The 51,242-nt window shown below is 34.9% G+C and carries 58 protein-coding genes and 1 tRNA gene (1 of these 59 cut by a window edge); 23 read left to right on the top strand and 36 right to left on the bottom strand.

All coding sequences use genetic code 11. The features are described 5' to 3' along the window. Positions 1–111: 111 nt before the first annotated feature. The 3 genes from LS70_RS04650 to LS70_RS04640 are packed head-to-tail and all read right to left on the bottom strand — an operon-like array spanning position 112 to position 1,407. Positions 112–591 (bottom strand): tRNA (cytidine(34)-2'-O)-methyltransferase, encoded by a 480-nt coding sequence (locus LS70_RS04650; protein ID WP_034288064.1) that lies wholly within the window; start codon positions 589–591, stop codon positions 112–114. 2 nt (positions 592–593) lie between these two features. After that, the gene (locus tag LS70_RS04645) at positions 594–884 is read right to left on the bottom strand and encodes a hypothetical protein (RefSeq protein WP_034288067.1); all 291 of its coding nucleotides are present in this window, start codon (positions 882–884) and stop codon (positions 594–596) included. Between the two features lie 43 nt (positions 885–927). Next, entirely contained in the window at positions 928–1,407 is a 480-nt protein-coding gene (locus tag LS70_RS04640; RefSeq protein WP_034288070.1) for an acyl-CoA thioesterase, read from the bottom strand. A 169-nt stretch (positions 1,408–1,576) separates the two neighbouring features. On the opposite strand from LS70_RS04640, the gene LS70_RS04635 reads away from it, so the two are divergent. Then, positions 1,577–2,713, top strand: coding sequence for a UDP-N-acetylglucosamine--N-acetylmuramyl-(pentapeptide) pyrophosphoryl-undecaprenol N-acetylglucosamine transferase (locus LS70_RS04635; RefSeq protein ID WP_034288073.1), 1,137 nt, complete (start codon positions 1,577–1,579; stop codon positions 2,711–2,713). Here the strand turns inward: LS70_RS04635 and LS70_RS04630 are convergent. Together LS70_RS04630 and LS70_RS04625 are read right to left on the bottom strand one after the other, a co-directional pair. Further along, positions 2,708–3,256: an adenine phosphoribosyltransferase gene (locus LS70_RS04630; protein WP_034288076.1), complete on the bottom strand. Its 549-nt coding sequence runs from the start codon at positions 3,254–3,256 to the stop codon at positions 2,708–2,710. The genes LS70_RS04635 and LS70_RS04630 overlap by 6 nt on opposite strands. 28 nt (positions 3,257–3,284) lie before the next feature. Beyond that, a complete protein-coding gene (locus LS70_RS04625) occupies positions 3,285–4,019 on the bottom strand; it encodes a prepilin peptidase (RefSeq protein ID WP_034288081.1) in 735 nt (244 codons plus the stop codon). A 43-nt stretch (positions 4,020–4,062) separates the two neighbouring features. Here LS70_RS04625 and nadD point away from each other — a divergent pair, with 43 nt between their 5' ends. The 4 genes from nadD (at position 4,063) to LS70_RS04605 (ending at position 7,164) form a co-directional block, all read left to right on the top strand. Continuing rightward, positions 4,063–4,689 (top strand): nicotinate (nicotinamide) nucleotide adenylyltransferase, encoded by a 627-nt coding sequence (nadD, locus tag LS70_RS04620; RefSeq protein ID WP_034288085.1) that lies wholly within the window; start codon positions 4,063–4,065, stop codon positions 4,687–4,689. Beyond that, the gene (gene rsfS, locus LS70_RS04615; RefSeq protein WP_034288088.1) at positions 4,641–4,994 is read left to right on the top strand and encodes a ribosome silencing factor; all 354 of its coding nucleotides are present in this window, start codon (positions 4,641–4,643) and stop codon (positions 4,992–4,994) included. The genes nadD and rsfS overlap by 49 nt, the downstream gene beginning before the upstream one ends. Then, positions 4,987–5,352, top strand: a complete 366-nt coding sequence (locus LS70_RS04610; protein WP_034288090.1) for a methionine-R-sulfoxide reductase — start codon at positions 4,987–4,989, stop codon at positions 5,350–5,352. The genes rsfS and LS70_RS04610 overlap by 8 nt, the downstream gene beginning before the upstream one ends. A gap of 108 nt (positions 5,353–5,460) precedes the next feature. Beyond that, positions 5,461–7,164 carry a cation:proton antiporter domain-containing protein gene (locus LS70_RS04605; RefSeq protein WP_138109353.1) on the top strand — a complete coding sequence of 568 codons (1,704 nt, stop codon included), beginning with the start codon at positions 5,461–5,463 and terminating at the stop codon, positions 7,162–7,164. 6 nt (positions 7,165–7,170) lie between these two features. Here the strand turns inward: LS70_RS04605 and LS70_RS04600 are convergent, their stop codons facing one another. Beyond that, a complete protein-coding gene (locus LS70_RS04600; RefSeq protein ID WP_034288093.1) occupies positions 7,171–7,944 on the bottom strand; it encodes a sulfite exporter TauE/SafE family protein in 774 nt (257 codons plus the stop codon). Positions 7,945–8,134: 190 nt separating this feature from the next. On the opposite strand from LS70_RS04600, the gene selD reads away from it, so the two are divergent. The 4 genes from selD to LS70_RS04580 all read left to right on the top strand — a co-directional run bounded on the left by selD (position 8,135) and on the right by LS70_RS04580 (position 10,589). Further along, on the top strand, positions 8,135–9,130 hold the full coding sequence (gene selD, locus LS70_RS04595) for a selenide, water dikinase SelD (protein ID WP_052083329.1): 996 nt from the start codon (positions 8,135–8,137) through the stop codon (positions 9,128–9,130). A gap of 78 nt (positions 9,131–9,208) precedes the next feature. Continuing rightward, positions 9,209–9,589 carry a YbgC/FadM family acyl-CoA thioesterase gene (locus tag LS70_RS04590; RefSeq protein ID WP_034288099.1) on the top strand — a complete coding sequence of 127 codons (381 nt, stop codon included), beginning with the start codon at positions 9,209–9,211 and terminating at the stop codon, positions 9,587–9,589. A 9-nt stretch (positions 9,590–9,598) separates the two neighbouring features. Then, on the top strand, positions 9,599–9,856 hold the full coding sequence (locus tag LS70_RS04585) for an HP0495 family protein (protein WP_034288102.1): 258 nt from the start codon (positions 9,599–9,601) through the stop codon (positions 9,854–9,856). Continuing rightward, entirely contained in the window at positions 9,846–10,589 is a 744-nt protein-coding gene (locus tag LS70_RS04580; protein ID WP_138109352.1) for a M15 family metallopeptidase, read from the top strand. Before LS70_RS04585 ends, LS70_RS04580 begins: the two co-directional genes overlap by 11 nt. On the opposite strand, the gene LS70_RS04575 is transcribed toward LS70_RS04580, so the two are convergent. Continuing rightward, complete coding sequence (locus LS70_RS04575) at positions 10,578–11,276, bottom strand: uroporphyrinogen-III synthase (RefSeq protein WP_034288105.1); 699 nt, start codon at positions 11,274–11,276, stop codon at positions 10,578–10,580. The two genes, LS70_RS04580 and LS70_RS04575, sit on opposite strands and share 12 nt — an antisense overlap. A 38-nt stretch (positions 11,277–11,314) precedes the next feature. On the opposite strand from LS70_RS04575, the gene LS70_RS04570 reads away from it, so the two are divergent. From LS70_RS04570 to ychF, 4 genes are read left to right on the top strand one after another with little or no spacing between them, the layout of a single operon-like run. Next, on the top strand, positions 11,315–11,653 hold the full coding sequence (locus tag LS70_RS04570; protein WP_034288108.1) for a rhodanese-like domain-containing protein: 339 nt from the start codon (positions 11,315–11,317) through the stop codon (positions 11,651–11,653). A 54-nt stretch (positions 11,654–11,707) separates the two neighbouring features. After that, positions 11,708–12,292: a DedA family protein gene (locus tag LS70_RS04565; protein ID WP_034288112.1), complete on the top strand. Its 585-nt coding sequence runs from the start codon at positions 11,708–11,710 to the stop codon at positions 12,290–12,292. 1 nt (position 12,293) lies between these two features. Next, positions 12,294–13,712 carry a leucyl aminopeptidase gene (locus tag LS70_RS04560; protein WP_034288115.1) on the top strand — a complete coding sequence of 473 codons (1,419 nt, stop codon included), beginning with the start codon at positions 12,294–12,296 and terminating at the stop codon, positions 13,710–13,712. Positions 13,713–13,721: 9 nt separating this feature from the next. Continuing rightward, the gene (ychF, locus tag LS70_RS04555; RefSeq protein ID WP_034288118.1) at positions 13,722–14,828 is read left to right on the top strand and encodes a redox-regulated ATPase YchF; all 1,107 of its coding nucleotides are present in this window, start codon (positions 13,722–13,724) and stop codon (positions 14,826–14,828) included. 9 nt (positions 14,829–14,837) lie between these two features. Here the strand turns inward: ychF and LS70_RS04550 are convergent, their stop codons facing one another. Further along, the gene (locus LS70_RS04550) at positions 14,838–16,043 is read right to left on the bottom strand and encodes a 2,3,4,5-tetrahydropyridine-2,6-carboxylate N-succinyltransferase (protein WP_034288121.1); all 1,206 of its coding nucleotides are present in this window, start codon (positions 16,041–16,043) and stop codon (positions 14,838–14,840) included. A 148-nt stretch (positions 16,044–16,191) separates the two neighbouring features. On the opposite strand from LS70_RS04550, the gene LS70_RS04545 reads away from it, so the two are divergent. Both LS70_RS04545 and LS70_RS04540 read left to right on the top strand, forming a co-directional pair. Beyond that, positions 16,192–17,217 (top strand): isoaspartyl peptidase/L-asparaginase family protein, encoded by a 1,026-nt coding sequence (locus LS70_RS04545; protein WP_034288124.1) that lies wholly within the window; start codon positions 16,192–16,194, stop codon positions 17,215–17,217. Between the two features lie 115 nt (positions 17,218–17,332). Beyond that, on the top strand, positions 17,333–17,722 hold the full coding sequence (locus LS70_RS04540; RefSeq protein ID WP_034288128.1) for a hypothetical protein: 390 nt from the start codon (positions 17,333–17,335) through the stop codon (positions 17,720–17,722). Here LS70_RS04540 and nspC read toward each other — a convergent pair. The 4 genes from nspC to LS70_RS04520 form a co-directional block, all read right to left on the bottom strand. After that, positions 17,719–19,008: a carboxynorspermidine decarboxylase gene (nspC, locus tag LS70_RS04535; protein ID WP_081949704.1), complete on the bottom strand. Its 1,290-nt coding sequence runs from the start codon at positions 19,006–19,008 to the stop codon at positions 17,719–17,721. The two genes, LS70_RS04540 and nspC, sit on opposite strands and share 4 nt — an antisense overlap. Further along, a complete protein-coding gene (locus LS70_RS04530) occupies positions 18,950–19,768 on the bottom strand; it encodes a 3'-5' exonuclease (RefSeq protein ID WP_034288130.1) in 819 nt (272 codons plus the stop codon). The genes nspC and LS70_RS04530 overlap by 59 nt, the downstream gene beginning before the upstream one ends. A 79-nt stretch (positions 19,769–19,847) precedes the next feature. Continuing rightward, a complete protein-coding gene (kcuS, locus tag LS70_RS04525) occupies positions 19,848–20,048 on the bottom strand; it encodes a KCU-star family selenoprotein (RefSeq protein ID WP_034288133.1) in 201 nt (66 codons plus the stop codon). A gap of 126 nt (positions 20,049–20,174) precedes the next feature. After that, complete coding sequence (locus tag LS70_RS04520; protein WP_138109351.1) at positions 20,175–20,417, bottom strand: hypothetical protein; 243 nt, start codon at positions 20,415–20,417, stop codon at positions 20,175–20,177. A 90-nt stretch (positions 20,418–20,507) separates the two neighbouring features. Between LS70_RS04520 and LS70_RS04515 the strand changes: the two genes are divergently transcribed. Next, positions 20,508–20,765: a helix-turn-helix transcriptional regulator gene (locus LS70_RS04515; RefSeq protein ID WP_034288136.1), complete on the top strand. Its 258-nt coding sequence runs from the start codon at positions 20,508–20,510 to the stop codon at positions 20,763–20,765. A 37-nt stretch (positions 20,766–20,802) separates the two neighbouring features. On the opposite strand, the gene LS70_RS04510 is transcribed toward LS70_RS04515, so the two are convergent. The 5 genes from LS70_RS04510 to LS70_RS04490 all read right to left on the bottom strand — a co-directional run bounded on the left by LS70_RS04510 (position 20,803) and on the right by LS70_RS04490 (position 25,863). Next, positions 20,803–22,917 (bottom strand): carbon starvation CstA family protein, encoded by a 2,115-nt coding sequence (locus LS70_RS04510; protein WP_138109350.1) that lies wholly within the window; start codon positions 22,915–22,917, stop codon positions 20,803–20,805. A 178-nt stretch (positions 22,918–23,095) separates the two neighbouring features. Next, positions 23,096–23,650, bottom strand: a complete 555-nt coding sequence (locus LS70_RS04505) for a YqiA/YcfP family alpha/beta fold hydrolase (protein WP_201273962.1) — start codon at positions 23,648–23,650, stop codon at positions 23,096–23,098. Next, positions 23,650–24,144 (bottom strand): thiol peroxidase, encoded by a 495-nt coding sequence (gene tpx / locus LS70_RS04500; RefSeq protein ID WP_034288328.1) that lies wholly within the window; start codon positions 24,142–24,144, stop codon positions 23,650–23,652. Before tpx ends, LS70_RS04505 begins: the two co-directional genes overlap by 1 nt. Before the next feature lie 63 nt (positions 24,145–24,207). Next, entirely contained in the window at positions 24,208–25,227 is a 1,020-nt protein-coding gene (tsaD, locus tag LS70_RS04495; RefSeq protein ID WP_034288325.1) for a tRNA (adenosine(37)-N6)-threonylcarbamoyltransferase complex transferase subunit TsaD, read from the bottom strand. A 9-nt stretch (positions 25,228–25,236) separates the two neighbouring features. Beyond that, a complete protein-coding gene (locus tag LS70_RS04490; protein ID WP_034288322.1) occupies positions 25,237–25,863 on the bottom strand; it encodes a hypothetical protein in 627 nt (208 codons plus the stop codon). Positions 25,864–25,928: 65 nt separating this feature from the next. Here LS70_RS04490 and LS70_RS04485 point away from each other — a divergent pair, with 65 nt between their 5' ends. Both LS70_RS04485 and LS70_RS04480 read left to right on the top strand, forming a co-directional pair. Beyond that, a complete protein-coding gene (locus LS70_RS04485; protein WP_034288320.1) occupies positions 25,929–27,014 on the top strand; it encodes an agmatine deiminase family protein in 1,086 nt (361 codons plus the stop codon). A gap of 59 nt (positions 27,015–27,073) precedes the next feature. Beyond that, positions 27,074–27,158 (top strand) — tRNA-Leu (locus LS70_RS04480). Positions 27,159–27,387: 229 nt separating this feature from the next. Here LS70_RS04480 and LS70_RS04475 read toward each other — a convergent pair. The 4 genes from LS70_RS04475 to LS70_RS04460 all read right to left on the bottom strand — a co-directional run bounded on the left by LS70_RS04475 (position 27,388) and on the right by LS70_RS04460 (position 31,852). Continuing rightward, on the bottom strand, positions 27,388–28,506 hold the full coding sequence (locus LS70_RS04475; RefSeq protein ID WP_236096438.1) for a TRAP transporter substrate-binding protein: 1,119 nt from the start codon (positions 28,504–28,506) through the stop codon (positions 27,388–27,390). 14 nt (positions 28,507–28,520) lie between these two features. After that, positions 28,521–29,849 carry a TRAP transporter large permease gene (locus LS70_RS04470; protein WP_034288317.1) on the bottom strand — a complete coding sequence of 443 codons (1,329 nt, stop codon included), beginning with the start codon at positions 29,847–29,849 and terminating at the stop codon, positions 28,521–28,523. A gap of 10 nt (positions 29,850–29,859) precedes the next feature. Beyond that, complete coding sequence (locus LS70_RS04465) at positions 29,860–30,432, bottom strand: TRAP transporter small permease subunit (protein ID WP_034288314.1); 573 nt, start codon at positions 30,430–30,432, stop codon at positions 29,860–29,862. 100 nt (positions 30,433–30,532) lie between these two features. Beyond that, positions 30,533–31,852 carry a sodium-dependent transporter gene (locus LS70_RS04460; RefSeq protein WP_034288311.1) on the bottom strand — a complete coding sequence of 440 codons (1,320 nt, stop codon included), beginning with the start codon at positions 31,850–31,852 and terminating at the stop codon, positions 30,533–30,535. A 148-nt stretch (positions 31,853–32,000) separates the two neighbouring features. Between LS70_RS04460 and LS70_RS04455 the strand changes: the two genes are divergently transcribed. Genes LS70_RS04455 through polA form a run of 3 tightly spaced genes read left to right on the top strand, consistent with a single transcriptional unit; the run spans position 32,001 to position 35,626 of the window. Beyond that, a complete protein-coding gene (locus LS70_RS04455) occupies positions 32,001–32,744 on the top strand; it encodes a TerC family protein (protein ID WP_034288308.1) in 744 nt (247 codons plus the stop codon). 2 nt (positions 32,745–32,746) lie between these two features. Further along, on the top strand, positions 32,747–32,953 hold the full coding sequence (locus tag LS70_RS04450) for a 2-hydroxymuconate tautomerase family protein (RefSeq protein ID WP_034288305.1): 207 nt from the start codon (positions 32,747–32,749) through the stop codon (positions 32,951–32,953). A 12-nt stretch (positions 32,954–32,965) separates the two neighbouring features. Continuing rightward, entirely contained in the window at positions 32,966–35,626 is a 2,661-nt protein-coding gene (gene polA, locus LS70_RS04445) for a DNA polymerase I (RefSeq protein ID WP_034288302.1), read from the top strand. Here polA and truA read toward each other — a convergent pair whose 3' ends face one another. The 13 genes from truA to fliI all read right to left on the bottom strand — a co-directional run bounded on the left by truA (position 35,627) and on the right by fliI (position 48,048). Next, the gene (gene truA / locus LS70_RS04440) at positions 35,627–36,379 is read right to left on the bottom strand and encodes a tRNA pseudouridine(38-40) synthase TruA (RefSeq protein ID WP_052083345.1); all 753 of its coding nucleotides are present in this window, start codon (positions 36,377–36,379) and stop codon (positions 35,627–35,629) included. Positions 36,380–36,403: 24 nt separating this feature from the next. Beyond that, positions 36,404–37,441, bottom strand: coding sequence for an LptF/LptG family permease (locus tag LS70_RS04435; RefSeq protein WP_034288299.1), 1,038 nt, complete (start codon positions 37,439–37,441; stop codon positions 36,404–36,406). Then, positions 37,438–38,139 carry a M48 family metallopeptidase gene (locus LS70_RS04430; protein WP_138109349.1) on the bottom strand — a complete coding sequence of 234 codons (702 nt, stop codon included), beginning with the start codon at positions 38,137–38,139 and terminating at the stop codon, positions 37,438–37,440. The genes LS70_RS04435 and LS70_RS04430 overlap by 4 nt, the downstream gene beginning before the upstream one ends. An 83-nt stretch (positions 38,140–38,222) precedes the next feature. Continuing rightward, positions 38,223–39,449 (bottom strand): hypothetical protein, encoded by a 1,227-nt coding sequence (locus LS70_RS04425; RefSeq protein WP_034288296.1) that lies wholly within the window; start codon positions 39,447–39,449, stop codon positions 38,223–38,225. Then, positions 39,442–40,092: a uracil-DNA glycosylase family protein gene (locus LS70_RS04420; RefSeq protein ID WP_034289220.1), complete on the bottom strand. Its 651-nt coding sequence runs from the start codon at positions 40,090–40,092 to the stop codon at positions 39,442–39,444. Before LS70_RS04420 ends, LS70_RS04425 begins: the two co-directional genes overlap by 8 nt. A gap of 138 nt (positions 40,093–40,230) precedes the next feature. Continuing rightward, positions 40,231–41,580 (bottom strand): hypothetical protein, encoded by a 1,350-nt coding sequence (locus LS70_RS04415; RefSeq protein WP_052083343.1) that lies wholly within the window; start codon positions 41,578–41,580, stop codon positions 40,231–40,233. 105 nt (positions 41,581–41,685) lie between these two features. Then, the gene (locus LS70_RS04410) at positions 41,686–42,639 is read right to left on the bottom strand and encodes a TIGR01212 family radical SAM protein (RefSeq protein ID WP_201273964.1); all 954 of its coding nucleotides are present in this window, start codon (positions 42,637–42,639) and stop codon (positions 41,686–41,688) included. A gap of 18 nt (positions 42,640–42,657) precedes the next feature. Next, a complete protein-coding gene (gene purF, locus LS70_RS04405) occupies positions 42,658–44,052 on the bottom strand; it encodes an amidophosphoribosyltransferase (protein ID WP_236096437.1) in 1,395 nt (464 codons plus the stop codon). Continuing rightward, positions 44,053–44,820, bottom strand: a complete 768-nt coding sequence (dapB, locus tag LS70_RS04400; RefSeq protein WP_034288289.1) for a 4-hydroxy-tetrahydrodipicolinate reductase — start codon at positions 44,818–44,820, stop codon at positions 44,053–44,055. 11 nt (positions 44,821–44,831) lie between these two features. Next, positions 44,832–45,770, bottom strand: coding sequence for a thioredoxin-disulfide reductase (trxB, locus tag LS70_RS04395; RefSeq protein WP_034288286.1), 939 nt, complete (start codon positions 45,768–45,770; stop codon positions 44,832–44,834). Between the two features lie 3 nt (positions 45,771–45,773). Next, the gene (locus LS70_RS04390; RefSeq protein WP_034288283.1) at positions 45,774–46,262 is read right to left on the bottom strand and encodes a hypothetical protein; all 489 of its coding nucleotides are present in this window, start codon (positions 46,260–46,262) and stop codon (positions 45,774–45,776) included. Between the two features lie 39 nt (positions 46,263–46,301). Further along, positions 46,302–46,619 carry a thioredoxin gene (trxA, locus tag LS70_RS04385; protein ID WP_034288280.1) on the bottom strand — a complete coding sequence of 106 codons (318 nt, stop codon included), beginning with the start codon at positions 46,617–46,619 and terminating at the stop codon, positions 46,302–46,304. A 130-nt stretch (positions 46,620–46,749) separates the two neighbouring features. Continuing rightward, the gene (fliI, locus tag LS70_RS04380) at positions 46,750–48,048 is read right to left on the bottom strand and encodes a flagellar protein export ATPase FliI (protein ID WP_034288277.1); all 1,299 of its coding nucleotides are present in this window, start codon (positions 48,046–48,048) and stop codon (positions 46,750–46,752) included. Between the two features lie 100 nt (positions 48,049–48,148). On the opposite strand from fliI, the gene LS70_RS04375 reads away from it, so the two are divergent. Then, positions 48,149–49,033, top strand: coding sequence for an NAD(P)H-dependent glycerol-3-phosphate dehydrogenase (locus LS70_RS04375; RefSeq protein ID WP_034288274.1), 885 nt, complete (start codon positions 48,149–48,151; stop codon positions 49,031–49,033). Between the two features lie 355 nt (positions 49,034–49,388). Here the strand turns inward: LS70_RS04375 and LS70_RS04370 are convergent, their stop codons facing one another. Continuing rightward, the gene (locus LS70_RS04370) at positions 49,389–50,834 is read right to left on the bottom strand and encodes a major outer membrane protein (protein WP_034288271.1); all 1,446 of its coding nucleotides are present in this window, start codon (positions 50,832–50,834) and stop codon (positions 49,389–49,391) included. 72 nt (positions 50,835–50,906) lie between these two features. Here LS70_RS04370 and LS70_RS10305 point away from each other — a divergent pair, with 72 nt between their 5' ends. After that, positions 50,907–51,035 carry a hypothetical protein gene (locus LS70_RS10305; RefSeq protein ID WP_268902941.1) on the top strand — a complete coding sequence of 43 codons (129 nt, stop codon included), beginning with the start codon at positions 50,907–50,909 and terminating at the stop codon, positions 51,033–51,035. Between the two features lie 27 nt (positions 51,036–51,062). Here the strand turns inward: LS70_RS10305 and flgK are convergent, their stop codons facing one another. Continuing rightward, positions 51,063–51,242, bottom strand: partial view of a flagellar hook-associated protein FlgK gene (flgK, locus tag LS70_RS04365; RefSeq protein WP_034288268.1) — the 3' portion only. The gene runs 1,647 nt beyond the window's last position; only the last 180 of its 1,827 coding nucleotides appear in the window; the start codon falls outside the window, past its right edge; the stop codon is at positions 51,063–51,065.

Genomic DNA, 51,242 nt, shown 5'->3' with positions numbered 1-51,242 from the left:
TGTGAATTTTGAATTCTGTTTATTCACCATTTCTCCTTTATCATAGAAAATTAAGATAGGCTGCAATTTTATCTAAAAGAATCTTATAAAGTCAAGTGGAAAGAAAGAATTTTAAACAAAAGGTAAATGAAAATTTTGCACAGATTGTCTAATGCCCTCATATAGGACGATTCCAACGCTTGTGGCGAGATTTAAACTGCGAGCATTATTTTGCATTGGAATTGTGTAGCAATATGAAGCATGCGCGCTTAGAATCTCTTGAGAAAGTCCAGCATCTTCGCGCCCAAAATGCAGATATGCACCTGTTTGCATAGGGGCGGTATAATAGGGAGTGGTTGTTTTGGTTGTCAAAAAGAAATGTGGCAAGGGGCTTTGCGTGTGTGTGTCAAAAAAATCTTGTGTGCTTGCGTATTCATAGACTTTTAAATGTTCCCAATAATCCATTCCAGCGCGTTTTAGCTCCTTTTGTGTGAGACTAAAGCCTAAAGGGTGGATTAAATGTAAAGTTGTATTGCTTGCAAAACAAAGTCTGCCGATATTTCCTGTATTTTGCGGAATACGCGGCTGATGTAAAACAATATGGAATCGCAAACTTATCCTTCTATATTTAATGGGGAAGATTTTTTGGAATCTTTTTTTGCGGAATCTTTTGGGGTTGTTTTGCTAGGATTTGGAATCTCATCTTGAAAAAGTGCGGAATCTTGCAAAATATCTTTTTGGGTTTCTTGAAATGTGGATTTTGGATAATGCTTCGCACCTTGTAAAAGTGCTTTTAAGATTATTGCGATTGCTTGGGTGTTGCGCTTGCAAAATTGCGTTAATTGATATTTCATAATATCTTGTGCAATATGCGCGGAATCGTGGTGTTTTTGTGTGGTTTGCATAACTTCTCCAATAAGGAGAAATTATAGCAAAATTTTTTAGAATTTATTGTGCTTTTTTTGTAAGTTCCATACGAGCTGCTTTGCGTTTTTGCGCTTTTTCAAAGCGGCGTTTTTCTTCTTCTGTTTTTGGCTCTAGTGGTGGCACTTTGGTAGGTTTGCCATCATTATCAACACACACCATATTAAAATACGCACTATTTGTGTGCATTACGGTGCGCTTTTGGATATCTTCTGCGATGACTTTGATTCCTACTTCAAGCGAGCTGTTTCCTGTGTAATTCACAGAAGCTAGAAAGGTTACAAGAGAGCCTACTTCGATAGGATATTTGAAATTTACACTATCGACTGAAAGTGTAACGCAATATCTACCACAATAGCGAGAAGCACAAGCATAAGCAACTTGGTCTAGGAGCTTTAGCAAATCTCCACCATGCACGCGTCCTTTGAAGTTTGCAACTGCAGGAGTCATCAAAATCGACATTGTTAGAGATTTAATATCAAAGACATTTTCAAAACTATTCATTTTAGGATTCCTTATTTTATGGATTTGGATATATATTAGCATTTTTTTGTAGTGGATTTTGCAAAAAGTGATTAAAATTTTTAACTTTTTAATAAGTTGTTACATTTTTACGAGAATTGGTATAATTTGTAAAATTTATTTTGCGATTCTTATATTCAAAGGTTTTTTAATGCGTGTTGTTATTACCGGTGGTGGCACTGGGGGGCATTTGAGTGTTGCGAAAGCGTTTTTGTATGCGTTTAGTGCTAGGGGATATTCTTGTATTTTCATAGGTTCTAGCAGTGGGCAAGATAAAGCGTATTTTGAAAAAGAAGAAAAATTTGCTCAAAAATGGTTTTTAGAAACAAGCGGGGTTGTCAATAAACGCGGAATCGGGTTTTTAAAGGCATTATGGCAACAAGGGCGTGCTTTTAAAAAAGCTTATGGAATCATAAAAGAGTTTAAGCCTGATTTTGTGCTTTCTGTGGGTGGATATTCTGCTGCACCAGCTGCTTTTGGGGCAAGCGCGCTTAGGATTCCGCTTATTATCCACGAACAAAATGCAGCGATTGGGCGTTTAAATAGGATTTTAAAACCCAAAGCAAAGATATTTTTCTCTTCGTATTTAGAGAGTTCGCCGATTAAATTTTATCCTGTAATGGAAGTCTTTTTCACAAAAGCTAGAGTAAGAAGTGCGGTTAAGACTTTGCTTTTTATGGGTGGCTCGCAAGGTGCAAGGGCGATAAATAATTTTGCGCTAAGTTCTTTAAACGTGCTTAAAGAGCGTGGAATCAAGGTTTTTCATCAATGCGGAAACAAAGACTTAGTGCGCGTGGTGAGTGAATATGCAAATGAAGGGTTAAAGGTTGGAATCTTAAAAGAGTCTCTAAAAGTTTGGCAAGATTCCACAGAATCGCAAATAATAGATAGAGTGGAATTTGTAGAGTTAGGAGAGTTTAGCGGTGTCGATGTGGTGGTTTTTGGCTTTAGTAAAATGATGGCTGAAATTTATGCACTTTGTGATTTTGCTGTGTGTCGTGCTGGAGCTAGCTCGCTATGGGAATTATGCGCTAATGGGCTTCCTGCACTTTTTGTCCCTTATCCTTATGCGGCTTCTAATCATCAATATTACAATGCAAAGTTTATCGAAGAAAAAGGGCTCGGGTTTTTGTGTTTGGAGCAAGATTTATTTTGTGAGGTTTTGTGGGATAGTTTAGAGCTTCTTGAAAGCAGAATCGCACAAGTTAGCGCAGATTTACAAAAAGAATGCGCAAGTAATGCAGTGGATTTAATGTGTGATGTTATAGAGCAAAAAATCGCTCTATAAATCTAATAAACTATAAATTGGGGTGTGCTTTTGCATTTCTTTTGCGCCATGTAAATCTTGGAGATTAATAATAAAACAAGATTCTATACATTGCGCACCCGCTTGTTTGATGAGTTTCGCTCCTGCAAGTGCAGTGCCACCTGTGGCAATAAGGTCGTCAATAAGTAAAACACTTGGAATCTCTTTTTGCGTGCCTTTAAAAGCGTCTATATGGATTTCAATCTCACTAAAACCATATTCTAGCGTGTATTTTTCGGCAATCGTAGTGTAAGGGAGTTTGCCTTTTTTGCGGATTGGAACAAAACCGATGTTTAACGCATATGCTAAAGCAGCACCAAAGATAAAACCTCGACTTTCAATGCCTGCAATAAAATCTAAATTGTAACTTTCATAACGTTTTTTTAGATGATTGATTGTAAAGCTAAAGGCTTCTTTGTTGTTGATTAATGTCGTAATATCACGAAATATAACTCCGGGCTGTGGATAATCGTTTATAACGCGGATAGAATTTAGTAGAAACTCTTTTTCTTCAGGTTTTAGCATTTAAGATTCCTTTGTTAAAAAATAAATTCTACACTATTTGCCATACAAATGCACTTAAAAATCCTAAAAATAAAAATGGCACAAAAGGAATAATGGGATTTTTGCGCCCTAAAAATACGCGCATTAGGAGAATGAAAAATAAGGCATAAAGTGCTGCTAGAAAAATCGCTAAAGCTCCGTAAAATGCACCCAAAGCGCAACCTATTGTGCCAAAAAGTAACAAATCTCCCTCCCCTAGTGTTTCTTTTTTTGCTAAAAAACTCACAAATAGCCTTAGAAGCGTGGCAAATCCGATAAAGCTTAAGCAAACAATGCAAGGGATTAGGATTTCATCATAATAAGAGAATGCAAAGGTTAAAGCAAAGGCGAGTGTTAGAAAATTTAAAGAATCTGGAATCGCTAGAAAATGCGTATCAATTACACTTAGTGTGTAAAATAGAAGCACCAAAAAGAAAAGTGTAAGCGCGCTAATGGTCGCAAAAAAATAAACATAGCAAAATACTGCAAGGATTCCACCAAATAACTCGCTTAAAAGATAAAAAGGTGGAATCTTGGCACTGCAATAACGGCATTTTGCGTGATTTAAAATATAACTGCATAAAGGAATCTTATCGCGCCATTTTAAAGGTGTCTTACACTCTGGACAAAAAGAGTTTGGGAGAAAAATACTAAGATTGCGCGGAATCCTATAGATTAAAACATTCACAAACGCGCCAAAACTGATTCCAAAAGCAAAGATTAAAAAAAGGGTTAAAACTTCCATTTATTCTTCTTTTTGCTAAAATTTTAACCAAAAAAGGTAATGTATGCAAAAGCGTGTTGGAATCTTTGGAGGTTCGTTTGACCCTCCGCATAATGGGCATTTAGCTATTATCAAAAATGCAATTATACAATTAAAACTTGATACGCTTTTTGTTGTTCCTAATTTTTTAAGCCCTTTTAAAGACGCATTTTATTTCACTCCAAATCTGCGTTTAGGGTGGTTAGAGCAATTAAAAAAAAGTTTTGAAAATGAAAATTGCACGCTTATTGTGCTAGATTTTGAAGTGCGTCAAAATGCACCAACACCAACTTTTAAAACATTAAGATACATTCAAGATTCCTATGATTTTGGGGAAAATGCGCTGTATTTTTTGCTTCTTGGGGCGGATAATGTAGAATCCCTGCCAAAATGGGAGCAATATTCTTGGCTAGAAAAGAATGTAGAATTTGTTATAATTCCACGCAATGGCTACACAATCCCCAAAAATTATAGAGTATTGGAGTTTCAAGAGATTCTAATTAGCTCGACACAATTACGTAAAATGCTAGAAAATGGGGAAGGTGTGGCACTAAAAGATTGGATTCCTAATAGCATTTTAGAATCCGTAATAAAGGAAGCAAATTGCAAGAAGATAGAAAAGCATTCACGCAAGAAATCTGTCAAATTTTAGAAGATAAAAAAGCGGAAAATATTGAAGTTTTTGACCTTAGCCAAACAGATTATTTTGTGGATTATGTTGTGATTGCAACAGCACTTATCGACCGCCATGCATTAGCACTTTTAGACGCGCTGAAAAAACCGCTTAAAGAAAAGGGAGAGAGTTTTTTTCAGATTGATGATGAGAATCCAGATTGGATTGTGGCGGATTTGGGCGATGTGATTGTGCATATTTTTACAGAAAATCAACGCAAAAAATTTAATTTAGAAGAGTTTTTGCAAAAACTTCTTAAAGAAAGGAGAATCGCTAATGTATAATGCGCTCAATGCAGAAGAACAAAGAGTTCTTTTACACAAAGGCACAGAAGCACCTTTTAGCGGAGAATATGAAAATTTCTTTGAAAAAGGGGTGTATGTCTGCAAGCAATGCAACGCTCCGCTTTTCACTTCGGAGAGCAAGTTTCATAGTGGTTGTGGGTGGCCTAGCTTTGATGAAAGTATTAAAGGTGCAATCAAAGAACAATTAGACGCTGATGGTAGGCGCACAGAAATTCTTTGTGCAAACTGCGGTGGGCATCTTGGGCATGTTTTTTTAGGAGAGGGATTTACAGAAAAAAACACGCGCCATTGTGTAAATTCTGTTGCTTTGATTTTTAAGGGTGAAAAATCCTCTTAAAAATTATTGTAATATTTTATAATTTTAACATAATAAATACTATATAATCTCGGTTTTTTAAAGGAGAATGCTATCGAGCCGTTACTTATAATCATCTGTGTCTTGGCAATGGCTGTTATATCTGGAATCGTGCTTAATCGCTTAAAGATTCCTGCAATTATTGGATATATCGTTACAGGAACACTCACAACTTATATTTTTGGATTCCGCTTAGAAGATTCTGTGGATTTAAACGAAGCTGCCGAACTTGGAATCGTGTTTTTGATGTTTATGATTGGACTAGATTTTAGCTTCAAAAAAATCACACAAATGCGACAAGAAGTCTTGCTTTTTGGCGGATTGCAGATTGGAATCTCTATTGCAGCATTTTTTGCAATTTGTTATCTTTTATTACGCTTTGATTTTAACACTTCTGTTATCATTGCAAGTGCGGTAAGTCTCTCATCAACAGCGATTGTGCTAAAGCATCTTAATGAAACAAATCAAACAAGAACGCCTTATGGTGCGGCTTCTGTTGGGATTTTAGTTTTTCAAGATATTGCTGTGATTCCTATTTTGCTCATTATTAAACTCTTAAGCGATACGAGTTTGAGTATGGGAGCAATGCTCTTAAGCACAGGGTTATCCGCTTTAGTAGTGCTTTTGCTATTAATTTTACCCGGTCGTTTTCTAGCAAGAATCGTTCTACGCTCTAGTGCAAAAATGAAAACTGATGAAATTTTTGTAGGAACGGTGTTTTTGATTGTTCTAGGCTCTGCATATTTGAGCAAATATTTCGGATTCTCCTTATCGCTTGGGGCATTCTTAGCAGGAATGATTGTTTCTAATTCTCCTTTTAAATATCAAGTAGCAAGTGTCTTGGTGTATTTTAGAGATTTATTGCTTGGAGTATTTTTTATCACCATTGGAATGCAAGTTGATGTAATCTTTGCGGCAAAATATTTTATCATTGTGCTAATTTTATGTGCTTTGATGATTTTAACAAAAACGCTTATAATGTTTGCCTTTTTGAGCTTATTTAGAGGTGCTAAGGTTGGTATGCGTATTGCGCTCTCTCTTTCACAAATTGGAGAGTTTTCTTTTGCGATTTTCTTGCTTGCAAGCCAACATAAGATTCTAAATTTAAAATTAGATGGCGGAATCTTAAGTGCGATTTTTGGGCAAGAGTTTTTAGCCACAATTTCACCGCAAGAAATTTATCAATTCCTAACTTTAATGGTGATTTTCTCAATGGTTGCTACACCTTTTATTTTGGAATGTTTAGATAGTTGCACAGAGTTTATGCTAAGACTACTTAGGATTCCAACACAAGCGCAACCAAAAGACGGCTCATTTAGCACATCACAGGAAGAAACTTTTAATGATGTTGTTGTGTGTGGATATGGATTGCTTGGAAAAAAGGTTTTAAAATTTTTAGAGAATTGCAACTTCAACACTCTTGTGATTGATTCTAATTATGACCGCGTAAAAAATGCGCAAAAAGAAGGGGTTAATATCATTTATGGAAATATCACTGACAAAATGATATTCAGAGAAATTGAAGTGCAAAACTCCACAGTGGTAATTTTGTGTGTGGAATCTGCAAATACAATCACACAAGCTTGCCACCATATTATGGATATTTCACATCGCGTTAGAATCATCGCACAAACTGATGATGACAGCTTAGAAGAAATGCTAAAAGGAATGGGCTTATATGGTGTAATAAATAGCCAACAAGAAAGCGCGGTGATTCTCTCTAATCTCGCTCTAAAGGCTATTGAAGAACAAGAAGATGCACTAGGAAAAGATAAAGAAGAATCTGAAGAATAAATCTAGCTAAAAAAACATTTTTTTAAACATTATGCTCAATACGATTGCATACATAATCAGTAATGTAACTTTGTGTTTTTTCGCGTCAATTTTAGAAAGCATAAAGATTCCAATCCTTACGCCAATCAAAGAGGCGATTCCAACAATAATCCCTTCTTTAAAACTTGCATAACCATGCAATGCTAAAGAAGAAAAACCAGATACTGAAGAAAAAATCACAAAAAATAAGGATAGTGGAATAATTTGCTTGCTACTATATCCTAAATAATACGCCAAAAGTGGTGCTAACATCATACCGCCACCAATACCAAGAGAAATCGCAAACACACCAACAACACAGCCGCAAAGCACTAAAAATATTTTTGACGCTACGCCCTCCCCTATGCGCTTTTCTCCGCCATAAGCACTTGCTTTAAAAAGTTTTATGAAAGAATACATAATAAAAAGACTAAAAATAATTTCTAGTGTTTTTGAAGCAACATTATCAATAATCACTCCACTAAAAGAAGCACCAATCAACCCACCAATACCAACATAAATTCCGTCTTTTACATTCAAAAGCTTGCGTTTATAATTCACATAAGAACCATACACAGAAGAAAAAATCATCTGCATAATAGAGATTCCAATCGCAATTTTAATATCATGCCCTAACATCATCACTAAAGGAACTAAAATAGCTCCCCCTCCAATCCCAAAGAATCCCGCTAAGATTCCTGTTAGGATTCCAATGCTAAAAAGTGCAATACTATAAAAAGGTTCAGAAATTAGGAGTTCCATAAATTTTCCTTATGTGAAATACATACGAATTTTAAGGAAAATTCTACCAAAACAACCTCATAAACTCAAAAATTTTCAAAGTTAAACTTACAAAAAGTATGTTAGAATTTAGGCAATGGAGTAAAAAATGGATAAACAAATCAAAATCACACATTTTGTTAAAGTTGCTGGTTGAGCGGGCAAAGTAGGTCTGGAAGACCTCTCACATCTTGCAAGCACATTACACAACAATGCAGATTCTAATATTTTAGTCGATTTTAAGGGCAATGAAGACGCTGGAGTTTATCGTCTAAGCCCTACATTAGCACTTGTGCAAACAGCAGATTTTATTACCCCTGTGGTCAATGACCCCTTTGCTTATGGACAAATCGCGGCAGCAAATGCTCTAAGTGATGTTTATGCGATGGGTGGCTCTGTAACTTGCGCACTTAATTTAATGCTATGGGATATGTGCAGAATCCCGCAAGATTATGCGCACGCTATTTTAGAAGGTGGATTATCTAAAATCAAAGAAGCAGGAGGTGCGCTTGTTGGCGGACATACAATTGCCGATGATGAGCAAAAATATGGCTTAAGCGTCAGCGGGATTATTCACCCTGATAAAATTTGGCGCAACAATGGGGGAAAAGTCGGCGATGCGCTAATTCTCACAAAACCCATTGGTATGGGAGTTTTAACCACAGCTCTAAAAGCAAATCTCTTAGATGTTAAACTACAAGAAAACATCTCTAAGATTATGGCAACGCTTAATCGCAAAGCCTGTGAGATTGCAAGCAAATTTGAAATTCACGCTTGCACAGATATTACAGGATTCGGGCTTTTGGGACATTTAAGCGAAATGCTAAATCCAAATATCAATATCCGCTTGAATGGTAATGCGATTCCACTTGTCCAAGAAGCGATTTCTTTTGCGCAAGATGGAATTATTCCGGGTGGAAGTTGTGGAAATGAAAAAGCAACACAACATTTGTGTAAATTTAATCTCTCCAAAACTTCAAAATTTTATGGATTAGAAATTCTGCTTTTTGATGCGCAAACTTCTGGAGGGCTTGTATTTGCGCTTGATAAAACACAAGCACAAATTTTATGCAAAGCTCTGCAAGATAATGGCATAGAATCTGCACAAATTATCGGAGAAATTGAGCCTTATAGCACACAAAATTCTGCTAGAATTTTTATAGAATAACCTTATATGATTCTTAAAAACTTGCCAAAAAGAAGTGAGTTTATGTATAATCAGGGAATTTTAATTTAGGATTTTACAATGCAAATTCGCGTATTTTATGAAGATACAGATTGTGGTGGAATCGTATATCACGCAAATTATTTAAAATTTTGTGAAAGAGCGCGTTCTGAAGTTTTTTTTAATGCAGGGATTCCACCTTTACAAAATGGTATAGGGTTTGTCGTCAAAGATATGCAAATTGAGTTTTTGTATCCTGCAAAACTTGGCGACTTATTAGAAGTGCAAACACAATGTATTGCTTTTAAAAACGCTTCAGTGCAACTTCTGCAAACCATTTGCCTACAAAACACACAAAAAGAAATTTTTAAAGCACGATTGACGCTTGTTTGTATGGATTCTAACACACAAAAAATTACAAAGATTCCAGCTTGGGCGGAGAAAATTTTTCATACACTTTAAAGGATTTTTATGCAAGAAACTACGGCTCATCGTCAAATTCAATACCCTTGCATTTGGCATTATCGCATTATTGGATTTGATAAAGATACATTGCGTTTAGCTGCATTAGAAAATATCAACAAAGAGTTTATTCACACACCCGGAAAAGAAAGCAGTGGTGGCAAATACCACAGCATTAATCTTGAAATTGAAGTAGAAAGTCAAGAAGAAAGGGATTTGATTTTTCAAGCATTACAAAAAGATTCTAGGATAAAATTTGTTTTATAGATTTTTCTTCTTTATATTTCTTGCAAATTTTGCTTTCGCAAATCCAAAAATTGCAACACAATGCCTTTTGCAACACTATCCGCATTTCAAAGATAATTGGGAGATTGCAAGTATTTCTACACCTAAAAATATAGCACAATACAATCTCGCATTAGAATCTTCCAAACTTGCAGATTCCTTTGCTTATCCTTATCCTCTAAAATCTTATGCAATGGAATCCTATAAAGACAGCACGCGCATTAGAGATTACGCGTTCCTTAAAAGTATTTATGGCGATAGTAAAGCAAATGTGGAATCGCATTTAAAACCACTGCAATGGCTAGATGGAACAACACTTTTATTTAATACACAAAATGGAGCGTATGAAGCATTATTGCGCACAAAATTGCGCTTAGAAAAACTTTTAAAAACAAATCCACTTTTTATGCAATATCTAAAAAATATCGGCGGGACGTATAAATGGCGTAAAATTTCAGGGACAAACCGCCTAAGCCCGCATAGTTTTGGAATCGCTATGGATATTAATGTCGCGCAATCACGCTATTGGTTGTGGGATTTAAAACACAAAGCCTTTCAACAAAATATTCCAATGATTCCGCAAGTTATTATCCAAGCATTTGAAGAAGAAGGCTTTATTTGGGGTGGGCGTTGGTGGCATTATGATACGATGCACTTTGAATATCGTCCAGAGATTCTCTGCTATGCAAAGAAAGTCAAAACCCTAAAGCCTTAATGCAAATTCTAATGCACAATGCGCATTTGGCTCAGGAGATTGCAAAATTTCCGCATTTTGAAGCAATTTTTGTGCAGCTTTTTTAGTGCTTGCGCCAATGCAGATAGCAATATAACTACAATCCCAAACAAAATTTAACAAAAATGCCTCAATATGCGATGGGGCACTAAATAAAATCATAGAACCTCTTTGTAATTTTGGTGGATTTTCTAAAAGATTTGGGGTATTTTCATATAAAATTGCTTCTTGTAAAGCAATTCCATTTTCTCTTAAAATTTTTGGAATCTCTGAAGCAATTTTTTTTGCGCGTAAAAATAAGGGTTTTTTGCCTTGCAAAAGAGTCATTAATTCTTGCGCAAAAATTTCTCCATAAGCACGTGTGGCGATAAATTCTGCTTGCATTCCAAGTTCTTTTAACGCATTTGCGCTACCTTGCCCTATGACAAAATTTGGCAAACTCTTCCAACGCTCTTTTAATGCATTGCTCTGCTCTAAGGATTCTAAATTTTCATTTAAAGCATAAATTGCATTTTTAGAAGTAAAAATTAAGCTATCACATTGTTGAAGTTGTGTCCCTATATTTGAAACAAACTGCGTTTGCAATGTGATTAAAGGGAGAATCGCAACATCTTTTGTAATCGGCAAATGCGCCAAATTTGGATTTGTTTTTGTGATATAATAGACCATTTTTTATTCTAGCAAATTTTCAATAATAAGGGCGTAAAATGTATATTAAAAACAAAAGTTTAGCACAACCCATAGCACTAAACACGCTAGATACAAAAGATTTTATTAGTATTGATTTGCGCTCAAGAGGATATTTTTTAATCAGCCACATCAAAGATGCTCTTAATATAGAATCCTTACAGCGCATAGCACTTATAGCAAAAGAAAATCCTGATAAAAAGATTCTACTTTATTGCCACAGCGGAGCAACAGCAGCAGATTTTGGCTCACAGCTTGTTTCTATGGGATTAAACAATATTTATTATATTGACGCGAATTATTTTGCACTAAAAAAACATAATATTGCTTTAGAAGGCGAAGGGATAGAGAGGAATTAAGCAAATTTTTGTTAGAATTTTGCGTTTAACTTAATTTAAATGGGCAGATAGAGAGTGGAAGAATTATTTACACAATGGTTACAAGAATACGGCTATATTATCTTGTTTATTTGGAGCACTTTAGAGGGCGAGCTTGGACTAATTATGGCTGGGATTATGTGCCACACTGGGCATATGACAATTCCTATTGCGATTTTCGTTGCTGGGCTTGGCGGATTTGTTGGAGACCAAGTGTATTTCTACATAGGACGCTACAATAAGCAATTCATTTACAAAAAATTACAAACGCAACGTAGAAAATTTGCCCTTGCACATTTGCTCTTGCAACGTTATGGCTGGCCAATTATTTTTGTGCAACGCTATCTCTATGGAATGCGCACTGTCATTCCAATGAGCATTGGTGTTACAAGATATAGCGCAAAAACCTTTGCTTTTATTAATTTTATTAGCGCACTTGTTTGGGCTGCAATCACCATTATTCTAGCCTATTATTTTGGAGAAGAATTACTCGCCATAGTGCATTATGCAAAAGAGCACTATTATGTTGCAATTCCATTTGCAGTTTTTTTGGGTGGTGGAATCTATTATTATTTACACAAAGTTACACAAAAAGTTGAAAAAAAGATAATGGGAGATTAAAATGAAAATTCTAGTAAGTGATAAAAAAAGTGATTTAGAAATCCTTTTGATTTTTGACAAAAAATTGCCAAAAAATCTCACAAAAGAACAAAAAGATGCACTTGCACTAAGGGATTATAAAGGTGAAGGTTGCTGTTTTATTGGAGGGCAATTTTTCATAGGAATTGATAGCCATACCTATCCTTTCCCTAATGCTGTGCGTGATGCGGTTGCTAATGCGATTCCAAGTATAAAAAAACTCAAAATTTCTTCTGCAAGCCTTAGTGTGGATAGCTTACAAATTGCCAAAGAAGTGTGCGAAGGATTTCTACTTGGAAACTACACTTTTGAGACTTTTAAAAGCAAAAAAGTAAAAAGCTCTCTAAAAGAAATTCATCTCCACGCACCAAAACTTGATACCACTGCACTAAAAGCAGTTATCGAAAAAGCAGAACACCTTAGCACAAGCATTAACCACACGCGCGAACTTATTAATACTCCCCCTGCAATTGCAACACCAAAATATATTGCAGAAGTCGCTAAAAAAAGAGCGAAAAAAGTTGGAATCTCTTGTGAAATTTATGACAAAAAATTCTTAAAACAAGAACAAATGCACGCATTTTTAGCAGTCGCAAAAGCAAGCGCAAATGCTCCTTATTTAGTGCATTTAACCTACCTGCCGAAGGTTGGTAAAGGCAAAAAACTACCTAAATTTGTCCTTGTTGGAAAAGGCTTAACTTATGATTCTGGAGGGCTTAGCTTAAAGCCGGGTGATTATATGACAACAATGAAAGCTGACAAAAGCGGAGCTTGCGCTGTGCTTGGAATCTTAGAAGCTGTCGCTAAACTTAACTTACAAGCTGAAATACACGGAATCTTAGGGCTAGCAGAAAATATGATTGGGGGAGATGCGTATAAACCTGATGATATTTTAATTGCACGCAATCAAAAAAGCATAGAAGTGCGCAATACTGATGCGGAGGGACGTTTAGTATTAGCAGATTGCTTAAGCTATGCAAGTGATTTAAAGCCTGATTTTTTGTTAGACCTTGCTACACTAACTGGTGCTTGTGTCGTAGCACTTGGAGATTATAGCACCGGTGTTATGGGATACAATACAAAACTAGCAGAAGAATTTAACAGAGCTGCATTTAATGCTGGGGAACTTAGCGTAACATTGCCTTTTAATCCCTATTTGCGCAAACTTTTTAACTCCGAAGTCGCAGATTTATGCAATATTCCCTCTAGTCGCTATGGAAGTGCAATTAGTGCAGGAATGTTTTTGGGAGAATTTGTAGAAGAATCTCTGCAACAAAAATGGCTACATTTAGATATTGCAGGACCAGCTTATGTGGAAAAAGCTTGGGGGGTTAATCCCTTTGGAGCAACAGGGGCTGGAGTGCGCGCTGTTGTAGAATTTATCACAAGCAAAATAAAATAAAGGATTTTTATGGGTTTATCCATCGGTATTGTAGGGCTTCCAAATGTCGGAAAATCTACAACTTTTAACGCATTAACCAAAACACAAAACGCACAATCTGCAAATTATCCTTTTTGCACTATTGAACCCAATAAAGCTATTGTTCCCGTTCCTGATGCACGTCTTGATGCTTTGGCTAAAATTGTTAATCCACAAAAAATCCAACATTCAGTAGTAGAATTTGTAGATATTGCTGGGCTTGTTAAAGGTGCGAGCAAAGGAGAAGGGCTAGGCAATCAGTTTTTAGCAAACATTAAAGAAACAGAAGTCATATTGCATATTGTGCGCTGTTTTGAAGATTCTAATATTACACATGTTGAAGGCAGTATTAATCCTTTACGTGATGTAGAGATTATAGAAACAGAACTACTCATTGCAGATATGCAAACTCTTCAAAAACGCATAGAAAGACTAACTAAAACTGCAAAAAGTGGAGTGGATAAGGAAGCAAAAGCACAATTAGAGATTACACAAAATTTGCTCAAACATATTGAAGCAGGCAATCCTGTGCGCACATTTAATGATAAAGCAAATGATTATTTTCTTTTACTTGATAAAGAATTGCGCTTTTTAACCAATAAAGATATTATTTATGGCGCAAATGTCGATGAAGAAGGCTTGAGTGAGGATAATACTTTTGTAACTGCACTTAAAGAATATGCCACAAAACAAAATGCGGAAGTGATTAAACTCTGCTCAAAAATTGAAGAAGAATTAGTAGGATTAAGCGATACAGAAGCAGCAGAATTTTTAGAGGCGTTAGGTGTGCAAGAAAGTGGTTTAGATGCAATAATCCGACTAGGATTCAAAAAACTTGGACTTATTAGCTACTTTACAGCAGGAGTTAAAGAAGTGCGCGCATGGACAATCCACAAAGGCGATAAAGCCCCTATTGCAGCTGGAGTTATTCATAAAGATTTTGAAAAAGGATTTATTCGTGCTGAAGTGATTGCCTATGATGCCTTTATTCAATATGGTGGAGAAACAAAGGCAAAAGAGGCAGGCGCAATGCGTGTAGAAGGCAAGGATTATATTGTGCAAGATGGCGACATCATGCACTTTAGATTCAATGTATAAAATTCCGCATTAATGCAAAGCGGAATTTAACTCTATTTTACGATTAGAGCGAAATGCTATCATTTCTCCTGTTTTTGCATTTTGTCTAAAATGCACTCCATTTTTACCTGATAAATCTCTTCCTTTATAAACCCCACTCTCTTTAATCTCAAAGCCCGGATTAATTTCTGCAAGTTTTCTTGCTTCTTCTTCTGAAATCTTAAACACAGTTCCAGCAAGCACTGCGATTCCACCATCTACAATACAACCATCACCCAAAGAAATTCCTGTTGAACTATTTACTCCCAAAAGACAATTTTTGCCAATACTAATAGGGTCGCTATTGCCGCCGCTTAATACGCCTAAAATACTAGCACCACCGCCAACATCACTACCTTCACCCACAATAACACTCGAGCTAATACGTCCTTCATTCATACAAGCACCCATTGCACCTGCGTTAAAATTCACATAACTAGCACCCGGCATTTGCGTATAACCACCTGTCCCTAGATATGCACCAAAGCGTGTTTTTGCAGTATCAAGCAAGCGGATATTGTCATATTGCGGAATCACTTGCATTAAATAACGTGGGAATTTATCCACAAAATCAATTGCTGGAAACTCTCCGCGCATTTTTAGTGCAATTTCATTTTCTCTTAACCAATCAAGCTCATAAGGCACATTACCACTCCAAGCAACATTGCTTAGCAACCCAAAGATTCCATCTAAATACAAACTTCTAAGCGGTGCTTTGCCAAGAGAAAGTGCAAGTAGCTTCATATACGCAGACTCTACACTCTTGCATTGCGCATCTTGATAAATCGCACAAAATCTATAACGAAAATCTCCATTTTCTGTATAGATTCTATCTTCTTGTAAAGCACGTTGTAATTCTAACACGACTGCAACATTTTTATGCGCATTAACATTAGCCTGCGCTTCTGCAATATAAGGAGAAAAATCTTCTAATGCCTTTAGCACAAATTCTTCTGTGATTCCAAGCACCAATTCACTTTCACTATCTTCTAGCACCTCACATTCCTCGCGCAATGAAGAAAAAATTGCATAACTTCCAAAATTTTCTCCCCAATTTAGCACAGGATAAGTTGCTTGTAAAACTTTATTACTTATTACACCAACATCAACAAAACAAATCCCAAACCCAATAGGTTTTTTATAATTTGCTCGACTTTGGATTGTTTCAACTTTAGTTTTAAATTCTGCTTGATTCATAAAATCTCCTTTATAAAATATTTTAGATTATAGCCAAATTTATATAATTTTTTAAAAACTTAAATTTTATTTTTACATAATAAGATTTGTAATAAAATATCGCCGCTTTTGTCCTTAAACAAAGCAATTCTATCTACAAGGAGATACTATGAAAAGTAGCAAAAAGTTATTACTAATTTTAGCAAGTTGTGCATTTTTGACAAGCTCAAATTTGCTAGCACAAGACTTCTCACCAGTAATTGTTATTCATGGTGGAACAAGTGGTTTGGGATTAAGTAAAGCAGATTTTGCAGCAAGAGAGAAAGTAATGAAAGAATCTCTAAAAGCGGGACAGAAAATCTTAGAAAATGGGGGAAGCTCTATTGATGCAGTTATTGCTGCTATTAAAGTTATGGAAGATAGCCCAGAATTTAATGCTGGGAAAGGGGCAGTATTTGCTTCTGATGGTTTTAATGAGCTTGATGCTTCTTTAATGGATGGAAAAAGCTTAAATGCTGGTGCTGTCGCAATGGCTAGAACAATCAAGAATCCTATTGAAGCTGCAAAAGTCGTTATGGAAAAAACTCCACATACACTTATTGCTGGAGAAGGCGCAGATAAACTTGCTAAAGCTAATGGATTAGATATTGTTACACAAAAATACTTCTACACAGACCATAGATATAAGCAACTAAAAGATGCGCAAAAAAGCAAAGAAATTTTGCTTGATAGCGATAAAGCAAAAGCGCATTTAGGTTCTAGCACAGAACCTTATTTAGGAACAGTAGGAGCAATTGCTTTAGATAAAAATGGAAATTTGGCAGCTGGAACAAGCACTGGCGGAACAACAAATAAAATGACGGGTCGCATTGGAGATTCTCCAATTATTGGTGCTGGTAATTATGCAAATAATGATTCTGTTGCTGTATCTTGCACAGGAACAGGAGATATTTATATCAGAGTAGCTGCAGCACACGAAGTTGCTTCTTTATACAAATACAAAAATCTTGATATTCAAAAAGCAACCGAAGAAGCTGTTAAAGAAGTAGCTACACTTGGTGGAACAGGTGGAATTATCTCTATTGATAAAAATGGAGAAATAGGCTATGCTTGGACAAAAGATAAACTAGGAATGTTTCATGGAGAAGCAAGAATCGGCAAAGAACCTAAAGTTTTTTGGCCGGTAGAAAAATAAAATTTATCCCCTTGTGTGGGGATTGAGTGTTAATTTCATTAACACTCAATACACTTTAACAATAATAATTTTAAAAAAATCCGCTATAATTTTCAAAACTTAAAAAAGGTTAATGATGCAAAGTTGGATTTTGATTTTAATACTTTTTATATGCGTATTGCTAGTAATTGCGTTTGGTTATGCTTTGTGGAATAGCAAAGGTAAAAAAGATTCTAAAAATCCATCAACCAAAATCCCAAATGCAAAAGAACTCTTAGAAATGCTAAAAGAAAAAGGAAACTCCTTAGAACAATTAAAATCTTACAGCAAAATTGCTTGCGCACACTATGAACAATATATGCAAGAAATTAAAGATTTTGATTTGGAATTTGTTGCCATTTTAACCGCACATAAAAATGTTAATGCAAAACTTATTTTAGAGATTGAACGCCATTTTAAAAACATTAATCCAGAGCGCAAAGCACTGCTAGACCAAGCACTTACTGTTGGACTAGGGAGTCGTTAGCTATTGCGATGCTTATAATCTTCATAATTATAAGATTTCAATAGCTCAAAACTCCCATTTTTCCGAATTACACCAATACTAGGAAGAGGAATTCCATTAAATGTATTGTTTTTTACAATTGTATAATGCACCATATCTTCAAAAATTATTCTATCGCCAATTCTCAAGGCTTCTTTGAAACTATAATCCCCAATCACATCTCCTGCTAGACAAGTTGGACCACCAAAGCGATAATTATAAGACTTCTCGCCTTTTAAGCGCAATCTATCTTTTTTAACAAATGCTTTTGCCATATAACTATTACGCACATTTGGACGATATGGCATTTCTAAACAATCTGGCATATGTGCTGCTGCGCTCACATCTAAAACAGCTATATCTATGCCATTTTTCACAATATCTATCACACTTCCTATCAAGAATCCACATTGCCAACCTACCGCCTCTCCGGGTTCTAAATACACTTCAGTTTTATATTTTTTTCTAAAGTCTTTGATGATTCTTATTAGCAACTTCACATCATAATTTTTGCGTGTAATATGATGTCCTCCACCAAAGTTAATCCATTGCATTTTTGAAATATACTCTCCAAAATGTTTCTCAAAATGCTTTAGAGTGCGCTTTAGTGCATCACTATTTTGCTCACAGTGTGTATGAAAATGCAAACCACTAATGCCTTCTAACCCAAACTTCTTAACCCCTTTTTTAAACTCTTCTGGCGGAATCCCAAGACGAGAACCCTCAATACAAGGATTATAAATAGCCGGAGTTACTTCACTATATTTTGGATTCACACGCAATCCCACTTCAATTTTAGCAACCCCTTTACGCTCCCTTAAAACATTTTGCGCTTCAATTAAATCCTTAAAACTTTGCCACTGCGCAAAAGAATTAAAAATAATATGATTAGAAATTTGCACAAGCTCACGCATTTCTTCTAATTTATAAGAAGGGCTAAACGTTGTTACTTCTTTGCCAAATTCCTCAAAACCTAAACGTGCTTCATAGATTCCACTTGCTGTTACTCCACTTAAATATTGCTTTGCTAAATCAAAACTTCTCCATAACGCATAACCCTTAAGTGCCAACAAAATCTTTGCACCACTTTTTTCTTGCACAGCATTTAATAATTTTAGATTGTTTTCAAACTTTTCTTCTTCTAGCACATAACAAGGGCTAGGAATATCCTTAAAACATTGCGGATAATTGTATGTTAAAGATTGTTTTTTAGTGCAGTTTGTTGCTATTTTGGTTTTGCGTGAATTTTGCGTTATTTGTTCTTGCATACATTCCCTTTGGCTGATTTTTGACAAATTCTAGCAAATCCTTGCTTGTATAGAGATTTTTTGGAATATTCTTTAAAGCGATTTTAAAAACCTCTAATGCAGTTTTGGAATCCTGCAAAGCACGATGTAGATTTTGATGATAAATCCCTAAGAACTCATTTAAAAAACCAAGCGAATAACGTGGAGATTCCAATGTTTTTTGCGCAAGCTTAATCGTGCAAAGGCGCGGATTATATAAATACCCAAACCCACATTTTTCCAAGGATTGACTAAGAAAGCTATAATCAAACTCCACATTATGCGCCACAAAAATACTATCTCCTAAAAATAACTTAAACTTCTCTAAAACATTGGGCAATTTTGGAGCATTTTGCAACATTGGCACATCAATCCCAGTGATTTTTGTGATAGATTCTGGAATCTCTTCGTTAAAAATCAAAGATTCAAAAGTCTCTATAATCTCTCCTTGATGAAATTTCACCGCTCCAATTTCAATAGGAGTATGCACATAGGGATTATGTCCATTTGTTTCAATATCTACAACACAAAAGGTTTCTTTCAAAATGGGGGTTAAATTTGGGCGATAATAGATATGCTGATGTGCAATCTCAATAGGGATTCCACTATTTTTAAAAATCTCCAACTCACTTTGCACATCTCCAAATAACCCAGCAACAGGCAAGAGCAAAGATAAAAGCTCATTTTCGCTCACTGGGCGTTTTTGTAGAGTTGCAATAATTTTATCATAACGTTTTGGCATTTAAAATTCCGCAGCTAATTTACTATTTGTAACAAAAAATGCTGAAAATCTGTATCTATAAACCTTATAGCTTTATTCATCAGCACTTATTGCGACCAGCACCATATTTGGCTTCCATCGCCTCTTTGAAGAATTCCCTTTGTGTTTTTGGAATCTTGTCAGGATGATTTTTCCTAAAATGCTCCAAATATTTGTCATAACTTGGCATACCTACGAGCAAATGAAAAAATCTATCAGATCTCCTATAAAGGATTTTTAAATATAAAATTATTCTTTGCATAAACTATCCTTAAGTGCAGTATTTTAGAAAATTTATAATTAAAAATCAAATATGAAATTGAAGGCTTAATAAGTCGTAATATGTAGCTTAGTAGAATCCCCCTAAAAGAATAGGGGAATTAATTGATTATTTTTTTACTTCGTTTAATTTTTTGTTAGCTGTATCTTGCGCAGACTCGATTGCTTGATCCTTTGCTTCTTTGATAATATCATCAGTCTTTTTACCAGATAACAATCCACTAATTGCACTAATGCCAATATCAATTGCTTTACTTTTCGCTTCTTCTACCATATCATTTTTACTATCTGCTGCGAAACTAAAATTTGCAATAGCAGCAACCAAACTCAATGTAATCAACAAATTTTTCATTTAACTCCTTTTATTTATCCTATAGGATATAGATATTGAGATTTTAACCATATAAAGTTTAAATAATACTTAACCCTATAGGATAAATATATGGTAGAAAATAATTTCTGTAACACCACTAAAGACGAGATTGCATGCTTTTACAAACATATTTCTAAATCTGTAAGAGAAATCAGAGAAAGCAAAGGAATATCACAACTTGATTTAGCATTAGAAATTGGAATTAAATCTGTTGCATTTTACTCAAACTGTGAATGTTGTAGATATGGAAAACATTTTAATTTAGAGCATTTATATAAAATCTCTAAAGCATTAGAAGTAGATATATGTAGTTTTTTTAGAGCTTAATTTTAATCTAAGAGAAGTTCTCTTAGATTAAATAAAGCTAATGCACGACAACTTGCCCTTCATAATCACTAGTTTTCAAATAAGGAGATTCCGCAAGTGGAATCGTATTTTCACCCTTTGTGCATTTAATACAAATACGAATTGTTTGGATTAAAATCAAACAAGTTACAAACATAAAGAATGCGCAAAGCCCAGCATTAATTAAATTGTTAGTCGCAATTGTTGCAAATCTCTCTGCTAAAACTGGGTCTGTCGCAGCTGCTGCTTTTTCTGTATTGATTTGCCATAAAGCAATATGACTCACTGCATCATGGATTCTTTCACCATTTGCAGGAAGAAGTTTTAGGATTCCTGCATAAAGCGTAGAAATCAAAACCCAAGCTGCAGGAAGTATGACAACCCAAGCTTGTTTAGAGCGCCCCATCTTAAACAATACAGCAACAACAAGCAATAAAGCCATACCTGCTAGCATTTGATTAGAAACACCAAAAAGTGTCCAAAGTGATTTTACCCCACCTTGAGGGTCTGTTACGCCTTGGTATAAAATATACCCCCAACCTACAACACAAATTAAAGTTGCAACCACTCCCCAAAACATTGAATGGATATTGCCAATCGGCTTATAAACATTTCCTAATACATCTTGCACCATAAAGCGTCCTGCTCTAGTTCCTGCATCTACTGCTGTTAGAATGAATAATGCTTCAAACAAAATTGCAAAGTGATACCAAAATGCCATTGAGCCTTGATTAAAAAGTGGAATCTCAGAAATAATCATCGCCAAACCAATAGCAAATGTCGGCGCACCACCAGTTCTGCTTAAAATACTATTCTCTCCAATATTGTTTGCCATACCTAAAATTTCTTCTGGAGTAATTACAAAGCCAAAATTGTTAATAGTCTGCGCTGCAATTGCTGCTGCCTGCACAACATCTGTAACTCCCGTAGTTCCAAGTCCTGCTGGAGCAACATTAATAGAAAAATACAAGCCCGGAGTTAAAATACAAGCAGAAATTAATGCCATAACTGCAACTGCAGATTCCATAACCATTGAACCATATCCTACCATTCTAGCATGCGATTCTCTCTCTAACATTTTTGGAGTTGTTCCACTTGAAATTAATGCGTGGAATCCACTAATTGCCCCACAAGCAATAGTAATAAATAAGAAAGGAAAAAGTTGTCCGCTAAAAACAGGACCGCTACCATCTATAAATTTTGTTGTTGCTGGGAATTGAATATCGGGTGCTACAAATAAGATTCCAGCCGCCATTAAAACAATAACACCTATTTTTAAAAATGTGCTAAGATAATCTCTTGGTGCAAGCAAAAACCAAACAGGCAAAATTGCTGCAACAAAACCATATCCAATCATAATATAAGTCAATGTTATAGGGCTTAAAGTAAAGATTTCCGCCATTGTAGGATTCTCTGCTACAACTTGTCCATAATAGAGTGATAAAAGCAGTAAAACAAAACCTATAATACTAGCTTCTCCAATTTTACCCGGACGTAAAAAGCGCATATGAATTCCCATATAAATTGCAATAGGAATCGTCATAGCAATTGTAAATAATCCCCAAGGAGATTCTGCAAGAGCATTAACCACAACTAATGCCAAAATCGCAATAATTAACATCATAATTCCTAGAATACCAATCATTGCAATACTTCCAACACCCTTACCAAGTTCTAACTTAATAATCTCTCCCAAAGATTTTCCATTACGGCGCATAGAAACAAATAAAACTGTGAAGTCATGCACAGCTCCTGCTAACACAACCCCAACAACAATCCAAATCATACTTGGCAAATATCCCATTTGCGCCGCAAGAATAGGACCGACTAATGGACCCGCCCCTGCAATCGCAGCAAAATGGTGTCCAAACAAAACAATTTTATTTGTTGGCACAAAATCACGACCATCATTTTGCACCAAAGCAGGTGTCGCACGATTATCATCTAACCCTAAAACTTTTTCTGCAATGTATTTTGAATAAAAACGATACCCAATTGCATAAATACAAACTGCTGCAACAACAATCCATACTGCAGAAATTTGCTCTCCTTTGTGCAATGCCAAAACACCAAAACCACAAGCACCAATAAAAGCGACAACTGCCCATATCGCCATACTTAAAATCTTATTCATAGATCTCCCTTAAAATTTATAATTTAGGTAAAGCTATTATATATTTTTATTTTAAATCACAAAACTAAAAATTTATTTTTGATAATATTTTATGTTTCTTTTTTAGAAAAGTGATTAAAATGTTTATTTTTTACTCAATTTAATTAAAAAGACAGAATCACAATAAATTCTACTAAATTTATTGCTTAGCCCAAGAAAGAATAGTATCTTTTTGATGAGAAAAATTTTCAAAATGGTGCGACCCACCCTCTTCTATTACACATTTACATTCTTTAAAGCGTTCTTTTGCAATCGTATAATCAAGCACTTTATCCCCCTTTTGCAAAAGCACACAATAAAGCTCACTTTGAATACGCTCCACATAATACTGTTTTAAACTCTCCACTAAAGATAAATCCCAAAAAAATGACTCTCCAGTATAAGGAACTAAAATTCTACCAATTGCTGGCAATAAAGTCGTATAAGCATCTACCACAGGATTTACAAGCACAGCTTTAATGGAATATTTATCCGCCAAATAAGTTGCATAATAACCCCCAAGCGAGCTACCAATAAGACAAAGATTTTGCGCACCATATTGCACAATTAACGATTCTGCATAAGCAATTGCTAATTCTGGAATATAAGGAAGATTTGGAGTGAGAGAATTTGGTGCAAAGGAAGCTATTTGCTTCCCTTTATGGCACAGACCAACACTGCGAAATCCATGGAGATAAAGTAGCACCTTTTGCATTATTTTACTGCGTTTAATGCAGCATCATAATTTGGTTCTGTTGTGATTTCGCCAACAATTTCTTTATGCACGATTTCTCCATTTGGATTTACAACAAATACCGCGCGTGTTAATAATCCTGCAAGTGGAGAATCTGCCAAAAGCACGCCATAAGCATTTCCAAAATCTTTATTTTTAAAATCACTCAATGCTACAACATTTGCAATACCTTCAGTGGAGCAGAATCTACCTTGTGCAAATGGTAAATCAAGAGATACAACAAAAACTTCTGCATTTGGAAGTGATGCTGCTTTTTCATTGAATTTACGTGTTTGTGTCGCGCAAACTCCTGTATCAAGAGACGGAACAACATTAATAATTTGAAATTTTCCACTTGCCCCACCAACTTTTTTTGCACTCAAATCACCTGCTACTAAAGTTACTTCTGGTGCTTTATCACCTACATTTACCGCTTTGCCTGCTAATGTTACTGCACTTCCTTTAAAAGTTGCCATATCAATTCCTTATTTTTAAAATTTTTAGGCTTTTATTATTAAATATACAAACTAAAATTAACATTAAAACATAGTAATTCTAGGACGTGTTTGCAAAAAATCAATTGCACTAAATTCCTTGCGCTTATAAGACTCCACTGCAACGCGCCCAATCATTGCAGCATTATCAGCACAAAATTCTAAAGGTGCTAGCAGCAATTCTACTCCATAAAAGTTACACATCTCTAAAATTCTCTCTCTTAAAACAAGATTTGCACTCGCCCCACCAACTACGCCAAAGTGCTTCCATCTCTTAGAATTTCTAGCATTTTCTTCAAAGAAAATTTTACACTTTTGCATTAAATGCGCAATGGCACTTTCTTGAAAACTCTTGCACAAATCTTCTTTAAAAACCTCATTTAATGTAGCATTTCTTTGTATTTCCTCTTCAATTTCTAAACGCACAGCATTTTTAAGCCCAGAAAAACTAAAAGCAAACTGCTTTTTGCTACGCAAAGGAATCGGAAGTGTGAATCTTGCATTTCCCTTTTTTGCAAAAGATTCCACAATCGGACCACCCGGATAGCCTAAAGATAACATTTTTGCAACCTTATCAAAACTCTCTCCAAAACTATCATCTAAACTTTGTGTTTTAATAGAAATTTTGTCAAAACTTTGTGCTTCTAAAAGCATTGTATGTCCCCCAGAAACTAGCAAAACACCTAAGGGAAATATTTCTTTTTGTTTTAAAAATAAAGAATACAAATGCCCTTTTAGATGATTGACGCCAATTAAAGGTAAATTTAGAGCATAGCTTAACGTTTTTGCCATCATAACACCTTCTAATAAGGTTACATTTAAACCCGGCTCGCTTGTTACTGCGATGGCTTTGAGAGAATTTAAATAAGGTTTTGTTTTTTCTAAGATTAGCGGTAAGGATTCTGCATGCAAACGACTTGCAAGCTCGGGAACAACACCACCAAAAGCACTATGCTTTGTCTCTTGAGAAATTTTTTGATGAAAGATTAAATCATAAGTATCAATCGCAGTTAGAGCGATAGAACTATCATCACAACTGCTTTCAATACTTAAAATGAGATTCAAAAATAACTCTTACGCATTTGTGTCTAAAACATCTACACCAAGACTTGCAAGTTTTTTATCTACTTTTTCTAAAGCTTTTTCCAATGTTTCCTTGCTAATATCTGGTAAGTTTCCACCCCAAGACTTTTCTGCTTGATTGTATCCTCTGATGATTCCTTCTCTTCCGGCTTTAAGCTTTTCTATATCATCTCCTGCGCCCGCTAGGACAAATTCTGCAATTCTTTCTGAAGTTTTTGCAACCCCAAAAAATCCATCTTCTGCAATCAGTGCTTTTGCCTCATCTTGAGTTAATTCTTGAATTGGCTTACCATCATAACCAATAGATTTCAAATCCAAACCGCTAAGAATGCTATTTAGCTTAAAGGGGTCATTCATTGCGCTTGTGCCACCAAACAAGCCATTTTGTGAAGAGAAATTTGTCTCACTTGAAATGGTAACACTCATTTGGAACTGCATAATATAGCCTGTTACTAAAGATTTTGCATCAACCTTTGAAGCTGCTTCTTGAATACTTTTATTTCTATCCTCTGCTGAAGTCTCATCTTTTTTAAGCGGATTAGAGCTCATTGCATTTTGCAAATCATTTGCATATTCAAAGCTGCTTTTTGTAGAATTACTAGAAGCATTAATTTCCATATTGTTCTCCTTAACAAAAAATTTATATAATAATATCGTCATTTTTTTAAAAAAGAGTATAGCCAATGAAAAAAATTTTTGCAGAATGGGAAAAACAAGATGGAATCCTACTTTCTTTTCCCCATAAAAATTCCGATTGGAATCCCTATTTAAAAGAGGTGCAACAAGTCTATTGTGAGATTATTGTAGAAATTTTGCAAGTAGAGGCTTGTATTTTAATATGCGATTCCAAACAAAACACACTAAAAATTATTAAAGACTATTGTGATTTTAAAAACATTAATACCGATATTTTAAAGCAACTTTATTGCATTGAGATTCCAAGTAACGATACTTGGGCGCGTGATTTTGGTGGAATCACAATTTGTAACAATGGCAAAAATGTAGTTTTAGATTATGGATTTAATGGCTGGGGATTAAAATTTGCTTCTAATTTTGATAACCAAATTACACACAAACTTCATCAATTAGGAATCTTTAAAAAAGTCAAAACAAAAAAACTTATTTTAGAAGGTGGAAGCATTGAAAGCAATGGAAATGGAATCTTGCTAACAAACACACAATGCCTTTTAGAGAGGAATCGCAACCCTTTCTACTCTAAAAAACAGCTAGAAAAGATTTTGCAAAAAGATTTAGGAATCCAAAAAGTTTTATGGCTAGATTCTGGCTATTTAAGTGGAGATGATACAGATAGCCACATTGATACGCTTGCGCGTTTTATTGCGCCAAATACTATTGCTTATATAACTTGTGATGATAAAAATGATGAACACTATCAAGCATTACAGGCAATGCAAAAAGAACTAAAAGCATTACGGAATCTCAAAAATAAACCCTTCAAACTTATCAAACTTCCCTTTACTGCACCAAAATACTATGACAACGAACGCTTACCAGCAACCTATGCAAATTTTCTTTTTATCAATGGTGCAATTTTACTGCCTATTTATCGAGATTCTAACGATAGCCTAGCAATAGAGATTTTACAAAAAGCTTGCCCCAAACACAAAATTATTCCGATTGATTGTTCGGTTTTAATAAGGCAGCATGGCAGCTTACATTGTATTAGTATGCAGTTTCCTAAAAACACATTAAACTTCCAAACTCTTAAAAATTTCTCAACTAAAAATGCCACCAAAAGGAATCCTTGAAAAACTATGAAAGTTACATTTAAGAATATTTTAGTAGAATTCTGCTTTATTTTTGAAAAGCGGAAATGGCGAAACTGGCAGACGCACCAGACTTAGGATCTGGCGCCGCAAGGCATGGAGGTTCAAGTCCTCTTTTCCGCACCACTTGTAAATCCCATTCTATTTACTTTAATTTTCCACTTTAGATTCTTAACTTGCATAAAATTCTGCTTAACACATTTTATTTTGGATTATTAATTTTATTTGCTAATATTTTTAGACGCATTATGCGCAATAAAGCAGTTTTGTTAATACAAAAAAATACAGATAGCTAAGATTCCAAAGACAAAACCACATTTGCATTACCTTTGGAATCTAAAAGCATTTGAGGAAATTATCTTATGTTTAAATATGCTCCCAAGCTATCTTTTGTCCAAGTTTTTTGTTCATTTTGAAAGCTTTGGTAGCTTGCTAATACTTTTGCAAAATCAGGATTTTTTGCACTTTCTTCTTCAAGCACAATCGCTAATGTTTTTTTAAATGTTTCTAAAATTTCTGGAGAGAAAGTTCTAACTTGCGCACCTTGCGCTTTTAAATCTTCCATTGCTTTTGCATTATAAAATTGCCCCATTGCTGTCATTTGCAAATGCGCTTCCCTGCTTGCAACCTCCAAAATACTTTGCACTTCTTTAGAGTAGCTCTCCCACTTTTGCTTATTAAACACAAATTCTGTAATAGAACCTGCTTCTTGCCAAGGTGTGTAGTAATAAGGTGCAACTTTATGAATATCTAATTTTAAATCAAATGCAGGAGATACCCATTCTGCAGCGTCTAACACACCTCTTTCTAAATTTGGAACAATTTCGCCTCCGGGAGTGCTTTTAGTCGCTGCTCCTAATTTTGAAAGAACTTGCCCCGCAATCCCAACCATACGGATTCTTAAGCCTTCAAAATCTTTTATACTTAGCATTTCTTTTTTATACCAACCTGCCATTTGGATACTTGTCGCTCCTCCTAAGAGTGGATAAAGATTATATTTTGCTGCAATCTCTCTCCAAAGGCTCATTCCTTCTCCATACAAAAACCACGCATTTTGTTCAATATCTATCATTCCAAAAGGGATTCCAGAAAAAATATTAAACGCTGTGTTTTTTCCTTCCCAATAGTATGGCGCAGAATGATACGCGTCAATTTGCCCGCTACTTACTGCATCAAATACGCCTAATGCTGGCACAAGCTTCCCAGCAGGAAAAATCTCAATTGAAATACTTCCGCTACTTAACTCACTAACAGTCCTTGCATAATGCTTCACTGTCTCTGCTAAAATTGGCATTGTAATTGGCCAAGTCATTGCAAGGCGGATTTTAACACTTGCTTTTTTGCCTGCTGTTTGCTCACTCTGCCCTGCTGCTTTACTTGTATTCTCTTCACCGCCACAACCTGCTAAAGCTGCTACACCAAGTGCAGAAATTGCACCAATACCTGTATTTTTCAAAAACTCACGTCTTTGCATTTTAAACTCCTTATTTAAAAGATAAATCCTAAAATTTTAGCCCAATCTTCGCTTTTTAGCACTAATTGTGGAAATAAAAAAACAACTCCTAAAACCAAAATTTGCAACACAATAAAAGGAATCACACCTTTATAAATTTCTCCTATTTTAATCGCATCACCCACAGCGGATTTTAAAAAGAAAATAGAGAATCCAAAAGGTGGTGTCAAAAAGCTAGTTTGCAAGTTGATTGCTACAAGCAAAGCAAACCACAACATATCAATTTGATAATGTATTGCGATTCCAGCAAGGATTGGCAAAGCAATATAGCAAATCTCAAAAAAATCAATCAAGAATCCCAAAATAAAAATTACAAACATCGCAACAAGCATAAAATAAAATGGTGAATTTAAATATTGTGAAAAAAATTCTAGCACCACAACATCGCCACCAAGAGCATTAAACACAAGTGTAAAGCAATTTGCTCCAATTAAAATCATAAATACCATGCCACAGAAAATCACGGTTTCTTTGCTTGTATGTTTGAGTAATTCAAAATTCAACTGACCATTAAAAAATGCCAATAATAATGCACCCATTACTCCAATTGCAGCAGCTTGTGTTGGCTCTACAATTCCTGCTAATATGCTTCCTAAAACAAGCGTGATTAACACAATAGGTGGAATCGCCATTTTTAACGCTTCTAGTGCTAACATTCTTAAATTTTTAGAAGAATCCGGGCTTGCTGGTGCTAGCTTTGGCGCAAACACTACCACGCCAAAAACAAAAAGGATATAAAGTCCAACCAAAATTGCACTAGGTAAAATCGCAGCACTGAATAAATCCCTAACACTCACATGCAAAACATCTGCTAAAATAATCAAAATAATAGAAGGCGGGATAATTTGCCCTAATGTCCCACTTGCGGCAACTACACCAGAAACTAGGCTTTTGTTATAGCCTGCTTTTAACATTGTTGGCACAGCAATAACACCCATCATGACAACTGTTGCCCCAACAATCCCAGTGCTTGCTGCTAGCAAAACACCCACCAAAATCACTCCAATAGCAGCACCACCCCCAAGTGAGCCAAAAAGTTTTGCGATAGAATTAATCAAACGTTCTGCAATTCCACTTCGCTCTAAAATCATTCCCATTAAAATAAATAATGGAATCGAAATTAAAGTTGCATTGTTAAAAATTCCTTCCAAGCGGTTTGGTAAAAAAGTCAGAACATAAGGATTATCTCCAAAAAACATTAAATAACTTCCCACAAGCAATCCGCTTGAACCAAATGCAAACGCAACAGGAACGCCAACAACTAATAAAACAATAGCAATTCCAATTAAAGCTAATAATTCCATTTTAGATTCCTTATTGCATTTTTGCAGATTGCGCTTTTATGCGCTTAGATTCTTCTGTATAAACATCTTCTGGAATTGCATAAGATTTTTGCCAAATTTTTACAAACGCTTTTAGAATCTCACTAAGACTTTGCAAACTCAAAAGCACAAAACCTAACACCACAAAAGATTTAAAGATAAAATAATACGGAATCTTTCCATTTTGTGAAGATTCTCCTATTTTGTAGGATTGTATTGTAAAATCTAGCCCATATTTCACCATAATCAAAGAAAAAGGCAAAATAAATAAAAGATTAATAAAAAACCAACTCATCACTTTTGTTTTTTGCGTATAATGCGCATAAACTAAATCTACGCGCACATGCTTATCTTCTTTTAGAGTATGCGAAATTGCAAGCAAAACAAGTAATGCAAAACAATACAAACTTAAATCATCAAGCTTACTATTCACATAAGAAAAATTTAATGCAATAGACAACCCAAAAACCAAAAAAGAAAGCACCCAAAGTGCTATCATAGAAACCTTTGAACTCACTAAAGATATTCTATCTAAAAATAATGCAACCTTTAAAATCTTTTGCATAATGATGCTTTTCCTAAAAAGTAAATTAATTTTAATTTTTTATAAAATTTAATATTGTCTCAAAATTTTAAATAAAATACAAGAAAAAGCTTTAAAACTTTTAAAAAATCCCACTAATAAAAACAACAAGTATCAAAAATGGAATAAAAAACTTCACATAATAAAACCAAGCATTAATAATTTTCTTATGATGAAATCCATTTGCAAGCTCTTCTTTTGCATCATCTCCTAAAATCCAACCCACAAAAATCGCTGCCCCAAGTGCAGTTAAAACAAAGAAAATATTTCCGCTAATAAAATCAAACGCATTAAAGATATTCTCATCAAAAATACAAGGAATATTTCCTGCAAGAAATGTTAAAATTAACACCCAAGATACAGCTGTTTTGCGCTGCATTCCTAGTTTTTCTTGTGCTGTGGTAATGAGTGGCTCATAAAGCGTAATAGAAGTTGTAAATGCTGCTAAAAGCAACAACAAAAAGAATCCGATTGCAACCATAGAACCAAAATACATTTTTGAAAATACAATAGGCAAAACTTCAAATACAAGGCGTTCTCCAGAATCTGGTTCTAACCCAAATGTAAAAAGTGAAGGAAAAATCATAAATCCTGCTAAAAGTGCGATAATTGTATTGACGATTCCTGTAATTGTGGCAGTTTTTACAAGATTTTCTTGCTTATTGAGATAAGATGATAATGTAATCATTACGCCAAACCCTAAAGAAAGCGCAAAAAAGACTTGCCCTAACACTTGAATAAATAGCTCTGCTGTAATTTTGCTAAAATCAGGATATAAGTAAAAATGCACACCTTCATACGCCCCATCTAATGTGAGATTCCTTATAACAACACTGATGAGACAAACCAACAATAAAGGCATTAAAAATTTCGCAGCTTTTTCGATTCCATTTGCGATTCCTTTTATAAGCACTACATAATTCAAAAGCACAAATACAATCGTATAAAAACTAATCGCCAAAGTGTTATCGCTAATATTTTCCACATAAAAGTTCTTTGTAACTTCTTTTGTAATAGGGGCATATAAGTCAAGATTACCCAACACAATGCTTGTAATATACACAAGCACTCGCCCTCCAAGCACCATATAATATGCAATAATCCCAAATGCACCAATAAGCCCCATATAACCAACAATCTTCCAAGCCTTAGAGATATTTTTACGTTGATACTCACCATCAAAAGCATCTACGGCATTTTTATGCGCTCTTCTTCCAATCACATTTTCGACTAAAATCATCGGGATTCCAATTAAAAGCATTGCTGCAATAAACGCAAGCACATATGCTCCACCACCATTTTGTCCCACCAAATAAGGAAATCTCCAAGTTGCCCCAAATCCAATTGTAGCTCCAGCTGTTACTAAAATATAAGCTAAACTACTTGACCAAGAATATCGCATTTATAAAACTCCTAAAAAATCAAAGTGCTATTATAGAATATATTTTAAGTTTTATGGTTTTTAAATTTGCAAAATATCGCCAAATTCAATAACTTATTAAGAAAAAAATCTTTACAATCTTTTTTTACTTTACAACTTAAGGAATCTTATGTTTGAGTGGATTGCGAACCCAGAAATGTGGATTGCTTTAGTAACATTGATTGCACTAGAAATTGTTTTAGGTATTGATAATATTATTTTTATTGCGATTCTTGTTGGACGTTTGCCAAAAGAACAACGTCAAAGGGCTAGGATTTTTGGATTAGCTTTAGCAATGGTAACACGCTTATTACTTTTACTCTCACTCTTTTGGATTATGAAGCTAACAACACCGCTTTTTTCTATTTTTTCACAAGAAATTTCCGGACGCGATATAATTTTACTTCTAGGGGGATTATTTTTAATCGGTAAATCTACACTAGAAATTCACCACGATATTGATAGCGCAGGAGAATCAAGTGATGAAGAAGCTTTAAAAGAAGGTGCGAAAAAAGGCTTTTTTAGCGTATTAATCCAAATTGCTATTTTAGATATTGTATTCTCACTAGATTCTGTAATTACTGCTGTGGGAATGGTAAATACTATTGAGATTATGATGCTTGCAGTTATTGTTGCAGTTGGTGTGATGATGATTGCTTCAAAGAGTATTTCAGATTTTGTAGATAATAATCCTACAATTAAGATTCTAGCTTTAGCATTTTTAATTTTAGTGGGTGTTACTCTTGTCGCAGAAGGATTAGATTTTCATATTTCAAAAGCCTATATTTATTTTGCTATGGCTTTTTCATTGGGTGTGGAATCCATCAACATTTATATTAAGAAAAAACGCCTTGAAAATACAAACAAAGGATAAAAATGCCCTATGTAAATTTTAAAATCACAACAGAAAATGGAAGCCCAACAAAAGAACAAAAAGAGCAGATTATCAAAGAAACAACAGAGCTTTTAGAAAAAATTTTAAACAGAAGCTGCAAAAATGCAGTTATTGTTATTGATGAGATTCCAACAGATAATTACGGATTTGGTGGAATCTCAATCACACAAAAAAGGGCGCAATCTTAAAAAGGCTATTTTATGAAAACACTCACTATTATTGATACTTTTGGATTCTTATTTCGTAGTTATTTTGCCCTACCGCCACTTAAAAATCGTGAGGGTTTTCCCACAGGTTTATTAACAGGATTTGCAAAGCTTATTATGCAACTCCACAAAGATTATCCTAACGACTATCTCGTTTTTGCATTAGATTCCAAAGAAGAGAATTTTCGCAAAAGCATTGACCCTCTCTATAAAGCAAATCGCCCAGAAGTGCCAGAGGACTTAAAGCTACAACTTCAAGTTGCTATTGATTGGGTAGAACAAATGGGCTTTAAAAATATCAGCATTGCAGGCTATGAAGCAGATGATGTTATTGCTTCTATTAACAAATGCGCAAATGCACTAAATGTTAATGTTAGAATCATAAGCCACGATAAAGACTTGTATCAACTCATTGATGGCGATACCTTTTTATTTGACCCTAAAAAGAAACAAGAAATTAAAGAAGAACAATGTATTGAAAAATATGGTGTAACTCCATCGCAGTTTATTGATTATCAAAGTATTGTAGGTGATAGTGCTGATAATGTGCCGGGAGTCAAAGGAATCGGCGCAAAGGGAGCTGCAAATCTACTAAAAGAATATGGTTCGCTTGATAATATTTATAAAAATTTAGATTCCATTACCCCAGTGCGCACACAAACACTTTTAAAAGAAGCAAAAGATGATGCTTATCGTAGTCAAAAGCTTGTATCTTTGCGCGATAATCTCTTAAATGATTTTAGTTTGCAAGATTGTGAAATGCCAAGAGTTAGCCCACTGCTTAATATCGTAGATTCTTTACAAAAATACGAAATTTATAGTGTTTTAAAAAAACTTCCCATAAAAGATAAAACAATAAAAAGAGATTCATCAGGACATTTTAAGTATCAAGCCATTTTAATTGAGAATGCCACAATGCTAAAAAACCTAATGGCACAAATCACAAAAGATTCTATTGTATCCTTTGATACAGAAACTACGGATTTAGATGTTTTGCATGCCAAAATCGTAGGCTTTTCTTTTTCTTTTGATGGGATAAACGCTTATTATGTTCCTATTGCACATAGCTATCTAGGTGTGCCAGAACAAATTAGCAAAGAGCTTGTATTAGAATTTATCACTGCCCTATTTGACGCAAAAGCAATCATTGGACACAATATCAAATACGACTTAGAAATCTTGCGCACAAATTTTAACTTTAGCCCTAAAAGTTATCATAATATCAAAGATAGTATGCTCTTAGCTTGGCTATATCAAAGTGATATGCCTTGCAATCTTGATGATTTAATGCATCGCTATTTTAAACACATAATGATTGCTTTTAAAGATATTATCAAAAAAGGAGAAAACTTCTCACAACTCCCAATCGAAAATGCCTTTACCTACGCGTGCGAAGACGCTGCAGCTTGTTATCAACTTTTTCATAAAATTTATGATTTACTTCCAAACTCTTTAAACACAATTGCAAACAATGTAGAATTCCCTTTTATTCAATGTTTGGTCAATATGGAGCTAAGTGGGACAAAAATCAATATTGAGTATTTCAAAAACCTAAAAATTGAAATGACAGAAAAGCTTCAAGCACTCTCTGATGAGATTTATACTCTTGCAAATAAACGCTTCAACCTAAACTCCCCACAGCAACTCTCTATCGTGCTTTTTGAAGAGTTAAATTTACAAAGTGGAAAGAAAACAAAATCCGGCTTAAGCACAAATTCTAGCGTGCTAAATTCCTTAAAAGACGCGCATCCCATTATCCCAAAATTATTAGAATACAGAGAACTTTTTAAATTGTATAGCACCTATATTGAACCCTTAATCGACCTTGCTAGCCAAAATACAGAACATAAAGTTTATACCTCTTTTATGCAAACAGGCACAAGCACAGGACGTTTAAGCTCAAAAAATCCCAACCTGCAAAACATTCCGGTTAAAACCCAACAAGGCAGACGTATCCGAGAAGGTTTTATTGCGCAAAATGGACATTTACTCTTAAGTTTAGATTACTCTCAAATCGAACTACGTTTGCTTGCGCATTTTTCAAAAGATAGCGCAATGATTGAAGCTTTTCATCGTGATGCTGATATTCACCTTGAAGCAGCGAAAAAAATCTTTGGAGAAACACAAGCAAAAGAAAAACGCTCCGTAGCAAAGAGTATTAACTTTGGGTTAATCTATGGAATGGGAGCTAAAAAACTTTCTGAAACTTTACAAATTAGCTATCAAGAAGCAAAAACTTATATTCAAAACTATTTTGATTCCTTTCCAACCGTAAAAGACTTTTTAAAAGAACAAGAAGAATTTATTTTAAAAAATGGATATTCCCTAACGCTTCTAGGAAGAATGCGAAAATTTAATTTTGAAAACATTCAAGAATTTCAAAAAGCAGCATTTTTGCGTGAAGGAATCAATGCAATTTTTCAAGGCAGTGCCGCAGATATTATTAAGCTTGCAATGATTCAAATCACACAAGAAAAATTAGAATCCAAATTACTTTTACAAGTGCATGATGAACTTATTTTTGAAACTCCTGAACACTTAGCAGATATTGAAGCACAAAAAATTACACAAATTATGGAAAATATCACTACTTTGCGCGTGCCATTGCGTTGTGGCGTAAGTCTTGCAAAAAATTGGGGAGAGCTTAAAGGATAATTAATAATCCACGCGACTTAAAAATAAACCATTGGGAGAAATTGGGATTCTATAATGCCATTTTCCCAAAAGTTGCTCTTTTAAATCTTCTAATGTCAAATTCCCTTTATCAATCTCTAATAAAAATCCTACCATTAACCGCACTTGAGAACGCAAAAACCCATTTCCCCAAAACGATAAAATCCAAAAGTTTTTAAACTCCCTTAACTCTGCTCTAAAAATTATGCGCACACTAGATTTTTCATCACTTCCTTGCTTCATAAAAGCTTCAAAATTATGTGTGCCAACAATTAACTTTAAAGCCTCTTGAATAAGATTTGGATTTTTCAAAACATAATATAAAGAAAAAGGCGCAAAAAGCGGGGAAGCGTGCTTACTTAACACATAACAATATCCCCTTCTTTTTGCGCTAAATCTAGCATGAAAATTTTTACCAACTTCCCAAATACGCTTAATATAAATATTTGGTGTGAGTTTTGTGTTTAAATGTTGTCTTAAGCGTTCTAAATCTCTCCAAAAATATGGAATCTCTAAAGATATAACTTGCGCACTTGCATGCACTCCCTTATCTGTGCGCCCACTAGCAACAATTTTACTAAAGATTCCAACACTTCTAAAGACGCACTCTAACGCATTTGCTACACTTTGCACATCATTTTGGTTTTGGAATCCAAAAAAAGCACCGCCATTATAAGCAATACGCATTGCAACTTTAATATTTTTTCGAAGGCTTCCTTGTAAGCTTTTTTGCATCAATTCTTAAAACCTTCTGTAAAATTAATAGAATCTTGCAATGTAACGCTTATAGAAAAAATATCCTCCAAAAGCCCAAATTGTCGGCAGTAGCAACATTCCAAGCAATGGTATATAAGTCGCACTTAAATACATCAAAGCAAAAAATATCCCAACCACACCCATTGTTTGCAGAATCGTATAATTCTTTTGATAGCGCGGATTTTTTACACCAAGTAAGGGAAAATAAAACAAACTAATAAGTGGAAAAAGGGAAAGCAAAACATACATACAAAGATTCCGCTTTACCTTATCTTGCCTTGCATTTTCATAAAATGCTCTCTTCCAATACTCCAATAAACCGATATTTCCATCGCCTGAAAAATCTATAATAGAACGCAAAATCATTACTTCAAATCCAATATACTCTATTCCATCGCTTATCTTTCTATAAATCTTCCCATTTTTCAAATGCGCTTCCATAACACCATCTGTATTTTCAATGCTTGCTTCTTTTGCAAAAATAAGTCCATCTTTTTGACTATTTTCACCTTTTTGCAAAGAAAGAAGCACAATATTTTCATAAATGTTATCTTTGCCTTTTTGCACATACACAAGCCATTCTCCAAGCTTTTGCCCAAACTCTCCTGCTTGTAGATTAATATCAATGCTACTTTTGCGCTCTTCTAAAAACTGCCTATAGGCAATATCGCTAAGCGGTGTAAGCACAAGAGATAAAACAAATAAGCTTATGCTTGCTAATAAAGCAATAGGCAAAAAAATCTTAATGATTTGTTTTGGACTCATACCAAGTGCGAATAATACAGGCAATTCATAATCAAAACTAAGGCGCGATAATCCAAGCACACATGCGACAAAAAAACTTAGTGGAATCACAAAAAAAAGCATTGTTGGCAATGTGTAAAAATATAAAGTTAATAGCTCAAAAAAGCTAATCTTTACCACAAAAGTTACTCCTGCGATTCGGATAAAAATCACCACAGAAGCGATAAAAAATAATACTAAAAAAACAGAAAAAAAGATTTGCGCAAAACTTTGAAATAAAAAATTTTTAATTCTCAATATTTAAAAACCTTATAATAAATTTGTAAATTTTCTCTATGTGCATCAAGCCATAGTCGAACTCTTTTTGGATTTGTATCAAATTTTTCTACAAAATTCCAAAAATCCCTACTATGATTTTGATGTTTTAAATGTGCAAGCTCATGGATAATCACACTATCAATACAATCTCTTGGCATCAAAGCTAATCGTAAAGAAAAACGGATTCTTTTCTTTAGCGAAAAACAACAACCTAATTGTCGATAACTTTTACCAAATGTAACCGCACTAGGGTATAAATCCATTACTTTCGCAATAAATTCTAAACGCTTACTCATATAAGATTTTAATGCTTCTTTATAAAATGCTTCTAAAATCTTTTTATAGCGCGTATCATTTGCCTTTATAGCGCATAGCCAAAGATTTTGCAAACAAACCACACTAGATTCTGCTTGTGCATTTTGTGATTCTTTCAATCTTTGAATGCGCTTGCAAAATGTTTGCATAAAACCTGCTTGTTCTGCCTCTATGCTAACAGCATTAAAATCTTTCCATTCGCCAAAATAATACATTTTATCTTCAAAAAATACAGAATCTTGCATTGCCTTAAAATGCGATAACACCCATTCCATATTGATACTTAAAAATTCTAAGCAAGCTTTCTTAGAGATTCTTTTTGATTTCTTAAGCACCAAAGCACCTCCTCCATCAAACTCCATTTTAATACCTTTTATGCGATTATTTTCTACAAGTTTAAAAGGTAAATTACTAGGAAAATTCTTAGGTAATTGCAAAATTTAGCCTATTGATTAAAAGGTGCAAAACGTGTGCTTGTTGGCTTTAGAATCTCAATATTATATTGCACTTGTTGATTTCTTATTTTTTCTTTAAAGAACCGCTTTGCGCTAGGAACGCTTTTCGTATAAAAATACTCCACTCCAAATGCTGTTGTGTAATTAATCCAACTATATTCCAAATCTGCATTTAAAAGCTTTGCATTTTCGACAAACAAACTATCAAGTGGCATAATAGAATTTGCAATAAACATATTACTTCTATCACGTTCTTGCGTAATAGAAAGCAAACTAGGATTATAATTAATTTGTGTTGAGTATATTGCATTTGGACGAATATCATTATAGGTAATTTGCGAAAGAATAATGCTAGAATTTGTTACAGGAGTATTAAGAAAAATACGCGTGGAACGCAATGTGCTTCTTAAATTTTTCATCTCTTTTTGAAAATCTGGATTCTTTTTGAGGTTAAAACTTCGAGAATAGATTAAATTTGCATTTTCTTCTTGTGTATAAGCCTGCATTTGCCTGCCAATAGTGCTATCATCATAAAAACTTGTTGCCTTGACATTTGGATTTAAAGCAGAAAGGCTTTGAATCTGCTCTGCATAGCTAATTCCCCCAAAAATAACATTTGGAGTATTAATTTCTGTGTTTAATTGCGTTTTATGCACTGTTGGTATAAACACAGACATATTTGGGTTTATCATATTTAGCGCATTTGCACCCTCTTGTGTAACAACAGCAATCACTTGACGATAGCCTTTAGCATAAATAGTTTGTAAAATAGCCTGCATATCCTCTAGCGATTCTGTTTTAGAATCAAAAATTTCAAAGTTAAATTTCCCTTTTTGATTAAGAAGATAGCTCAAAATCACATTTGTTGTAGTGCTGGAATAACGCCCTATACTCTTACGAGGAAACATTAATGCGACACTAAAAAATGGTTTTTGCGCACCCAAAAAATAAGGAATCTCAGAAATTTCAAGCGTGCTTAAAAGCGTGTTTAACTCTGTAACAATCATAGCATTTTGATTGTCTTTATTCACATTAGCAATAAAAGAAAACACTTGTCCTTGTTCTAAAAAATTTCTCAAGCAACTCGTGCTGCATTTCTTGCTTTCAAGATTCAACACCTCCATATTTGGAGAAGGCAAAGGTGAAAGATACTTTCCGCTTGCTAGCCCAAATTGCGGATAAATTAACATCACACACAATATTATTTTTTTAAGCATTTTTTTCTCCCAATAATTGTCTTAATTCTAAAAATTCTTTATGTGCAGCAATTTTAAGTTCCGGTTGGCGCACAAGCAAAGAAAGCGCAAAAGTAGGAAATACCTCATAGTGATTCCATTTTAATAACTTCCCTTGCACGCTATTATAGCTATTTCCATCTTTTGTGAGATAAGAATAAACTTCAGCACCTAGAATTACAAGCGTTTTTGCTCCACAAAACTCTAATTGTTTTAAAAAATATCCCATACACGCTTCTATGCTTGCTTGCTCATTTTGCTTTGGAATCTCACATTTTAAAAGTGAGAGAATAGAAACTTCTTTAAGTGAGAGTTTAAACACACCTTCAATAATATTTTTTAGCATAATAGACGCTTTAGAACCAAAACGCATTTGTCCGCTAAACAAAGGAAAAAGAGTAACAAAAACTAGCTTAGAATTTGCATGACATAATCCAAAATTTGGCTGTGAAGATTTTTGCGCACACAGCTTACAAGCTTCTATCATCGCTTTTAAATCACTTGTATTTTGGCTTTGGAATCGCTGCTGTATAGGTGCTAAGAATTGTGGCTCACAATAAGAAAAACCACAAGATTGTAGTAAATATAACTTTTTTAAAAGTAAAGCCTGATGAAGTGTTTGCAAAAGTTCCCCAATAAATAAACGCAATTATAAACTAAAATCATTAAACGCTTCTTTATTTGAGCTTCCTTCGATACCAAAGGAGTGCAAGCATCACCAAGCCAAAAAATATAATCTCAAGTAAAAGAGATTTTAACTCCACTATACACTCTCAACCATATTTTGTTCAATCATATTCTTTAAAAGAATATCACTTTTTAACACATTCTCTCGCAAAGACTTTTCTAGGGATTCCAAATAATTTGTATCCACATAACTTTTAACATCTTTTTTATCTGCAACTTCGACTTTGTTTTCATCTTTTGCACCAAGATTTAGCAAAGTATCCCCCAATGAATCTTGTGTTAAATCAAAATTAAACTTCCAAATCACAAACATTTCTACATTTCCGCTTGCTTCAGCACCAACCTTAAAAAGCACTGCTTTGCCATCATCGCCCATCATTTCATTAAGGCTAATCGCACCATCAAAATTGCTATCTTGTGCGATAGAATGGTTAATAAAATCTCCAATATTATCGATAAATCCAACTTGCTCTAAAAACTTCTTTTGGGATTCTAAATCCCCTCCAATCCTATCTGCAATCGAATAATAACTTCCATCAAGCAAGCTTACAAGACTTTTTAAATGCACGCCCTCTTCTAAGCTAATTTGCCCATTGCCATCACTATCACCGCTTAAATATCCCATTTTGTAAGCCGCGTCATAATAAAAGCCTTTAACATAATCACTTGCTTCTTCTAAAGAACCAAATTGTTCAATAAGCTTTTGTGCATTTGCATCATTTAATGGCACTGACACTTTTTTTCCACTCACTTCATCAATAAATTCTACTGCTTGTTTTATGGTTTTATCATTCTTTGTATCTTCTGTAACTTCTAAAGGATTATGCGCATCTTTAACCTCTTTTGCAATACCATTTGGAGCTTTAGAGCTTGTTTGGACAATTGCTTTATCTAAGATTCCACCTTTTTTGCTTTCTCTTTTTATCAAAGTGTCATTTTCTACACTTTGTGAGATACTTTCTTTTGCTTTCTTTTTATCCTCTATCTCTTTCTTTTTGCGTTCTTCTAAAGGATTGCGGATTGGGGTTTGTTCTTTATCTGAAATATTAACGCTAGAAGCAAGCATTTCTTCTTGTGCAATCATTTGACTTTGCTTTCTAGCTTCGCTAGATTCTGTGCCTTGCCCTAGCATACTAAGTGCCGAAGCTTCACCTTCTGTTGATTTTTGCAAACTTTCTTTTAGTGCATTTACATCGACTTCTTTAGCGATTTTTGGCTCTACATAGCCATTATTTTGAAGTTGTTGAATCGCCTCTTTAATAAGCCGTCGTTTTTTAAAATAGTCATCTTGTGTAGAGCTTGTGCTAAGTCTTTCATTTTCAGCAGTTCTATTATTTGGGTTTAGAGCATCTTGCATTAATGCGCCATAATTCACACCCTGCATATAAGACTGCACGCCCGTTCGTTCAGAATACCAATATGCCATTTTCTATCCTTAAATTTGAATTTTTATCCTTAAATCTAAGCAATTCCTTTGGCATTCTTCAAGCAAAAACTATTCCTATTTTTGCTTTTTATTGATAATATTCCTTTAATACTCAATACCTGCTTCTCTTAATGCGTCTCGAATCGCACGCATTTGAATATTTTTATCAAAACACCATTTTGGAGCTAAAAGCGTATCATTACGCACGCCAGCACTTACTCTGTGTATTACGACATTTTGAGGGATTATTCTTAACGATTCCACAATTAAATCAATATAATCATTAAGCGTAATAGGCTTATATTCTCCCTTTTCATACATATTTGCAAGCAATGTTTTTTCAATAATATACAAAGGATGCACTTTAATCCCATCACTACCCCATTCAAGCACGGTTCTTAAGCTATGGAGCATCATTTCTTTTGTTTCTTTTGGCAATCCATAAATAATATGCGAACAAGTCTTTAAGCCTCTTTTCTTGCTCTCTTTAATACAAAATTCCATATTTTCTGTCCCATGCCCACGATTTATAAAGCGCAAAGTCTCATCATAAACAGATTGGATTCCATATTCCACCCAAATTTCTTGCCCTCTTTTTTGGGATAACTCTGCTAAAAAATCAAGCAATTTCAAATCAACACTATCTGTGCGTGTGCCTATGGACATTCCTATGACATTTGGCAAACTTAATGCTTCTGTATAAAGTTTTTGCAATGTATCAAAAGGAGCGTAAGTATTTGTAAAAGACTGAAAATAAATCATATATTTTCCTACACCAAATTTATTACAATGAAACTCACTTTGCCACTCAAATTGATGATGTAATTGCTTAAGCTGCATTTCTAAAAGTGGATTTTCTTGCATATTAGGGTGCATTGTTATACGCACTTTTGGTTCTTTTTCAAGCGTTGGAGAAAAACTTTCATTCTTGCAAAAAATACAACCACCGCGCGCAACAGTTCCATCAATATTCGGACAGGTAAAACCAGCTAAAGCAATAGGAATCTTACGCACCCTTTGACCAAAACGGCGCTTGCAGTAACGCCCAAATGTTAGCATTTGTTTCACATTTTATCCTTAGATGATATATTTACCATCAAAACAGGCTTGACAATATTGATAATTTTCCTTATCAATGCTACGTTTTAAACCTTCTAATGACAAAAATGCTAAAGAATCTGCCCCAATAAACTTACACACTTCCTCTTCACGCATTCTTGCGCTAATTAGCTCTTCTTTATTGGGTGTATCCACGCCATAAAAACATGGAGAAATCGTTGGTGGAGAAGAGATTTTCATATGGATTTCTTTTGCTCCACAATCACGCAAAATCTTCACAATTTGTCGGCTTGTCGTCCCGCGCACAATAGAATCATCAATTACAACTACACGCTTATTTTCTATGAGCTCACGGATAGGATTTAGCTTTAAGCGCACTTTAAGTTCTCTAATTTGCTGCGTAGGCTCAATAAATGTGCGCCCTACATAGTGGTTACGAATAATGCCTAGCTCAAAAGGGATTCCACTCTCTTTAGAATATCCAAGTGCCGCTGCAACACCACTATCAGGAACAGGAATCACCAAATCCGCATTTACAGGATTTTCTTTTGCAAGTTCCGCACCCATTTTTTTGCGAATATCATACACCAAACGCCCAAAAATATGACTATCTGGACGCGCAAAATAGACATATTCAAAGACGCATGGATAAGGATTTTTAGGCATAATACTATGCGATTGGATTCCCTTATCTGAAAATACCAGCATTTCTCCGGGCTCTACATCGCGAATATATTTTGCCCCTACTAAATCAAAAGCACAAGTTTCACTAGCGACAATATAGCCTTTAGTGCCATCAGCATTTGTTATTTCACCTAAAGATAAAGGGCGGAATCCATTTCTATCTCGGATTACAAACATTTTCTTACGACTTAAAATCACAAAACAAAATGCACCCTCAAGCTTATTAACTGCTTCTTTAATCCTCTCAATCAAACTTTCTTTTTTTGACCTAGCAATCAGATGAATAAGATTCTCTGTATCCATATAACTTTGAAAAATCGCACCCTCACAAATGAGTTCATCGCGAATTTTACGCGCATTTGTCAAGTTTCCATTATGCGCAATAGCAATCTCTCCTAAATCATAACGTGCAAAAATAGGCTGCGCATCAGAAATAGAATCCCCACCGGCTGTGGAGTAGCGATTATGCCCAACTGCGCTAAAGCCTTTTAGTTTATTGAGTTTATCATCACAAAAGACTTCTGTAACTAAACCATGACTTTTAATTGTAGTGATTTTTTCACCATTGCTTGTAGCAATCCCTGACGCTTCTTGCCCTCTATGCTGCATAGAAAAGAGAGAGTAATACGCTAAGCTTGCAGCATTTTGTGCATTATATACACCAACAACCGCGCATTCTTCATTCCAACTGCTATTTTCTCCTATTTGATTTTGAGTAACAAATTCCACTTATAAACCTAACGCATCATCAATGCTATATAAACCATTTGGCTGATTTTGTAGCCAAAGTGCCGCTTTGATTGCACCTTGCGCAAATGTCGCACGAGATGTTGCTGTGTGAATTAGCTCTAAATATTCACCATTGCCATAGAATCCTACATTATGGATTCCAGTAACATCTCCACCGCGCAAAGACATTACACCAATCTCATCTTTAGTTCTCTCTCCAATATTACCATTTCTACCACTTTGGCGCACAGAATCCAAATCTAGCCCCCTAGCATTTGCACAAGTTTGCGCTAAATGCAAAGCAGTTCCACTTGGAGAGTCCTTTTTATGGTGGTGGTGTGTTTCAACAATTTCAATATCAAAATCACGCAATGTGCTAGCAACAAGTTTAACTGCCTTATTTAGCACAGCAACACCCAAAGACATATTGCTTGCATATAAAATTGGCATTTTCTTAGAAGCCTCTCTAATAAGATTTTGATGATGCTCTTCAAGTCCCGTTGTTCCAATAACAATCGGTTTAGGATTCTCTAGTGCAACTTCAAGCAACGCTCTTGTTCCTTCTGCGGTTGTAAAATCAATAATCAAATCTGTGCTTTCTAAAAAAATTTTTAAATCCTTTGTGATTAAAACACCCGGGTCAATAGAAAAATCCAAATCCTTACGCACATACACTGATTCTAATCTAACCGCATCACTTTTCTTTGCTAATTCTACAATAAGTTGTCCTACACGACCACCTGCGCCAAAGACTCCAATACCAAGCATATTTATCCTTTTTACTTATGATGTTCAATAAATTCGATTGCACTAAGTGCTGCTGTCGCGCCATCTGCTGCTGCACACACAACTTGCTTTGAAGCATCTATGCGCAAATCCCCTGCGACAAATAAACCGGGAACATTTGTTTCCATTTTTAGATTAACAACTGCTTCTCCATACTCACTAACCGCACAAATATTGCTACCATCTTCTTGGATTAATACAGAATTATTTACTTTATAACCAATTAAGACAAATAAACAAGCAATATCTAAAGTTTTCGCATTACCATTTTCCAAATTTTTAAGTTGCAATCCTGTAACTCCAGAATCATCACCTAAAATCTCATCAACCCCATAAGGAGTCAAAAACTCAATATTTGGCACTTTTTTAGAACGTTCCACAGTAACAGGAGAAGCGCGAAACTCATTTCTTCTATGGATAACATAGACTTTTGAGCAAATTTTTGCAAGATAAATTGCCTCTTCAATAGCTGTATCTCCACCGCCTAAAATCGCAACTTCTTTTCCTTTATAAAAAAATCCATCGCAAGTTGCACAAGAGCTAACGCCTTTACCAAAAAAAACATCCTCGCCCTTTACTCCTGATTTCTTTGGGCTTCCTCCTGTTGCGACAATCACAGATTTTGCTTCGACTTCCTTGCCATCACTTAATACGATTCCAAAATGATTGCCAATCTTTTTGACACGCACGACTTCTGCCATTTCATGCTTTAGCCCAAAGCGAAAACATTGCTCCTGCCAAGGCGTCATAAAATCAAATCCGCTCTTAACTTCTGCAACTCCGGGATAATTTTCCATTTCACTACTTGAAGTAATTTGTCCTCCGGGCATTCCTCTTTCAAACATGACAACATCTTTTAAGCCACCTCTTGTTGCATACAATCCTGCGCTTAATCCAGCAGGACCTCCACCAATAATTGCTAATTCTAGCATAGATTACTCCTTAGTATTATTTGTTTTAAAATTCATCACTTTATAAAACCCAAAATCTTTTAAATGCGTATATTGCATAGGATTCTTATCATCTTGTTTGATGACAAAACATTGTGGTAATGTTTTTATGTTAAATCCATGGATTAATTTTAGCATTAAAGTGCTTGAAATTCTTACTAGATTAAAATTTTTTTCCTTAAAAATATTTTGTCCTTGTTGATAAAAATCAATCCCTAAAAGTGGAATCTCATTTTTAAGATTTTTTTGTAAAAAGTCTTCCTGTTCCTTTAAAAAACTATTATAGATACATAAATTATAGTGTTTAGATTCTGGAGTGAAGAGACTTAAACTACCATTTGTATCTGTATAAAAGGAATCTTGTGTGAAATCAATTTTTATCATTGATGTGAAAGAATATTGATAATAAATAAATGCACCCACCATAAAGATAATGATAAATGCAATAGGAAGGTTTGGGCAGCACTTTTTCACGCTACCCTCTTTAGCTCCAAAAATGCGGAATCTATAAGATTATAATAAGCCATCAATTTTTTCTTTGAATGCTTGCTCGTTTGCTGCACCAATCATTTCATCTACTTTTTCACCATTTTTGTAGAAATAGATTGTAGGAATAGAGCGGATTCCAAATTTTGACGCTAGGTCTTGTTGCTCATCTGTATTAACTTTGCAAATTTTTGCTTTTCCAGCATAATCCTCTGCAAGCTTATCAATCACAGGAGCAATCATTCTACAAGGACCGCACCATGGAGCCCAAAAATCTACCATTACTACACCACTTTTGATTGTTTCTTCAAAATTTTGCTCTGTTAATTCAATATAACCAGCCATATTTTCTCCTTAGATATTAAATATATTCGCGCATTATACAACCAATTACTTAAAAAAATAAAAACTTTTAAAATTACATAATACAAATAAAAGTTTTAATAAAAAATCCAAAAAATATGTTACTTTTTCTCTAACTCATAATTGCAATAAGCTTTTGAACGCTCTCTTCATAGGTTATTGAGGCATTGCAATCTTGCTTTAGATACTCTTCCATTGCTTCTTTTTTGGCAATCGCTTCATCTAAATCTTTATCACTCCCTGCTTGATACGCTCCGATTCTTATTAGCACTTCATTTTCTTTTAACATTGCATATAAGCGGCGAAATTTTCTAGCTGCTTCAATATGCTCCTTATTTGCGACATCTCCCATTAACCTTGAAGCAGAATTTAAGACATTAATAGGAGGATAGATTCCAAAATCTGTCAAAGACCTATCAAGCACAATATGCCCATCTAAAATACTTCGGCTTTGGTCGGCAATAGGGTCGCTCATATCATCACCTTCAACCAAAACGGTAAAATACGCCGTGATAGAACCTTGCCCTTCTTCTTTTCCTGCGCGCTCCATGAGTTGTGGCAAAAGCGTTAAAACTGATGGGGGATAACCTTTGCTTGTTGGTGGCTCACCAAGCGCAAGCCCAATCTCTCTTTGTGCCATTGCAAAACGCGTTACAGAATCCATCATAAAAAGCACATCTTCACCCATTGCTTTAAAATATTCTGCCACACTCATTGCAGCAAATGCTCCATATTTACGCATAAGAGGAGAATCATCACTTGTCGCGACAATCAACACTGTGTTTGTTAAATCCCCTCCTAGATTTTTCTCTACAAATTCTGGAACTTCACGCCCACGCTCACCAATAAGTGCAATAACCTTGATTTTCGCAGTTGCACCATGCACAATCATACCCATTAAAGTAGATTTCCCTACCCCACTTCCTGCGAAGATTCCAAGCTTCTGTCCTTTACCACAAGTTAGCAAACCATCAATACTTTTTACCCCAACACTAAAAACTTCATTAATCATTCCACGTTTCATTGCTTCAATAGGAGGACGAATAATAGGCATTGCTCCTTCAGCTCTAATTGCGCCTTTGCCATCAATTGGTTCTCCTAAAGGATTGATTACGCGCCCTAAAACTTCTGGTCCCACTGGTATTTGCAACCCACGCGTATTTAAATACACTTTATCGCCAACTTTTGTCCCTTCTACAAATGAAAAAGGAGTAACTCTAAAACTTTCTTTTTCTAAAGCTGTTACCATTCCCATACTTTGGTGTGTTTCGCTAATAATTTTTACAATATCACCAATACGCGGAGATAGCCCATTTGCAGATAAGAATCCCTGTTCGACTTTAACAACCAAACCAAAAGCAGGAGAAAGATTCAAACCATTTAAGCGTTCTCGTAAATTCCCTAAAGCCATTGCAAACTCTTTTTTAAAAATGTGGCAAAATTTTAATATATTTTTACTAAAATTTCAGCTTTAAGATTAATGCCATAAAAGATTTATTATAAGGATTCTAATGCCTAAAATTAGCATATTTGGAGGTGGAGCGTGGGGAAGTGCATTACATTTTGCCTTCAAAGAAAAAAATTCTGCCTTTATTATTTCTCGAAAAAATCTAAACTCTAAAGCACAAATCACACAAGAAGAAGCGCAAGATAGTGATTATTTTGTTGTTGCGATTGTTAGCTCTGCATTGCATTTATGGCTAAGCACACACCCGCTTCCAAAAGAGGCGAAAATTTTAGTCGCCTCAAAAGGAATCGCAAATGGAGAGTTTGTCAGCGAAATTTTTAGCAAAGCTTATCCTAATGCCAAACTTAGCTATCTTGCAGGACCAAGCTTTGCTAAAGAAGTGCAAAACGCATTACCTTGCGCACTGAATATTCATTCAGAATCAATGGGGTTTGCAAAAGAATGGAGTATGCTATTTCCTAGTTTTATTAAACCCTACATTTCTTTAGATGTTATGGGTGGTGAGATTGGCGGGGCTTATAAAAATGTAATTGCTATTGCGAGCGGGATTTGTGAGGGATTAGGGCTTGGAAATAACGCGCGCGCATCTTTGGTGGCTAGAGGGTTAGTTGAAATGACAAGATTTGGCAAGTTTTTTGGTGCGCAAGATTCCACATTTTTAGGATTATCAGGTGCTGGAGATTTATTTTTAACTGCAAATTCTACTCTATCGCGTAATTTTCGTGTCGGAATCTATCTCGCACAGGGCAGAAAACTTCAAGAGATTTTAGACGATTTAGGAGAAGTCGCAGAAGGAGTAAAAACATCGGAAGAGATTTACACTCTAGCCCAAAAACATAATATCTACACACCTATTGCAAAAGAAGTTGCACAAATTATACAAGGTAAAAATCCAAAGCAAAGTTTGTTAGATTTAATGCAGAGTTAGAAAGAAGGGAGAAAACGCTCGCCCAAAAAGGGCGATACTTAATTTGCATAAGTTATAATTAAGCATAGCAGGATTATAATTGCTATCGTTTTCATTTGCATTTACCTCCTTTCGGAGAAGCAAATTTCCCTTAGTGAAGTTCCGATTCACTAAGGAATCAACTTCACCGCTTCAATTTTATCCATTTAAATTTAAGAATCACTAAGAAAAAAGTTACTAGCATTAAAGATTTTGTGATTTTTGTAAATTTAATAGTATTTTTTAGTTTTATTTAGTTTTTAGTGTTAAAGAAGTTTTTTAGAGTTTAAAAAGTTTTAAAGAAGAAAGAATCCCAAAAAGGGATTCTTGTTTGCAACTAGAAAGAGTATTTTACTTCTACCCTTGCTCTGTTTCTATCTTCATCTGGTTTTGATGAAGCAACACCATTTTCTGTTTCTAGCTCAGTAGATAGCATTGCATAGAATGCAGAGATTTTTAGATTCTTATTATGTTGCCAGCTAACCACTGGAGTGATTTCTGTGAATTTTGTTTTCTTATAGATAACCCCTCCGTCTGTCTGCCCTGCTGGAAGTCGTGTAACTTCGTTTTCACCAAACACACCCTCAATGCCAATATTTAATCTATCTTCAAGGAAGCCATAGCCTAGAGTTCCATACATTACGCTGATTTCTTGCTCATCTCCTGCTTTTGCTTGGTAATTTCCATTTAATAGTGTTGCTCCTAAACCAATAGATACTCCAGTAGCATTATTTTGCCACCATAGCTTTCCAGCTTTTGCAAATGTTCCTTCATCATCGAAAGATACCGCTATACCATCTTGGAAGTTTGTGATATATCCAAGTTTAATATCTAGTGGTAAGTTGTATTCTTTAAAGTTTGCACCAATTTGGAAAGAGAGTAAATCATTATCTGTTGCAGCATTTGCTGCGCTATTTGGATCATTTGGATTAATTTTTCCATATAAACCAGCAGTTAAACTTTCTGCATCATCATTTAATGTTAGCATCGCATATTGTAATGTTGCATTTAAGAAGCTATATTTCCAGCCTAATTCTGCAAAGATTGCTGAATCTACTAAGCTATCTACATAGAAGCCCCAAACTTGCGCACCAAAGTTACCGATAGCTGTGTCTGTGTTGTAGATTGCAGCTAATACATAAAGTGGCTTATCTACTGATGTTTCATTACCATTATATCCTTGAAACATATCATCTAAGCTCCAAGAGTCAAATGCACCTGCTGCTAGAGTAAGTCCGGGAATATCACTATTTAGAGCTAAAATACCTGTTCCTCTATCATCAAGCGCATCTGTTAATGGAGTGCCAAGACGTTGCTTACCGAGAATTACAGTTGTCGCTGTGCTATCTGGAGTGATTGTCGCATTATATACGCTTACACCAAAATCTCCATCTTTTCCTGCTCCAAGTCCATTTCCTAAGCCAGCAGGTAAAACGGTATTACCATTTGCATCTGTAACTGCTCCATTTTTTCCGTGATTTACATTTTGACGCTCATTGTTATAATATACACCTAAGTTAAGTGCTACTGCATTTACTGTTGGAGTTTTGAAATCTGCTTGTGCTCTCCATCTATGTGTAGCATTACCTTTAGCTGCAGGTGTAGGTCCTGCATCATTATCTACATTATTTTGATTATCATATCTATCATCATTATAACGATATCTCAAAAACCCGCTTACATCTACACCTTTGATTGCTTCTTCTAAAGGCTGTGCGAAACTTGCTGTTGAGAATGCACCTAGTGCAACACTCGCCGCCAAACTTAATTTTAAGAACTTCATTATTATCTCCTCGAAGTAAAATTTAAAATTGCACGCTAATTGTATTAAATTTTCAAGATAAAAAGCAAGTCTTTGCGTATTATTTTGGAAATTTTTGCAGTAATTTTAAGATTTTTAGGGGAATTTTCAAGTTTATTAATGATTAGTTTAGAGTTTATTGCTAAGTATAGAAGCGATTTTAGTGGAGATTCTAAAATCTAGCTTCTTTAGAAATTAACTTTTAGAAAATTAATTTTTGATTCCTAATAATGTAGTAATCATCTCATCAATGGTCGAAATCATTTTTGCATTTGCGCTATATCCACTTTGGAATCGGATAAGATTGACTAGCTCGTCATCTACTGAAACTTCAGAAATCGCTTTGTATTCTTGTTTGGCTGCTTGATAGACAGCTTCTTTTGTATTTTG

The sequence above is a fragment of the Helicobacter sp. MIT 11-5569 genome (assembly GCF_000765695.2).
Lineage (GTDB): Bacteria > Campylobacterota > Campylobacteria > Campylobacterales > Helicobacteraceae > Helicobacter_D.
This window is presented reverse-complemented; position numbering and strand designations above follow the sequence as displayed.

What these genes read in the sequence shown, in the direction of transcription:
- LS70_RS04645 (WP_034288067.1), bottom strand. Translation starts at nt 884, where the DNA reads ATGCAAACCACACAAAAACACCACGATTCCGCGCATATTGCACAAGAT.
- LS70_RS04370 (WP_034288271.1), bottom strand. Translation starts at nt 50,834, where the DNA reads ATGAAGTTCTTAAAATTAAGTTTGGCGGCGAGTGTTGCACTAGGTGCA.
- tpx (WP_034288328.1), bottom strand. Translation starts at nt 24,144, where the DNA reads ATGGCAACTTTTAAAGGAAGTGCAGTAACATTAGCAGGCAAAGCGGTA.
- LS70_RS04550 (WP_034288121.1), bottom strand. Translation starts at nt 16,043, where the DNA reads ATGAATCAAGCAGAATTTAAAACTAAAGTTGAAACAATCCAAAGTCGA.
- LS70_RS04520 (WP_138109351.1), bottom strand. Translation starts at nt 20,417, where the DNA reads ATGAAAAATTTGTTGATTACATTGAGTTTGGTTGCTGCTATTGCAAAT.
- LS70_RS04505 (WP_201273962.1), bottom strand. Translation starts at nt 23,650, where the DNA reads ATGCAAAAGGTGCTACTTTATCTCCATGGATTTCGCAGTGTTGGTCTG.
- LS70_RS04570 (WP_034288108.1), top strand. Translation starts at nt 11,315, where the DNA reads ATGTATATTAAAAACAAAAGTTTAGCACAACCCATAGCACTAAACACG.
- LS70_RS04605 (WP_138109353.1), top strand. Translation starts at nt 5,461, where the DNA reads ATGGCTGTTATATCTGGAATCGTGCTTAATCGCTTAAAGATTCCTGCA.
- nspC (WP_081949704.1), bottom strand. Translation starts at nt 19,008, where the DNA reads ATGCAAGAACAAATAACGCAAAATTCACGCAAAACCAAAATAGCAACA.
- LS70_RS04560 (WP_034288115.1), top strand. Translation starts at nt 12,294, where the DNA reads ATGAAAATTCTAGTAAGTGATAAAAAAAGTGATTTAGAAATCCTTTTG.
- fliI (WP_034288277.1), bottom strand. Translation starts at nt 48,048, where the DNA reads ATGGCTTTAGGGAATTTACGAGAACGCTTAAATGGTTTGAATCTTTCT.
- polA (WP_034288302.1), top strand. Translation starts at nt 32,966, where the DNA reads ATGAAAACACTCACTATTATTGATACTTTTGGATTCTTATTTCGTAGT.
- LS70_RS04375 (WP_034288274.1), top strand. Translation starts at nt 48,149, where the DNA reads ATGCCTAAAATTAGCATATTTGGAGGTGGAGCGTGGGGAAGTGCATTA.
- LS70_RS04490 (WP_034288322.1), bottom strand. Translation starts at nt 25,863, where the DNA reads ATGGAAATTAATGCTTCTAGTAATTCTACAAAAAGCAGCTTTGAATAT.
- kcuS (WP_034288133.1), bottom strand. Translation starts at nt 20,048, where the DNA reads ATGCAAAGAATAATTTTATATTTAAAAATCCTTTATAGGAGATCTGAT.
- LS70_RS04475 (WP_236096438.1), bottom strand. Translation starts at nt 28,506, where the DNA reads ATGCAAAGACGTGAGTTTTTGAAAAATACAGGTATTGGTGCAATTTCT.
- LS70_RS04600 (WP_034288093.1), bottom strand. Translation starts at nt 7,944, where the DNA reads ATGGAACTCCTAATTTCTGAACCTTTTTATAGTATTGCACTTTTTAGC.
- LS70_RS04630 (WP_034288076.1), bottom strand. Translation starts at nt 3,256, where the DNA reads ATGCTAAAACCTGAAGAAAAAGAGTTTCTACTAAATTCTATCCGCGTT.
- LS70_RS04455 (WP_034288308.1), top strand. Translation starts at nt 32,001, where the DNA reads ATGTTTGAGTGGATTGCGAACCCAGAAATGTGGATTGCTTTAGTAACA.
- LS70_RS04465 (WP_034288314.1), bottom strand. Translation starts at nt 30,432, where the DNA reads ATGCAAAAGATTTTAAAGGTTGCATTATTTTTAGATAGAATATCTTTA.
- trxA (WP_034288280.1), bottom strand. Translation starts at nt 46,619, where the DNA reads ATGGCTGGTTATATTGAATTAACAGAGCAAAATTTTGAAGAAACAATC.
- LS70_RS04450 (WP_034288305.1), top strand. Translation starts at nt 32,747, where the DNA reads ATGCCCTATGTAAATTTTAAAATCACAACAGAAAATGGAAGCCCAACA.
- LS70_RS04575 (WP_034288105.1), bottom strand. Translation starts at nt 11,276, where the DNA reads ATGGTCTATTATATCACAAAAACAAATCCAAATTTGGCGCATTTGCCG.
- truA (WP_052083345.1), bottom strand. Translation starts at nt 36,379, where the DNA reads ATGCAAAAAAGCTTACAAGGAAGCCTTCGAAAAAATATTAAAGTTGCA.
- LS70_RS04610 (WP_034288090.1), top strand. Translation starts at nt 4,987, where the DNA reads ATGTATAATGCGCTCAATGCAGAAGAACAAAGAGTTCTTTTACACAAA.
- LS70_RS04515 (WP_034288136.1), top strand. Translation starts at nt 20,508, where the DNA reads ATGGTAGAAAATAATTTCTGTAACACCACTAAAGACGAGATTGCATGC.
- trxB (WP_034288286.1), bottom strand. Translation starts at nt 45,770, where the DNA reads ATGCTAGAATTAGCAATTATTGGTGGAGGTCCTGCTGGATTAAGCGCA.
- LS70_RS04415 (WP_052083343.1), bottom strand. Translation starts at nt 41,580, where the DNA reads ATGGCATATTGGTATTCTGAACGAACGGGCGTGCAGTCTTATATGCAG.
- nadD (WP_034288085.1), top strand. Translation starts at nt 4,063, where the DNA reads ATGCAAAAGCGTGTTGGAATCTTTGGAGGTTCGTTTGACCCTCCGCAT.
- dapB (WP_034288289.1), bottom strand. Translation starts at nt 44,820, where the DNA reads ATGCTTGGTATTGGAGTCTTTGGCGCAGGTGGTCGTGTAGGACAACTT.
- ychF (WP_034288118.1), top strand. Translation starts at nt 13,722, where the DNA reads ATGGGTTTATCCATCGGTATTGTAGGGCTTCCAAATGTCGGAAAATCT.
- LS70_RS04640 (WP_034288070.1), bottom strand. Translation starts at nt 1,407, where the DNA reads ATGAATAGTTTTGAAAATGTCTTTGATATTAAATCTCTAACAATGTCG.
- LS70_RS04430 (WP_138109349.1), bottom strand. Translation starts at nt 38,139, where the DNA reads ATGGAGTTTGATGGAGGAGGTGCTTTGGTGCTTAAGAAATCAAAAAGA.
- LS70_RS04540 (WP_034288128.1), top strand. Translation starts at nt 17,333, where the DNA reads ATGCAAAGTTGGATTTTGATTTTAATACTTTTTATATGCGTATTGCTA.
- LS70_RS04635 (WP_034288073.1), top strand. Translation starts at nt 1,577, where the DNA reads ATGCGTGTTGTTATTACCGGTGGTGGCACTGGGGGGCATTTGAGTGTT.
- LS70_RS04545 (WP_034288124.1), top strand. Translation starts at nt 16,192, where the DNA reads ATGAAAAGTAGCAAAAAGTTATTACTAATTTTAGCAAGTTGTGCATTT.
- LS70_RS04510 (WP_138109350.1), bottom strand. Translation starts at nt 22,917, where the DNA reads ATGAATAAGATTTTAAGTATGGCGATATGGGCAGTTGTCGCTTTTATT.
- LS70_RS04585 (WP_034288102.1), top strand. Translation starts at nt 9,599, where the DNA reads ATGCAAGAAACTACGGCTCATCGTCAAATTCAATACCCTTGCATTTGG.
- LS70_RS04530 (WP_034288130.1), bottom strand. Translation starts at nt 19,768, where the DNA reads ATGCCAAAACGTTATGATAAAATTATTGCAACTCTACAAAAACGCCCA.
- LS70_RS04425 (WP_034288296.1), bottom strand. Translation starts at nt 39,449, where the DNA reads ATGCTTAAAAAAATAATATTGTGTGTGATGTTAATTTATCCGCAATTT.
- LS70_RS04485 (WP_034288320.1), top strand. Translation starts at nt 25,929, where the DNA reads ATGAAAAAAATTTTTGCAGAATGGGAAAAACAAGATGGAATCCTACTT.
- LS70_RS04590 (WP_034288099.1), top strand. Translation starts at nt 9,209, where the DNA reads ATGCAAATTCGCGTATTTTATGAAGATACAGATTGTGGTGGAATCGTA.
- LS70_RS04410 (WP_201273964.1), bottom strand. Translation starts at nt 42,639, where the DNA reads ATGCTAACATTTGGGCGTTACTGCAAGCGCCGTTTTGGTCAAAGGGTG.
- LS70_RS04625 (WP_034288081.1), bottom strand. Translation starts at nt 4,019, where the DNA reads ATGGAAGTTTTAACCCTTTTTTTAATCTTTGCTTTTGGAATCAGTTTT.
- LS70_RS04470 (WP_034288317.1), bottom strand. Translation starts at nt 29,849, where the DNA reads ATGGAATTATTAGCTTTAATTGGAATTGCTATTGTTTTATTAGTTGTT.
- LS70_RS04460 (WP_034288311.1), bottom strand. Translation starts at nt 31,852, where the DNA reads ATGCGATATTCTTGGTCAAGTAGTTTAGCTTATATTTTAGTAACAGCT.